The organism is Kaistia hirudinis (assembly GCF_014196455.1).
In the GTDB taxonomy this organism is placed as follows: Bacteria; Pseudomonadota; Alphaproteobacteria; order Rhizobiales; family Kaistiaceae; genus Kaistia; species Kaistia hirudinis.
The window spans coordinates 966,722-1,022,734 of sequence record NZ_JACIDS010000001.1; the positions used below are offsets into that span (position 1 = coordinate 966,722).

Here is a 56,013-nt window from a genome sequence, read left to right on the forward strand (position 1 = left end):
TGAGCGCTATCTGGCGATGGTGGCCCGCGCGAAGGAATACATCGCGGCCGGCGACATCTTCCAGGTCGTGCTGTCGCAGCGCTTCGAGGCGCGGTTCGAACTGCCGCCCTTCTCGCTCTATCGCGCGCTCCGCCGCACCAATCCCTCGCCGTTCCTCTATTATCTCGACTTCGGCTCCTTCTCCGTCGCCGGCTCGAGCCCGGAGATCCTGGTGCGCGTGCGCGACGGCGAGGTCACCATCCGTCCGATCGCCGGGACGCGCCGCCGCGGCGAAACGCCGGAACGCGACGCGGAACTGGCGGCGGAACTCCTCGCCGATCCGAAGGAACTCGCCGAGCATCTGATGCTGCTGGATCTCGGCCGCAACGATGTCGGCCGCGTCGCCGAGATCGGCTCGGTGAAGGTCACCGACAAGTTCTTCCTCGAATATTACAGCCAGGTCATGCACATCGTGTCGAACGTGATCGGCCGCCTCTCGGCCGAGTATGACATGCTCGACGCGCTGGCCGCCGGCTTCCCGGCCGGTACGGTCTCCGGGGCGCCCAAGGTGCGCGCCATGGAGATCATCGACGAGCTCGAGGTGGAGAAGCGCGGCATCTATGCCGGCTGCGTCGGCTATTTCTCGGCCGACGGCGCCATGGACACCTGCATCGTTCTGCGCACCTCGATCGTCAAGGACGGCAAGATGTATGCGCAGGCTGGCGCCGGCATCGTCGCCGACTCGGTGCCCGAGAGCGAGCACCAGGAATGCGTCGCCAAGGCGCGGGCACTCTTCCGTGCGGCCGAGGAAGCGGTAAAGTTCGCTTCTCAGGCCGGACGTGGGCAGTGATCGGGGCAGGAAGAGGGTAGGATCATGGCCTTCATCGTCATCGATAACTACGACAGCTTCACCTACAACCTCGTCCATTATCTGGGCGAACTGGGTGCCGAGCTGATCATCCGCCGCAACGACAAGATCACCGTCGACGAGGTGATCGCGCTCGATCCAGAGGGGATCGTGCTGTCGCCTGGCCCCTGCACGCCGAACGAGGCGGGGATCTGCCTTGACCTGATAGACCGTGCCGGCGCGACGATCCCGATCTTCGGCGTCTGCCTCGGCCATCAGGCGATCGGCCAGGCGATGGGCGGCGACGTCGTGCGCGCGCCGAGCCAGATGCACGGCAAGATCTCCACGATCTCGCATCGCGGTCGCAGCGTCTTCCGCGGCATCAACGGTCCCTTCCAGGCGACGCGCTATCATTCGCTGCAGGTGCGCCGCGAAACCATGCCGGACGTGCTGGAGATCACGGCCGAGGCCGAGGACGGCGTCGTCATGGGCGCCATGCACAAAAGCCTGCCGATGCACGGCGTGCAGTTCCATCCCGAGAGCATCGCCTCGGAACACGGGCACCGCATGCTGAAGAACTTCCTCGACATCGCCGCCGACTGGAATGCACGCCATCGCGCAGCCCAGTCCGTCGCGTGAGAGGACGAGCATGTCGGACCTGAAGACACTCATCGCCAAGGTCGCCGCCGGCAAACCGCTCGCACGCAGCGAGTCGGAGGCCGCCTTCAACATCATCATGTCCGGCGAGGCGACGCCCGCGCAGATCGGCGGCTTCCTGATGGCGCTGCGCGTGCGCGGCGAGACGATCGACGAGATCACCGGCGCGGTTGCGACCATGCGCGCCAAGATGCTGCCCGTCTCCGCGCCGGAAGGCGCGATCGACATCGTCGGGACGGGCGGCGACGGCTCGCACACCTTCAACATCTCGACCGCCTCGGCCTTCGTCGTGGCGGGCGCAGGCGTGCCGGTCGCCAAGCATGGCAACCGTGCGCTCTCGTCCAGATCGGGTGCCGCCGACGTGCTGGCCGCACTCGGCGTCAATGTCGACGTGACGCCGGAGACGATCGGGCGGGCGATTCGCGAGGCCGGGATCGGCTTCATGTTCGCGCCGGCGCATCACTCCGCGATGAAGCATGTTGGTCCGGCGCGCGTCGAGCTCGGCACGCGCACGATCTTCAACCTGCTCGGGCCCCTCTCCAATCCGGCCGGCGTGAAGCGCCAGGTCGTCGGCGTCTACGCGCCGGAATGGCTGGAACCCCTCGCCTATGTGCTCGCGGCGCTCGGCACCGAGAGCGCCTGGATCGTGCATGGTGCCGGCGGCGTCGACGAGATCTCGACCGCCGGCCCGACGCAGGTCGCCGAGCTCAAGGACGGCACGGTGGCGAGCTTCACGATCGAACCCGACGCGCTCGGCCTGCCCATCTCGCCGCTCGAAGCCATCAAGGGCGGCGATGCGGTGCATAACGCGGCGGCGCTCCGTGCCCTTCTCAATGGCGCCCGCAGCGCCTATCGCGACACCGTGCTGATGAATGCCGCCGCCGCGCTGGTCGTCGCCGGGCGAGCCGCCTCGCTGGTCGAAGGCGTCGCGCTCGCAGCCGCCTCGATCGACGAAGGCCGCGCGCATGACCGGCTCGACCGACTCATCGCGATCACCAACGGATAGGACGATGAGCGACATCCTCGCCAAGATCGAGATCACCAAGCGCGCCGAGATCGAGGCCGCCAAGGCGCGCATTCGTCCGAGCGAAATCAAGGCGCGCGCGCTCGACACCGCCCCGACGCGTGGCTTCCACGCCGCGCTCCGGCGCCGGATCGATGCCGGCGAGCCGGCGCTGATCGCCGAGATCAAGAAGGCGAGCCCGTCCAAGGGCCTGATCCGGCCGGATTTCGATCCGCCGAGCCTCGCCGCCGCCTATGAAGCCGGCGGCGCGGCCTGTCTTTCGGTGCTCACCGACGGCCCCTATTTCCAGGGCGCCGCCGAGTTCCTCGCGCAGGCCCGCGAGGCGGCGGCGCTCCCGGCGCTGCGCAAGGATTTCATCTACGAGCCCTATCAGGTCTATGAGTCGCGCGTGCTCGGCGCCGATTGCATCCTGATCATCATGGCTGCGGTCGAGGATAGCGTCGCCGCAGAGATCGAGGGCACCGCGCTCGAACTCGGCATGGACGTGCTCATCGAGGTGCATGACGATGCAGAACTCGACCGCGCGCTCGCCCTCGCCTCGCCGCTGATCGGCATCAACAACCGCAACCTCCGCACCTTCGACGTTACGCTGGAAACCTCCGAGCGCCTGGCGCCGCGCGTTCCGGCGGATCGCACGCTCGTCGGCGAGAGCGGCATCTTCACCAAGGCCGATGTCGACCGGCTCACCAAGGTGGGCATCCGCACCTATCTCGTCGGCGAGAGCCTGATGCGCCAGGCCGACGTGACGCGCGCGACCGAAGAACTGCTCGGCCGCCGCGCCGCCTGAGGAACCTTCATCACGATGTCCGTCACCATCCGCCCCGCGCGGGCGAGCGAGATTGGCCGCCTGCAGGATATCGAGCGCGCCGCCGCGATACGCTTTCGCGACGTCGGCCTCGACGCGCTGGCGGAGGGTGAACCGAACGACGCGGCGTTCATCCACTCTCTCATGCAGCACGGCGAAGTGCTTGGCGCGGAATCGGAAGGCGCCCTCGTCGGCTTCGTTCTCGCGGGGCGTCTCGACGACGCGCTGCACATCTATGAGATCTCCGTCGCGCCGACGCATGGCGGACGCGGCATCGGCGGAGCGCTCCTCGACGCCATCGCCGATCGGGCGCATGATCGCGGCATGGGGGCACTGACGCTTTCGACCTTCGCCGACGTGCCCTGGAACGCGCCGTTCTATGCGCGGCGCCGCTTCGCCCTCGTCGAGGAGAGCGCTTGGACGCCCGCCTTCTTCGTGCTCCGCTCGCTGGAGCGCGCGGCGGGATTGCCGCTCGAACGGCGCATCTTCATGCGCAAGGAGCTTTCGTGATGGCCCCTCGTCTCACGCATCTCGACGCGACCGGTGCCGCCCATATGGTCGACGTGTCGGACAAGGCCGTCACCAGCCGCATGGCGATCGCCGAGGGTGCCGTCCATATGGCGCCGCAGACGCTGGCGCTGATCCGCTCCGGCGCCGCGGCCAAGGGCGACGTGATCGCGACGGCACGTATCGCCGGGATCATGGCCGCGAAAAAGACGCATGAGCTGATCCCGCTCTGCCACCCGATCATGCTCTCCAAAGTCACCGTCGATATCGAGCCGGACGAATCGCTTCCCGGCCTCCGTGTGCGCGCCCTGACACGCGTTGCCGATCGCACGGGCGTGGAGATGGAGGCGTTGACGGCCGTCTCGGTCGCATGCCTGACGCTCTACGACATGGCGAAGGCCGTGGATCGCGGCATGACGATCGGCCCGATCCGCCTTCTGGAGAAGAGCGGCGGCCGCTCGGGCGACTGGAAGGCCGAGCCGTGAGCAGTGGACTTCTGCCGGTCGAGGCAGCGCTCGCCCGCGTGCTCGACGGCGTCGCGCCGATGCCGGCCGAGGATGTGCCGCTCGCCGAGGCGCGTGGCCGCATCCTCGCCGCGCCCCTTGCGGCGCTGCGCACCCAGCCGCCGGCGGATGTCTCCGCCATGGACGGCTATGCCGTGCGCGCTGCCGATGTCGCAGCTTCAGCATCCGAGCTGACCGTGATCGGGACGGCGCCGGCCGGGACGCCCTTCGACGGCACCGTCGGCGTGGGCCAGGCGGTGCGCATCTTCACCGGCGCGCATCTGCCGGCAGGCGCCGATTCGGTCCTGCTGCAGGAGGATGCAGAGACGCTGGAGGGCGGACGCATTCGCGCCCGCGAGGCCGTGCGCCCCGGCCAGCATGTAAGAAGGCGCGGGCTCGATTTTGCCGCTGGCGACATCATGCTCCCGGCCGGGCTCAAGCTCGGCATGCGGCAATTGTCGCTCGCCGCGGCGATGAACCATGCGCATGTTCCGGTCCGGAGGCGGCCGCGCGTCGCCCTGCTCGCCACGGGCGACGAACTGGTGCCGCCCGGCGGCGACATTCCGCCGGATCGCATCGTCGCCTCGAACAGCTTCGGCCTCGCGGCTTTGATTGCGGAGGCCGGCGGCGTGCCGATCGATCTCGGCATCGTGCCGGACGACCGCGCCCGCTTCGCCGCGGCGGTCGATGACGGCCTCGCGGATGGCGCGGACATCCTTGTCACGCTCGGCGGCGCGTCCGTCGGCGAGCATGACCTTTCCCGCGAGGTGCTCGCAGGTCGCGGCATGGAGCTCGGCTTCTGGAAGATCGCGATGCGGCCCGGCAAGCCGCTGATCTTCGGGCGGATCGGCGCAACGCGGATCCTCGGCTTGCCGGGAAACCCCGTTTCCAGCTTCGTCTGCGCGCTGCTCTTCCTGCGTCCGCTGATCGCCGCCAAGCTCGGGCTGCCGCCCGGCGATCCGACCGTGCCCGCCCGGCTCGGCGCGGCGATGCGGGCGAATGATCAGCGCCAGGACTACGTCCGGGCGACGCTCACCGAGGACGGAAACGGGCTTCCTGTCGCAACGCCCCTGCCACGACAGGACAGCTCGATGCTCTCGACCTTCGCATCGGCCGGCTGCCTGATCGTGCGCCCGCCACACGCGCCGGAGGCCAAGGCGGGCGATCCTTGCCGCATCGTCATTTTGCCTTGACGAGCGGCATGCCTATTTGAGCGCCCAATTTTCCACAACGATGATTCACGCTTTGTGAACGAATGCGTTATATTGCCCGCGTCTGCCGAGAAATTGCGCATGGGAACCCGACGCTTGTTCGGGCGTTTTTGTACGGATCGGCGGGCGGCGAGAGGTTCAGAACCATGACGACGTCGGATCAGAAGCCTTCGATCAGCAGCCGGACCCTCAGGATCGGCTCCTGCCTCGCAGCCGGCGCGATGATGCTTTCGCATCTCAATCGGTCGGCACTGACGCGCTATGACGATCTGCTTCACGATTTGGCGCGCTTCCATCCGCATCAGAATGCGCCCGCGCGGCGCGCCGACCGCCCGCTGCGCAAGCGGCCGGTCGCGGATTCGCGCACGTATCGCTGAGCGCGGCGCGACCTAATCCGTCACCGCTGGCCTGCCGTGCAGGAAACGCGCGGTGGGACGGATATCGAGATCGACGACCAGCGGCAGATGATCCGAAGCGACGCGCGACAGCGGCGTGCGCACCACTTCGACATTCTTGATCTCCGCCCTGCCCCGCAGCCAGACATGGTCGAGTCGGAGCGTCGGCATCCGCCCGGGATAGGTCGGCCGCGCCTTGCGCGCGCCCCACTCCTTCTGGACATCCGTGAAGCGCGAGGCGAGGTGGCGATAGGGCGCGAGGCCCGGCGGCGCGTTAAAATCGCCGACAAAGACGACGGGGTCGCGACAATCCGGATGGCCGAGCCATTCGGGGCCGAGCAGCGTCGAGAGTTGCAGCATCTGCTCGTGCGGCCAGACGCCGAGATGGGTGTTGACCACCTGCACGGCATGTCCGCCGACATCGATCGACGCCCAGAGCGCGCCGCGCGGCTCGACCTTGATGCGGTCATAGAAGCCCGGAAGCTGGCCGAGGCGGCGCATCTCGATCGGCAGTGCCGTGAGGATCGCATCGCCATAACGCTCCGGACCGACGCGCGTCGAGCCGTTGAAGAACGCCTTCATGCCCAGCATCGAAGCCAGCACATGCGCCTGATCGATGCCGCCGGTCCGCGCCCGGCCGACATCGATCTCCTGCAGCGCGACGATATCGGGCTTGCAGCTGGCAATGACGCTCGCCACGCGCTCCGGCGCGTGGTGCTTGTCGGTGCCGATGCAGGCGTGGACGTTATAGGAGAGAATGCGGAATTGACCCATGACGGCTCGTTATCTAGGGCGCCTGCGTGCCGAAACCATGGCAGCGCGCGCGCCGGGCAGCGGCAGATTCACGCGGAGGCGCGCGGCGCATAGTCGGCGGCGTCGACACGCGCGGGCCTGCCCTCGAGCGCGAGCGTCGCAATGCGGGCCGGCGCTTCCGCGATGACCTTGCCGCGGCGCACGACGGCGAGACGCTGGGCGCGCAGCCGCACCGCCTCGATCGGATCCGCCGCCTGCAGCAGCACGAAATCGGCGTTGCAGCCGACATCGAGCCCATAGCCCTCGAGACCGAGAATGGAAGCCGGCACGGTCGTGACGGCCTCGAACGACCAGCGGATCGCCTCGCGGCTCGTCATCGGCACGGCATGCACCGCCATATTGGCGACATCGAGCATGTCGGCATCGCCGAGCCCGTACCAGGGATCCATGCAGCAATCCTGGCCGAGCGCGACGGGAATGCCGAGCGCCCGCATCTCCGGAATGCGCGTCAGGCCGCGGCGGCGCGGATAGGTGTCGTGGCGGCCCTGCAGCGTAATGTTGATCAGCGGATTGGCGATGGCGGCGACGCCGGCTTCCTTCATCAGCGGAAGCAACTTCGAGACATAGTAATTGTCCATGGAATGCATGGAGGTCAGGTGCGAGCCGGCCACCCGCCCCTGGAGGCCGAGCCGGACCGTCTCGGCGGCCAGCGTCTCGATGTGGCGCGACAGCGGATCGTCGCTCTCGTCGCAATGGAGGTCGACAAGCAGCCCGCGCGCAGCGGCGATCTCGCACAGCGCCCGCACCGAGGCGGCGCCATCCGCCATGGTGCGCTCGAAATGGGGGATACCGCCGACGACGTCGACGCCGAGATCGAGCGCCCGCTCGAGGTTCCGCACGGCCGTCGGGGAGCGGTAATAGCCATCCTGCGGGAAGGCGACGAGCTGCAGGTCGAGATAGGGCTTCACCCGCTCGCGCACCTCGATCAGCGCCTCGACGGCGAGGAGGCGATCGTCGCAGACGTCGACATGGCTGCGCACGGCGAGCAGGCCCTGCGAAACGGCGAGGTCGCAATAGCGCAGCGCCCGCTCGATCACGGCATCATGGGTCAGGAGCGGCTTCAGTTCGCCCCAGAGCGCGATGCCTTCGAGCAGCGTGCCGGACTGGTTCATCCGCGGCAGGCCGAGCGAGAGCGTCGCATCCATATGGAAATGGCAGTCGACAAAGGGCGGCGCCACGAGGCGGCCGGCGGCGTCGATCACGCGGCGCGCCTCGGCGCCGATGCCCGGCTCCACGGCCGCGATCCGTCCGTCGGCGACGGCGATGTCCTGGCCGGCCCGCCCGTCGGGAAGCGACGCGTTCTTGACGATCAGTTCAAATGCCATGGAAACCCCTGCAGAAAATACAGGGGTATCCGATCAGCAGCCGCGCGCCGATGCAAGCGGCACGAGGCCGGTCGCGCCGCTATTTCGGGGCGTAAGGCGCGGTCGTGCTGGAATAGGAGCCCTGATAGGCGGTCGCCGCGTCCGCGCCGAGATCGGCTGCAACGGCGGCGGCGACCTGATCCGCCTCGGCCTTCGGCAAGGTCGCGGCAGCGCTGCCGATGGCGGCGGCGAGCTGCGTGATGTCGGTGGCGCCCAGCGCGCCGTTGCCGCCGAAATTGGCGCCGGTCTTGTACTTCTTCAGCATGCTGTCGATCAGCGGCTTGCAGCCCGTCTGGCACTGCTCGATCTTGGCGAGATCGTCCTGAAAGCCGAGCGCACCGAGATCCGGCGTCGCGTTCATGTCGAGCTGCTTCTCCATCTGCTGGATCTGCTGCTGCGTCGACTGGGCGAACGCCTGGCCGGCGGGCGCGGCGCCGAGAACAGCCAGCGCCGCCAGGATCGCGAGACCGCGTTTCGAAACGCTCGTTGCACGCATATGCCGCATCATCATGCTCTCCCCGTTCGTCCCGTCAGCCGACGACGGGCGCGCCGCCATTCGGCTCGGCCTTGTCCGTCCCCGACGAGCCCTTCTTGTGCTTCTTCTTGCCGCCGCGTTCCTCGAACTGCTGCAGCACCGTGAAAAAGGACGGCACGAACAGGACCGCCAGGCAGGTGGACGCGAGCATGCCGCTGACCACCGCGATGCCGATCGAGGCACGCGAGGCAGCGCCGGCGCCGGTCGCGAACACCAGCGGCAGCACGCCGAGGATGAAGGCGAACGACGTCATCAGGATCGGGCGGAAGCGGAGCCGCGCCGCCTCGACCGCCGCATCCAGGATCTCCATGCCTTCGTGCCGCTTGTCGCGTGCATATTCGACGATCAGGATCGCGTTCTTCGCCGCGAGCGCCACCAGCAGGATGATGCCGATCTGGGTGTAGAGGTTGTTCGCGAGGCCGAGGCTCGTCAGCGCGATGACCGTGCCGAGCAGCGCGAGCGGCACGGCGAGCAGGACCGAGAGCGGCTGGATCCAGCTTTCATACTGTCCGGCCAGCACGAAGTAGACGAGCACCAGCGCCAGCGCGAAGATGAAGTAGATCTGGTTGCCGACGATCTGCTCCTGATACGACATCGCCGTCCACGACGTGCCATAGCCCGGCGGAAGGGTCGATTTCGCGATCTGATCCATCAGCTCCATCGCCTGGCCCGAGCTGAAGCCCGCGGCCGGACCGCCGGCCATCGTCGCGGCCGGATAGAGGTTGTAGAGCGTGATCAGCGGCGGGCCTTCGACCGTCTTGAACGAGACGAGCGAGCCGACCGGAATCATGTCGCCGGTCTTGGACTTCACCTTGAGATCGGTCACGTCCTGCGGCCGAACGCGCTTGGCCGCCTCGGCCTGAACATAGACCTGGAAGACGTTGTTGAACTTGGTGAACTGGTTGACGTAGGTCGAGCCCATATAGGCCTCGACCGTCGAGAACACGTCGCCGACCGAGACGCCGAGCGTCTCCGCCATGACGCGATCAACGGTGAGCTGGAACTGCGGCGTGGTGGCCGAGAACGTCGTGTTCACCCGCTGCAGCGAGGACTGCGAATCCGCATTGGCGATCACCTGCTCGGCGACGGCCTGCAACTGCTTGAAATCGGAGGTGCCGTTCTTGACCTGCAGCATCATGGTGAAGCCGCCGGTGCTGCCGATGCCCTGGATCGGCGGCGGTATGAGCGCGAAGCCGACGGCATCCTGCATCTGGTTCAGCGACTTGGTAATGTTCTCGTAGATCGCCTTGAGACCCTCGGCCTTGCCGCGAACCGACCAGTCCTTGAAGATCACATAGACCATGCCGGCATTGAACAGCGTCGCGTTGTTGTCGAGCACCGATGCGCCGGAAATGCCGACCGCGCTATCGACGCCGGGCGTATCCAGCGCGGCCTTGGTCGCCTGAGCGACGACGCGGTTCGTGCGCTGCAGCGAGGAGCCCTCGGGCAGCTGGACGCTGATGACGAGATAGCCCTGGTCCTCGTTCGGCAGGAAGGCGGTCGGAATCCGAGACATGCCCCAGAAGGCGACGCCGATCAGGACCAGAGCGGCGAGGACCATCACATGGCTATGATGGACCATGCGGCTGATCAGCCCGGCATACCAATGCTCGGCCTTGTCATAGACCTTGTTGAAGCCGCGGAAGAAGATGTTGCGCTTCTCGGGCGGCGTCGGCGCGCGCAGCCACAGCGCGCACTGCGTCGGCTTCAGCGTCATCGCGTTGATGGCGGAGATGAACGCCGTCGCCGCGATGACGAGCGCGAACTGCTTGTACATCTGGCCCGTGAGGCCTGGCAGCGCCGCGGCCGGCAGGAACACGGCCATCAGGACGAGCGTGATGCCGAGGATGGGGCCGGTCAGCTCCTGCATCGCCTTCACCGCAGCGTCGTGCCCATTCATCCCCTCTTCCATGTGCCGCGCGACGCCTTCGACGATGACGATGGCGTCGTCGACGACGATGCCGATGGCGAGGACGATGGCGAACAGGGTTGCCGTGTTGACGGTGAAGCCGAGTGCGGCCATGGCCGCGAAGGCGCCGATGATCGTCACAGGAACCGTCGTCGCCGGCACGAGCATGGCGCGCCAGTCCTGCAGGAAGGCGAGGATGACGATGAGCACCAGGATCGCCGCTTCGAACAGCGTCTTGTAGACTTCGTCGATCGAGGCGACGACGAACTTGGTCGTGTCGAACGGGATCGCGTATTGGAGGCCCGGCGGGAACGACTTGGCGAGTTCCGCCATCTTGGCCGAGACGCTCTCGGCCACGTCCAGCGCATTGGCGTCCGGCAGCAGGAAGATGCCGATGGCGGCCGTCGGCGCGTTGTTGAACGTCGCGACCTGGCTGTAGCTCTGCGAGCCGAGCTCGACACGGCCGATATCGCGCACGCGCACGATCTGGCCGCCATTCGCCCCGTCCGACTTGACGATGATGTTCTCGAACTGGGCCGGGTCGGAGAAGCGGCCATTGACGTTGATCGTGTACTGGAAGTTCAGCCCGTCGGGCGCCGGCGGCATGCCGGTCATGCCGGCCGTGACTTCCTGGCTCTGCTGCTGGATGGCGGACACGACATCGTTCGGCACGAGGCCGAAGGTCTGGAGCTTGTCCGGGTCCATCCAGATGCGCATCGCATACGGACCGGCGCCGAACACGTTGACATTGCCGATGCCGGGCAGGCGCGCGAGTTCGTTCTGCAGGTTGATGACGGCGTAGTTCGACAGGAACAGCCCGTCATAGCGGTTGTCGGGCGAATACAGCGTGACGAACTGCAGGATCGACGTCGTCTTCTTCTGGACGTTGACGCCCTGGACCTGGACGGATTGCGGCAGCGACGCCATGGCGATGGCGACGCGGTTCTGCACCAGAACCTGCGCATAGTTCGGGTCCGTGCCGATATTGAACGTCACGGTCAGGCTGTAGGTGCCGTCCGCGGCGCTGGTCGACTGCATGTAGATCATGCCTTCGACGCCGTTGACCTGCTGCTCGATCGGCAGGGCCACGGTATCCATCACCGTGCGCGCCGAAGCGCCGGGGAAGGACGTGGTGACCGCCACCGTCGGCGGGACGACATTGGGATATTGCGCGATCGGCAGGTTGAACACCGACACGGCGCCGAGGAGCACGATCACCAGCGCCAGGACGTTCGAGAGCACCGGCCTCTCGATGAAGAAACGTGAAATCATGAAACCCGCCTGCGCTTGATGTCGTCGACCGGATGGATGGGACCGCCGCCTCAGGTCTTGGGCGGCGGCGCGACGGTTTCCGTTTCGGTATTCGTGCTCATCTGGCCCTGCTCGGGCTCGACCTTGTTGCCGGGCACGGCGCGCTGATTGCCGCCGATGATCACCTGATCGTCAGCCGTCAGGCCGGATTCGATCACGCGGAGCTGCCCTTCCAGTTGGCCGGGCTCGACGGTCTTCTGCTCGACGACATTGTCCTTGCCCAAGACCAGGACATAGGAGCCGGCCTGGCTCGTCGCGATCGCCGTATCGTCGACCATGATCGCGTCGGACTTGGTCTGGAGCGGAATGCGGACCCGGGCGAACAGGCCGGCCAGGATCGCATAGTCCTTGTTGTCGAAGATGCCGCGGACGGTCAGCGTGCCGGTGTTCTGGTCCAGCGTCGGGGCGATGTAGTCGAGCGTGCCCTTGTGCGGATAGCCGTCCTCGCTGGCGAGGCCGATCTCGACGGGAACGTCGCGCACATCGCGTAGCGTGCGGCCGCGCTTGGCGAGTTCGTCCTTGATGCGCAGGACCTGGCGCTCATTGACGCTGAAATAGGCGTAGATCGGATTGATCTGGACGATCTGCGCGAGCTTGGTCGGGCCGCTATAGCCGACGAGAGCGCCGACATCCTGCAGATGGTTCGACACGACGCCATCGAACGGCGCCTTGATGTCGGTGTAGCCGAGGTTGATCTGCGCCACCTCGACATTGGCCTGCGCCTGCGCGGTGTCGGCGATCGCCATATCGAGCTGCGCCTTGGCGTCGTCGGCCTTCGCGACCGAAGCGACCTGCTGCTGAACCAGCGTCGCCTGGCGGTTATATTCGAGCTGCTTGTTCTCTTGCGCAGCCTGCGCCGATTGCAGCGCCGCCTGGGCCTGGTCGAGCTGCGCCTGATAGGTGTTGGTCTGGATCGTGAAGAGCGTATCGCCGGCCTTCACCGACTGACCGTCCTTATAATTGATCGCCGTCAGGAAGCCCTGCACGCGGGCCTCGAGATCGACCTGATTATAGGCCTGCGTATTGCCGGTCAGCTCAAGATAGAGCGTGGCATTGCCCGTTATAGGCTTCGACACCGTCACCTTGGGCGGCGGCGGCGGGACATATTCGTTCTTCTCGTTGCAGGCCGAAAGCGACAGCGCCGCAAGCCCCGCGATCGCAAGCGTCCAACCACCGGCCGGCCTGCCCCAATGCCCCGCTTTGACCATCTGCTCTCCCGCCACTTTCGCCAACCAGTCCATGGGCGCGGCGCCCAATCATGCCCCGAAAGATTCCGCCGCTCGCAACAGAACCCGATTCTGACGCGGCGCACCACATCATGCCAGAGCAACTTCGTATAGTCCGGTGAATATTAAGGACATGTGGCAGCTTCGATATTCGGCGCGGCGCATCGGCATCCGTTTTCTTGCCGCCTTGCGGAACACATACAGAACATGTAGCCTGTTCGTGCTTTGTACCTGCCGATTCGACGATCGAGTCGGCGATCGTCCCGGCCCTCCGGCGGGGATGTCTCTCGTGCCGTGGACCGAACAATGCTGACGCGCAAGCAGTACGAACTCCTCATGTTCATCCACGAGCGGCTGAAGGAGACGGGCGTGCCGCCTTCCTTCGACGAAATGAAGGATGCGCTGGACCTGCGCTCCAAATCGGGCATTCACCGGCTGATCAAGGCCCTTGAGGAACGCGGCTTCATCCGCCGGCTTCCCAACCGGGCGCGCGCGCTCGACGTCGTGCGGCTGCCGGAATCGGTCACGCCGAGCCTGCAGCAGCGCCCGCGACGCCCTGGCTTCTCGCCGAGCGTCATCGAAGGCAGCCTCGGCAAGGTTCGTCCTGTCGAGAGCGCCGAGACGCTGCCCGAGCCCGTGATCGTGCCCGTGATGGGCCGGATCGCGGCGGGCGTGCCGATCTCCGCGATCCAGACGCAGAGCCATTCCATCACCGTGCCGCCGGAAATGCTGGGCGGCGGCGAACATTTCGCGCTCGAAGTGCGCGGCGATTCGATGATCGAGGCCGGCATTCTCGATGGCGACACGGTGCTGATCCGCAAGACGGACGCGGCCGATTCAGGCGACATCGTCGTGGCGCTGGTCGACGAGGAAGAGGCGACGCTGAAGCGGCTGCGGCGGCGTGGTGCCTCGATCGCGCTGGAGGCCGCGAACCCGGCCTATGAGACGCGGATCTTCGGACCGGATCGCGTGCGCATCCAGGGGCGCCTGATCGGCCTGATGCGCCGCTATTGATCGGCCGGCCCGGTGGAGTCCGGCTCGTCCGGAACCTGCCGCGGCGGCATGAAGGGACGGCGCACGGACGGAAAGGTTCGCGTCACGACGAAGTCCGCGTCGAGCGCGGCCTCGCGGACGCTTCTCGTGTCTTTCCGCTCCATGTCCGGCGGCCTGTCTTCGTCTTCAGCGGTCTGGATGGGTTCATCCGTTGGCGCGGCGTTGGAGATCGTCTGATCCTCCAACGCGCTGCTTCCTGCCATTTCCGTCAGCGGCCCTTGAGGCGCCGTGGCGAGCGCCAGGGCGCCGGTGGCGTCGAGCATCTTTCGGTCGATGGTCGCCACATAGGCGGTGCAGGCGATCTCTGTCAGCGGCGTCACGATCAGTACGGCCGCACGGCAATCGTCGGCCAGCGCGTCGCGGCTGAGCGCCAGCGCGACGAGCCGCCCGTCCGGAAGCGGCGCAACGCAGCCGCTCGGATCGCAGCGCACCCCTTCCCTGAGCCCCGGATCCTTCGGATCGCGCCGGTCGCCGTCTGCGCGGAGCCAGATTCCTGTCGTGAAGGCGTCCGGCTTCTCCGCGAGGATGTGATAGGCGCCGGAGGCATCGCGGATCGCGACCTGCCTTCCGTCCGGCGCGACGATTAGGGCGGGCCGATCGGGGAACAGCGCCATCGCGCCGCCGACGATCATCGGGACGATGCCGGCGAGGCGCCAGCGCTCGCGCATCAGCGCCAGCCAGATGAAGCCGGCGACGAAGACGAGAAGCGCGGCAGCGGAGGGCATCGCGGCTGCGCCGGATCCTTCGGACCAGGCGCTGACCGTGCGCGCGACATCCATCATCCCGTCAATGCCGAACCCCATCAGGGCGAGAACCGGCGCCTCGAGCCCGAAGGGCATGACGAGCACGGCGAGGAGCGCCATCGGCATGACGAGAAAGTCGACGAGCGGCATGGCCGCGACATTGGCGAGGATCGAAAGCGGCGCCATGCGCTGGAAATGGTAGAGCGCGAACGGCGTCGTGCCGAGGCCGCCGAGCAATGCGGTGAGCGACATGCCGCCGACCAGCACCAGGACCCAGCCGAAGACCGCGCCGAGGCGGGAGCGCTGCGTCGGGACGAGGCCCCGCCGGCGGCGTGCGAGCACCTCGAAGCCGGCGACGAGCGCGAGCGTCGCCGCAAAGGACATCTGGAACCCGGCCGAGAGGAGACTTTCCGGCGCCAGAAGCAGGACGATCAGCGTGGCGATCGCGACATTGCGCAGCGAAACGGCGCGCCGGTCGAGGAGGATGGCGGCAAAGACAACCGCCGTCATGATGAAGGAACGCTGCGCCGCGACATCGAGGCCGGAGATGAGCAGATAGAACGCCGTCACGCCAAGGGCGGCGAGCGCGGCCCATTTCTTGATCGGCCGGCGGAGCGCGAGGCGCGGCGACAGCGCCAGCAGGGCGCGCACGCTCCAGAACACGACGCCGGCAACGAGGACCATGTGCAGCCCGGAAACCGAGAGGACATGGGCGAGACCGGAGCTGCGCAGCGCGTCCTCCCCCTCCTCGCTGATGCCGCCGGCATCGCCGATCGTCAGCGCCGTGGCGATCCGGCCGGTATCGCCGGAGAGCGAGGCGGCGATGCGGACGCGAATGGCCTCGCGCACCGCCTCGATCGGCATGACGAGGCGGATGCCGAGCGGCGGCGCGCCAAGGTCGGCCGGAGACACACGGCCATAGGCGAAGCCGGTTCCGCCGATCCCCGCATAATAGGCCGGCAGGCCGAAATCATAGCCGCCGGGCATGACCGGGCCGGAGGGCGGCCGCAGCCGCGCAAGCATGGAGACGCCGGCGCCGACGGGCGGCGCCTGGCCACGCACCGTCACGGTGACGCGCCGCGGCACATCCTTGAGGCCGCGCGCATCGAAGGACACGACGCGGATCGTCAGGCGGAAGCCGCCACGCCGCGCCTCGCGCGACTCGACGAAGCCGGCGAGCGTACCGGTCGCTTGCCGGTCGAGCCGGGGGGCGGCGGCCGCGTCGGTGCGCAATTTGATCGTCGCGGCCCCGGTTGCGAGAAAGGCGGCGACCAGCAGGACGCGGAAGAGGCCGACGCGGCGATGCCGCAACTGCCAGGCTCCGAGCGCGAGCCCGACCGCCAGCGCGCAGAGCGCGAGCGCCATCGGCTCGGCGGGCAAGGCGAAATAAATGAGAATGCCGAGCGCGAAGGCGATGGCGAGCCAGGGGAAGCCCCGCCCGTTCTCGATCTCGCGCTCCAGATTGGCCGAAAGCGAGAGGCGGAGCCGCGTGACGGGGCCGGGGCGCCCGGCATCGAAAGGCGACGCGCCGCCGCCGCCCGCCTCGTCGTCAGGCGGCGGGAGCAGCAGATCGTCAAGCCCAGCCGGGCCCTGCGCACGTCCAGCCATCACCCAGTCTTTCGCGCGAACGCCGCTCCATGCTACATGAGCCGCCGCGTTCGGCGCCATGCCACATGCTCGCCATGTCCGCCGGTTAGCTCGCGCCGACCTCGCCCTTTTTCCCGTCCCGTTCGGAAGGCTTCATGTCCAGACCGGTCGTCACCCGCTTCGCCCCTTCGCCCACCGGCTTCCTGCATATAGGCGGCGGTCGCACCGCGCTGTTCAACTGGCTTTATGCCAAGCACACCGGCGGCAAGATGCTGCTGCGCATCGAGGATACCGATCGCGAGCGCTCGACGGAGGCGGCGATCGCCGCGATCCTCGACGGGCTCCAATGGCTCGGCCTCGACTGGGAGGGCGAAACGGTCTTCCAGTTCGCCCGCGCCCCGCGCCATCGCGAGGTGGTCGAGGAGCTCCTCGCGGCTGGCAAGGCCTATCGCTGCTATTGCACGCCGGCCGAGCTGGAGGCGATGCGCGAGAAGGCGCGCGCCGAGGGCCGCGCCCCGCGCTATGACGGCACCTGGCGCGACCGCGATCCGTCCGAGGCGCCGGCCGGCGTCGCGCCCGCGATCCGCATCAAGGCTCCGCTCGAGGGCGAGACGGCGATCGAGGATCGTGTGCAGGGCCGCGTGGTGATCCCGAACAAGGATCTCGACGATCTCGTCCTGCTGCGCTCCGACGGCAACCCGACCTACATGCTCTCGGTGGTCGTGGACGACCACGACATGGGCGTCACGCATATCATCCGCGGCGACGATCACCTGACCAATGCCGCGCGCCAGATGATCATCTACCAGGCGATGGGCTGGGAGGTGCCGGTGATGGCGCATATTCCGCTGATCCACGGGCCGGACGGCGCCAAGCTCTCGAAGCGTCACGGCGCGCTCGGCGTCGATGCCTATCGCGCCATGGGCTTCCTGCCGGAGGCGATGCGCAACTATCTCGTCCGCCTCGGCTGGGCGCATGGCGACGACGAGATCATGTCGATGGAGCAGATGATCGAGTGGTTCGACATCGACGATGTCGGCCGCTCCGCCTCGCGCTTCGACTTCGCCAAGCTGGAGAATCTGAACGGGCACTATATGCGCGCGGCGACCGACGACGCGCTCTATGAGAGCTTCGTCGCGACGCTGCCCTATCTTGCCGGTGGTCAGGCCATGCTCGGCAAGCTGACGCCCGCGCGGGCGGCGCAGCTTCGCGAGGCCCTGCCCGGCCTCAAGGAGCGCGCCAAGACGCTGATCGAGCTGAAAGACGGCGCCGGATTCCTGTTCGCCGAACGTCCGCTCGCGCTGGACGAGAAGGCGTCCACGATCCTCGATGCCGATGCGCGGGCGATGCTCCGCGATCTCCAGGCGGTCCTTTCGGGCGTCGAGTGGACCGTCGAGGCGACCGAGGCGGCCGTGAAGGCCTTTGCCGAGTCGCGCGGCCTCAAGCTCGGCAAGGTCGCCCAGCCGCTCCGCGCTGCGCTCACCGGCCGTTCGACCTCGCCGGGCATCTTCGACGTCCTGATCGTACTCGGACGCGAGGAGAGCCTCGGCCGCATCGCGGACCAGGCGGCTTAGGCCGTCGCCGAACTGTCACTGCGGTGACATCCGTTTCGTCTTGTCTGCATCCGGCCGGCCTCGCAGCCGGCCGGACTCATTCAGAACGGACGAAACACCATGCTGCGGACCAGCGCTCCCGCTGCCCTTCTCCTCGCACTGCTCGTCGGCGGCCCGGCCCATGCCGACCCCACGACGCTCACCGTGATGTCGTTCAACATTCGCGGCGGCGGCGCCAATGACGGCAAGGACGTCTCCGAGACGGTCGCGGCGATCAAGGCCGCCGGCGCCGACATCATCGGCATCCAGGAGACGCGGCTCGAGGGCGAACCCTGCACCGCCGAGAGCTGCCATCCGCGCGGCGACAGCGCCGCGAGCAAGATCGCGCAAGCGCTCGGCTATCACTATGTCGACCAGGGCGAGGAAAGCCCGGTGCTCTGGGCCAACGCGATCGTGAGCCGCTATCCGCTCGGGCCGCTGACGCCGAACCGCACCGGCGCGCGCATCAATGTCGACGGACGCACGGTCGACATCTTCAACGTCCACTTCCCCGATGCGCCCTATCAGCCCTATCAGGCGGTCGGCATCGAATACGGCCCCTACCCCTTCCTGCACACGGAGGACGCGCTGGTCGCGGCAGCCGATGGCGCGCGCGGTCCGGGTCTCAAGCTGCTGTTCGCGGATATGGATACGGCCGGTCCCGCCGACGCGGCGTTCGTCTTCGGCGATTTCAACGAGCCGTCGCATCACGACTGGACCGCCGCGACGGTCGCGGCCGGCCTGCAGCCGCTCGCCGTCGCCTATCCGACGGAGAAGGCGATCGAGGCGCGCGGCTTCGTCGATACGTTCCGCGCCGTCTATCCCGATCCGGTGGCGAAGCCCGGCCTGACCTGGACGCCGACGACGGAGCCGACCGACAAGACCGACCACCACGACCGCATCGATTTCGCGCTGGTTCGCGCCGCGAACGCGGAAGTCGTCGCGGCCGGCATCGTCGGCGAGAAGGCGCCGGAAGCCGACATCGTCGTGACGCCATGGCCGTCCGACCACCGCGCGACCTATGCGAAGGTCCGCTTCTGACGGCGTCTCAGTGCGTGGCGAGGAAGTCTCGCGCCGCGCGCTGGGCCTCGGCGATCGCCTGCCGGCTCATTTCGCGGGCGATCTCCTGGCGCAGCGCCGCCGCCTCGTCATAGCCGCGCATGGCGGCGAGATTGAACCATTTGTGGGCTTCCACGAGGTTCACCTCGCCCGCCTCGCCGCCGACGCAGTTGAGGCCGAGCTGGAAGAACTGCTCGCCGCTCGACCGCCCATCTGCTCCCGTCTTATCGATCCGTGCCATCGAATTCGCCCCTCGACTGGCGGCGCCCGCCCCTTCCCATGGGCGCCTGCTTCGATGATTCGAGCTTGGCGGAGCGAAGCTGAACCGATCGTTAAGATTCGAATCGAATGAAAACGAACGGCGCCTTCGCGCTGCTTCGGACAAAAGAAAACGCCCGGGCGTGGCCCGGGCGCTGCAGTCTTGTCGATCGGCGGGATCGGTTCAGCGCGCGCGCTGGCCGAACAGGATCTTCTGCGCGTCCTTGTCCTCAGCGAGGCTAACCGGCGCGACCGGTGCCTTGATCGCCATGCCGCGCTGCACGGCCGGACGCGCATTCAGCGCATCGATCCAGCGCTTGACGTTCGGGAACTCGCTCGTGTCGAACTGCTGGCTCTCCCAGCCGGCGGCCCAGCCGAAGATCGCCATGTCGGCGATCGAATAGTCGCCCGCGACATACTCATGGTCCGCGAGGCGCTTGTTGAGCACGCCATAAAGCCGGTGCGTCTCGTCCTGGTAGCGCTTCGTCGCGTAGGGAATGCGCTCCGGCGCATAGACGGAGAAATGGTTGCGCTGGCCCAGCATCGGGCCGAAGCCGCCCATCTGCCACATCAGCCATTCCTCGACGGCGACGCGGGCGCGTTCATCGGACGGGTAGAAGCGGGCGAACTTGCGGCCGAGATACATCAGGATCGCGCCGGACTCGAACACTGAGATCGGCTTGCCGTCCGGACCCTCGGGGTCGATGATCGCCGGCATCCTGTTGTTCGGCGAGATCGCGAGGAACTCGGGCTTGAACTGGTCGCCCTTGCCGATATTCACGAATTCGAGCGTGTAGGGAACGCCGAGTTCCTCGAGCATGATCGAGATCTTCTTGCCGTTCGGCGTCGGCCAGAAATAGAGCGCGATCGGCTGGGTCTGCGTCACCGACATGAATGCACCTCTGGGACATGGGACGGCCGGCGCGGGGGCGCCGGCCGGGAATGGAGAGTAACCTTAGAATGTGTCGGCCGGCGCCGGTGCGCAAGGGCATCCCCTGCCCCGGTGCGTCCCGGCCGTTCGGCTCATTCGAGGCCGAGCTTCTTCTTCAGGATGTCGTTGACGGTCTGCGGATTGGCCTTGCCGCCCGACGCCTTCATGATCTGGCCGACGAACCAGCCGGCGAGCGTCGGCTTCACCTTGACCTGCTCGACCTTGTCCGGATTGGCGGCGATGATGTCGTCGACCACCTTCTCGATCGCGCCGGTATCGGTGACCTGCTTCATGCCGCGCGCCTCGACGAGCGCATGCGGATCGCCGCCCTCCGTCCAGACAATCTCGAACAGGTCCTTGGCGATCTTGCCGGAAATCGTCCCGGCGGCGATCAGGTCGATGATGGCGCCGAGCTGGTCCGGCGAGACCGGGCTCTCCGTGATGGCCTTGCCGTCGCGGTTCAGCCGCGCGGCGAGTTCCTGCGTGACCCAGTTGGCGGCTGCCTTGGCGTCGCGGCCCTTGGCGACGGACTCGAAATACTCCGCCGTCTCCTTCTCCAGCACCAGGACATGAGCGTCATAGGGCGACAGGCCGAGTTCGCCGATGAAGCGCGCCTTCTTGGCGTCGGGCAGTTCCGGCAGCGCGGCGGCGAGCGAAGCGATCCAGGCCTCGTCGAGCACCAACGGCAGCAGGTCGGGATCGGGGAAATAGCGGTAGTCGTGCGCTTCTTCCTTGGAGCGCATCGACCGCGTCTCGCCCTTGTTGGCGTCGAACAGGCGCGTCTCTTGGTCGATCTTGCCGCCATCCTCGATGATCGCGATCTGGCGCCGCGCCTCATAATCGACGGCCTGGCCGACGAAGCGGATCGAGTTCACGTTCTTGATCTCGCAGCGCGTGCCGAGCGGCTCGCCGGGGCGCCGCACCGACACGTTGACGTCGGCGCGCATCGAGCCTTCGTCCATGTTGCCGTCGCAAGTGCCGAGATAGCGCACGATCGTGCGCAGCTTGGTCAGATAGGCCTTGGCCTCGTCGGCCGAGCGCAGGTCCGGCTTCGAGACGATCTCCATCAGCGCGACGCCGGACCGGTTCAGGTCGACATAGCTCTGCGTCGGATGCTGGTCGTGCAGCGACTTGCCGGCGTCCTGCTCCAGATGCAGCCGCTCGATGCCGACGGTGATGCTCTCACCGCCGTCGAGATCGATGACGATCTCGCCCTCGCCGACGATCGGCTGCTTGTACTGCGAGATCTGATAGCCCTGCGGCAGGTCGGGATAGAAATAGTTCTTCCGGTCGAACACCGAGCGCGGATTGATCTGCGCCTTGAGGCCGAGGCCGGTGCGCACCGCCTGCGCCACGCATTCGGCATTGATGACCGGCAGCATGCCGGGCATCGCCGCATCGACGAGGCTGACATGGGAATTGGGGGCGCCGCCGAACTCGGTCGAGGCGCCGGAGAAGAGCTTCGACTTGGAAAGGACCTGCGCATGAACCTCCATGCCGATCACGACCTCCCATTCCCCGCTCGCGCCCTTGATGAGCTTCTTCGGGTCGGCGGTGCGGGCAACAGCGTTCATGGGCTCACTCCGATTGGCGGCAACGCCAAGGGGTTAGTGCGTGACGGCCGGCTCTGCAAGCCGCTCGCCACGCCTCAGTCGACGAAATCCTTGCACTGGGGCACGTCGCCGCTCGCGCCCCAGGGCATGATCGGCACGGTCGAGATGGAGTTCTTCGGGCTGCCGTCGACCAGCTTGTCGGAATAGACGAGATAGACGAGCACATTGCGCTTGGGATCGCAGCCGCGGACGATCTGCATCTTCTTGAACCAGAAGGAGCGGCGCTGGCGGAACATCTCGTCGCCCTGGCCGAGCTTCTCCTTGAAGTGGATCGGGCCGATCTGACGGCAGGCGAGCGAGATGTCGGAGGTCTCCTCCGCCAGCCCGAACATGCCGGAGACGCCGCCGCGCTCCGGCGCCGCGAAATGGCAGGCGACGCCGTCGATCTCGGGATCGTCGATGCCGTAGACCGCGATCTTGTCGTTCGGGGTCACCCACTTGAACGTTGTCGACTCCTTGAAGATGAGATCCGGACCATCGGCCAATGCCGGCGCGGTGGCGCCGGCGAGCAGGAAGGCCGAGACGAGGAAGGCGAGGCCGCGACGCATGGTTCTCTCCGCGATCAGTCGAGGCCTCAATATAGGAAGCCGCGCGACCGGCGGGAGAGCATTTGCGTTCTCTGGTCAGACAGCCGCACCCTCGAGGCCCAGCGTCCCGCGGCGGAGCCAGCGCTGCAGCAGCAGGATGGACACCGATGCGAGGCCGCAGGCCAGGCCGATCCAGATGCCGAGCCCGCCCAAGCCAAGGCCGAAGCCGAGCGCGATCGAGGTCACGAGGCCGATGCCCCAGAAGCCGAGCGCGGCATAGAGCATCGGCACGCGCGTATCGTGCAGGCCGCGCAGCATGCCGGCGCCGATGACCTGCGCTCCGTCGAAGACCTGAAACAGCGCGGCGATGCCGAGGAAGCTGACCGCAAGAGCGATCATCTCCGCATTCTGCGCATCCCGCGCATCGACGAAGATGCCGATCAACTGGTCGGGAATGAGGAAGATCGTCAGCGCCGTGCAGCTCATGAAGGCGATGCCGACGATATAAGGCACCCATCCGGCCAGGCGGATGCCCTCGCGATCGCGCGCGCCATAGGCCCGGCCGACGCGGATCGTCGCGGCCTGCGACAGGCCGAGCGGCACCATGAAGCAGAGCGCGGCGATCTGGATGGCGATGGCATGCGCGGCGACGGCGGCGGCGCTGATGAGGCCCATCAGGAATACGGCGAGATTGAAGACGGTGACCTCGAAGGCCACGGCAATGCCGATCGGCAGGCCGAGCCGAAACAGGGCGATGAAGCGAGGCCAGTCCGCCCGCCAGAAGCGGCCGAACACGTGGTAGCGGCGAAAGCGCCGATGAAGCAGGCAGACCGCCGCCATCCCGGCGAACATGAACACCGCCGAGATCGTGCTGCCGATGCCGGCGCCAAAGATCCCGAGCGCGGGAAAGCCGAACTTTCCGAACACCAGCACCCACACCGCGAGGGCATTGATGAGAACCCCGGCCACGCCGACGACCAGCGACCAGAAGGGTTGCTCGAGCGCGGCCACGAAGGCGCGCAGGACCAGATACCAGAGGAAGGGCAGCATCGCCCATTGCAGGCCGCGCATATATTCGCCGGCAAGACGGGAGAGGTCCGCCTCCTGGCCGATCGCGAGCAGGATTGCTTCCGTGTTCCAAAGCAGAATCCAGAACGGGATCGTGATCGCCAGCGCGGCCCAGAGCCCCTGCCGCACGGTGCGGCGGACGTCGCGGACGGAATGGCGCCGCTCGCCGATTTCCCGCGCGACCATCGGCGAGACCGCCGATACGAAGCCGATACCGAAGATCAGCAGTGCGAAATAGAGATTGGTGCCGAGCGCGCCGGCGGCCAGCATATGCGAGCCGAGCCAGCCGATGAACACCACGTCCGTCGCGTTGATCAGGGTCTGCGCGAGGTTGGTGAGGATCAGCGGTAGCGAAAGATTGATCGTGGCGCGGACTTCGGTGACCCACGAATGGAATCGGGGCACGTCTCGGGCAAAGGTCGTTTCGAGGCTCATGGCAACATTCATTCCGCGCGCAAGGCTTCGGAATCGGCATGGCCCTGCGCGCCTAATAGGCATGGTGCGTGGCAAATAGCCATTCAAACCTTACGATGGCTGCCATCACGAAATCGGATGAAAGACGGGAATCAACCGTCAAGGTTGGTTAAGGCGTGGTGACCGGATGCGATGTCCGTGCTATGGCGTCCCCGGGGCAAAAGGGTCAACGGACGGCAGAGGCCCAGAAGCTGTCAGAGACCGGACGAATGCGCGTATCGAGAGTTTGGAGGCGACTGGCGGTCGCCGTTGTGATGCTGGCCGGCGGCGCCGAACTGGCCGAGGCAGCATCCGTCTGCTCGCAGCTGGAGGCTCAGCTCTCCTCGCTGCAAAAGGGCACCGGGGCCAGGCAGGCCGCGGCCTTTGCGGGCGCCGCCAACCAACAGCGCGCCGAGATTTCGGCCGCGCAGCAGCGCGCGCGCCAGGCCGGCTGCGGCGGAGGCTTCCTGTTCTTCCAGTCCAAACAGTCGCCCCAATGCGCGGGGATGCTTCAGGGCATCCAGCGCATGAAGAACAATCTCGCCAAGCTCGAGAGCAACCAGCAGAACGCGGCGGCGGCGTCGGCCAATGCCGGCGGGCAGCGCTCCGGGCTGCTGCGCCAGCTCGGCGACAACAATTGCGGGCCGCAATACGCGGCCTATTCCAGCCAGAACCGGCCCAAGAACTTCCTGGAGCGACTGTTCACGCCGCAGACCCCCCAGATCGCCATGGCCCCGGCGGAACAGGGCGTGGTGCTGCAGCGCGACGACAGCCAGGACAGTGGCGGCTATGACACCGGCTTCGGTCGCGGCCGCTACCGGACGCTGTGCGTGCGGACCTGCGACGGGTATTATTTCCCGATCTCCTATTCGACGACGCGCGACGGCTTCACGCGCGATGAGCAGATCTGCAAGCAGACCTGCCCGGGCACCGAAGTGGTGCTCTACGCCCATCGCAATCCCGGCCAGGACAGCTCCAAGGCGCTCTCGACGATCGACGAGAGCCGCTATTCCGACCTGCCGACCGCCTTCGCCTATCGCACGAACCTGACGCAGGGCTGCGGCTGCGGGAAGCCGGGGGATCTCGACATCGTCGCGGGCGGCTATTCCCCGGCGCTGATGGATCTCAGCGCTGCCGGTGGGCTGGCGCCGATCCCGGATGTGCGCCCCTCACGCGGCGAAGATCCGGAGACGATCGCCAACCGCGTCGGTCAACTCGATCCGGGTGCGGTCGGCAAGCCGAATGCGACGACGCCGGTTGCCTCGCTCAACCTGCCGACGAATGGAGTCGTGCGGCGAGTCGGTCCATCGTATTTCTACGCCCAATGAGCGGCAGCAGGCCGGCGAGCTCCGGCCCGTGGTCGAGGCCGGTCAGCGCCTGACGGAGCGGCATGAACAGCGCGCGCCCCTTAGCGCCCGTCGCAGCCTTGACCGCATCGGTCCACTGCTTCCAGGTGTCCGCGCCGAAAGGCTCGCCGGGCAGCAGCGCGAGCGCGCTCTCGACGACGGGACGCGCCGCATCGTCGAGCGGCGGCATATCATCAAGCGGTCCGACGACCACGCGCCACCAGAGCGCCGCGTCGGAGAGGCGGACGAGATTGCCGCGCACCGCATTCCAGAACGCCTCGCCGCCGCCGACGCCCAGCGCCGCCAGCCGCGCCTCGACGTCCGCATAGGACGCCGCATGCAGCAGCTTCGCATTCAGTCCGTCGAGATCGGCGGGATCGAACCGCGCCGGCGCCTTCGACACCATTGAGAGGTCGAACTTCGCCGCCAGTTCGGCGAGGTCGCGCGCCGGCTCCACGGGCAGCGAGGTTCCGATGAGCACGGCGAGCGACGCGACGGCCATCGGCTCGTAGCCGGCCTCGGCGAGCGAGGCGAGCGAGAGCGCGCCCGTGCGCTTCGACAGCCCCTCCCCGCTCGCGGTCGTGAGCGTGTTGTGATGCGCGAAGGTCGGGACGGCGCCGCCGAGCGCCTCGAAGAGCTGGATCTGCACACCCGTATTCGTGACATGGTCGTCGCCGCGGATGATGTGCGTCACGCCCATCTCGATGTCGTCGACCACGGAAGGCAGCGTGTAGAGGAACGTGCCGTCCTCCCGGATCAGCACGGGATCGGAGAGCGAGGCGACCGTCACATGCTGCGGTCCGCGCACCAGATCATCCCAGCGCACCTCGCCCACGGTCTCGTCGAGGCGGAAGCGCCAGTGCGGCCGGCGGCCTTCGGCCTCCAGCGCGGCGCGCTCGGCATCGGAAAGACGGAGCGCCGCGCGGTCGTAGACGGGCGGCAATCCGCGCGCCATCTGGCGCTTGCGCCGCCGCTCCAGCTCCTCGCCCGTCTCATAGGCCGGATAGAGCCGCCCAGAGGCCTTCAGCCGCTCGGCGGCCTCGGCATAGCGATCCGCGCGCAGCGACTGCCGCTCGAAGCGGTGCGGCGCGATGCCGAGCCAGGCGATGTCGCGCCGGATCGCATCGGCATATTCCTCGCGCGAGCGGCCCTGGTCGGTATCGTCGAGCCGCAGGATGAAGCTGCCGCCATGGCGCAGCGCGAACAGCCAGTTGAACAGCGCCGGGCGCGCATTGCCGATGTGCAGATAGCCGGTCGGCGACGGCGCGAAGCGAACGATGGGACGGGTGTTGGACATGGCGAGGCTTTAGCGCTCCTCCGACGCCCCCGCAATCGCCCTCGCTCGATCCGCCGCACTTGCTCGACTTGCGCGGGCAATTCGGCGATGCTACGCGCCAGCACCGCCCGATCAATGAAGGACGGCACGCCCGGCGGGATCGCGTGCCGGAGGGCCCGGTGAGCGGGATGCTCGCCGTGAGGGCGGCTGATCGGACAGGGCCGAGGTCGATCCCGCTCGATGGGGAGGGATGCCATGACGCTTTCGGAAGAACAGGCTGCCCGGCTCGCGATCCGCGAGCTCGTCGAGAACTGGGCCGTTTGGCGAGACGCCGGCGACTGGGACCGCTTCGCGACGCTCTGGCACGATGACGGGCGCATGATGGCGACGTGGTTCCAGGGGCCAGCCGCCGACTTCATCGCGGTGAGCCGGCTCGGCTTCGAACGCGGCGTGCGCATTCTCCACTTCCTCGGCGGCAGCTCGATCGATGTTGCGGTTACGCGGGCGATCGCGCAGACCAAGATGACGATCAGCCAACGCGCCGCCGTCGAGGGCACGGAATGCGACGTCGTCTGCACCGGCCGCTTCTACGACTTTCTCGAGCAACGCGACGGCCGCTGGGGGCTCGTGCTGCGCCAGCCGATCTACGAGAAGGACCGGATCGACCCGGTCGATCCGTCGGTGGCCGTGCAGCTCGATCGCCAGTTGCTGCACGCCTTTCCGGCGGGCTACCGGCATCTAGCCTATCTGCAGACGGCGATCGGATATGAGGTGAAGCGCGACATGCCAGGGCTCGTCGGCCCCGAGGTCGAGGCGCTCTACGCGCGTGGCGCCGCCTGGCTCGCAGGCGGACCGGCGGACTGAAGGAGCGAGCCTACCGCACGATCGTGATGCGCTTCGCGGCGCGCGTGATGCCGGTGTAGAGCCAGCGGTCGCGGTGCTCGCGGAAGGCGTAGCTTTCGTCGAAGAGCACGACGTCGTCCCATTGCGAGCCCTGCGACTTGTGCACGGTCAGGGCGTAGCCATAGTCGAACTCGTCGGAATTGCGCCGCTGCGGATAGGAGAGGCTCTCGCCGCCATCCTCGAAGAAGGCCGGGTGAATGCCCGCCTTCACGGTTTTCGCGCCGGGCTCGTCCTCCGGCACGATGTCCATGCGAAGCAGGCTGCGCTTCGGCGAGGTCAGACGCTTGACCGTCCAGGTGCCGCCATTCAGCAGCCCTTTCTGCTTGTCGTTGCGCAGGCACACGAGCTTGTCGCCGACGGCGGGCATCGGCGAGAGCAGGCCTTTCAGCTCGCGGATGCGCTGGTTATAGGCGCGGCGCGTCTTGTTGGTGCCGACAAGGACCTGGTCCGTCGCCAGGATCTGCTCCGCATCGATCTCGCGGCGCTGGATGACGCGGCTCTCGCCATATTCGCCATAGTCGACCGGCTCGCCGGCGCGCACGGCCATGGAGAGGCGGATGATCGGGTTGTCCTGCGCCTGCCGATGGACCTCCGTCAGCATGTGATCGGGCTCGGTCTCCGTGAAGAAGCCGCCGCCCTTGACGGGGGGAAGCTGCGCCGGATCGCCGAGAACCAGCACGGGCGTGCCGAAGGACAGGAGATCGCGGCCGAGCTCCTCGTCGACCATCGAACACTCGTCGATGATGATGAGATCCGCCTTGGAGGCCGCGCTTTCGTGATTGATGGCGAAGACCGGCTGCTCCTCATCCTCGCCGGCGCGCGGACGATAGATCAGGCTGTGGATCGTGCCGGCGCCCTCGCAGCCCTTGGTGCGCAGGACATGCGCCGCCTTGCCGGTATAGGCCGCGAAGGCGACCGTGCCGTCTATGCCTTCGGCGAGGTGGCGGGCGAGCGTCGTCTTGCCCGTTCCGGCATAGCCGAACAGGCGAAAGACGGGCCTGTCGCCCCGGCGCAACCAGTCGGCGACGGCCGTGAGAGCGTCTTCCTGTTGCGGCGACCAGTGCATGCAATCTCCCGTACGCGCTTGCGCGATTCGCTCGTGTGGTCCGGTCACGGTTTCATAGCGAACTCGCCGCGTCGGTAACATGCGAAGCGCGAGAATGTGATATTTCGATCACATTTCTCCGGATCAAACGCCGCTCGCCGCAATTTTCCTTGGTCTGCCTTGGTTTGGGCCCTTCCGCCCCGCACAGAGGCCGTGACGCAAGTGTCGCATGACTGCGAACCGGCAGCGTTTCGATGACGCTGTGGCGGTTTTGTCATTGCGGCATAAGGAGAAAGAAACGACTAAGAGCGCAATATTTCATTGACCGTGTATCGACGCCGGGACCGACCAGTCCAGGGCAAGGATAACGCGGTCGTCGGGCTCCGGCGGCTCTTCCGGAGCGTTCCCGCAGGATGTTGAAAGGGTAAGGCTTTGACCGAGACGAAGCCTCAGGCAGCGACGGGAAGGCTCAGCCGTCGTGCATTCATGATCGGAATGCCGGTCGTTCTGGCGGGTTGCCAGACGGCTGGTCAATCGTCGATGTCGGCACAGCCGGTCGGCGCGCCGATCATCGATCAGAGCTATCGGCAGATGTATGCCGCGATCGACACGGAGCCGTTCCCGGTTCCGGCCGTGGACCTGAGCAAGATTGATCCGCAGTTCTTCCGCCAGGTGGTGCAGCTGCCGCCGGGGTTGGTTGCGGAGCCGGGAACGCTCGTCATCGATCCCCCGAACCATTTCCTGTACCTCGTGTTCGAGAACGGCACGGCGATCCGCTACGGCGTCGGCGTCGGCCGCCAGGGTTTTGCGTGGTCGGGCGACGCGACCATTCAGGCCAAGCGCGAATGGCCGAAGTGGCATCCGCCGAAGGAGATGATGGCCCGCGATCCCGAAGCGGCCAAGTGGCCCGACGGCATGCCCGGCGGCCCCGGCAACCCGCTCGGCGCCCGCGCCATGTACCTCTACCAGGGCAAGGTCGACACGCTCTATCGCATCCACGGCACGACGCAGCCCTGGTCGATCGGCAAGTCGCTCTCCTCGGGCTGCATCCGCCTGATCAATCAGGACATCATCGATCTCTACAGCCGCGTCCCGATCGGCACGCGCGTCACCGTCCTCGGCGACGCGCAGCCCGATCCGAATGCGGTGTTCAATTCGCATGGCGGCGCCGTTCCCGATCCGCAGCCGCCGGCGCGCACCTCGAGCTACAACAATGGCGGCGGCGCGTATGCGCCGATGCCGCCGTCCGGCGTGCCGGGCTGAACCGGACCTTCTGGTCTTCGACGAAAGGGCTCCCTCGCGGGGGCCCTTTTTGTTTGTCCAGAGCGCCAATGAAATGCGAAGAATGAGCGGCAAGGACTTGTTTGGCCATATTTTTCCGCCAAATTAGACGGGTCGCTCCTCCCAGCCGGATTGAAATGTGCCGCATTACACGCCACTGATCGCAACCATCGTCGTCGGATTGGTCCTCGCCTTCATTTTTGGCGTCATAGCGCAGCGGCTGCGCATTTCTCCCCTGGTCGGATATCTCCTCGCCGGCGTCGCCGCCGGCCCCTTCACGCCAGGCTTCGTCGCAGACCAGAATCTCGCCAATGAACTGGCCGAGATCGGCGTGATCCTGCTGATGTTCGGCGTCGGCCTGCACTTCTCGCTCAAGGACCTCATGTCCGTGAAGGCGATCGCGGTGCCCGGCGCGATCGTGCAGATCTCCGTCGCGACCGTGCTGGGCATGGGGCTCGGCTGGGTGGTCGGCTGGCCGCTTGCCGGCGGCTTCGTGTTCGGCCTCGCCCTCTCCGTGGCCTCGACGGTGGTTCTGCTGCGCGCGCTGCAGGAGCGGCGGCTGGTCGAGACGGATCGCGGCCGCATCGCCGTCGGCTGGCTGATCGTCGAAGACCTCGCCATGGTCCTGGCCCTGGTGCTGCTGCCGGCGCTGGCCGAGATCCTGACGGGCGGTGCCGCCACGGGATCGGGCCTCGCGGCGCAGAGCGGATATGGCCTGCTCGGGATCCTGGCGATCACGATCGGCAAGGTGGCCGCCTTCGTCGCGCTGATGCTGATCGTCGGCCGCCGCGTCATCCCCTGGGCGCTGCACTACATCGCCCACACCGGCTCGCGCGAATTGTTCCGCCTCGCCGTTCTCGCCATCGCGCTCGGTGTCGCCTTCGGCGCTGCCACGTTGTTCGGCGTCTCCTTCGCGCTCGGCGCCTTCTTCGCGGGCATGATCCTCTCGGAATCGCCGCTGTCGCAGCGCGCTGCCGAAGAAACGCTGCCGCTGCGCGATGCGTTCGCGGTGCTGTTCTTCGTCTCGGTCGGCATGCTGTTCAACCCGTCGATCGTGCTGCGCGAGCCGCTGCTGCTCATCGCCACGCTCGGCATCATCCTGATCGGCAAGTCGATCGCCGCCTATCTCATTGTCCGCGCCTTCGGCCACCCGAAGTCCACCGCGCTGACGATCTCGGCCAGCCTTGCGCAGATCGGCGAATTCTCGTTCATCCTCGCCGCGCTCGGCGCCGATCTCGGGCTGATCAACGAGACGGCCCGCGACCTGATCCTCGCCGGCGCGATCCTCTCGATCCTCTTGAACCCGCTGATGTTCGCCGCGGCGAAACGCCTGTTCCAGCGCACGGACGAGGCGAAGAAGGTGACGCCCACGGTCGCCCCCTCCTCGCCGGAGCAGCCGGCGATCATTGCGGATGACGAGAGCGGGTTGAAGCCGACCAGCCAGACCGGACACAGCATCGTCGTCGGCTACGGCCGGGTCGGGCGGATCGTCACGGAGGGGCTGCGCGACAAGGGCCTGCCCTATCTCGTCATGGAGAACGGCACCCAGCGCGCGAAGGAACTTCGAGAAGCCGGCATCGAGGTGATCGTCGGCAATGCCGTCGAGGACGATGTGCTCGCCGCGGCCAATCCCGTCGGCGCCCGGCATCTCCTCGTCGCCATTCCCGAGGCGTTCGAGGCTGGTCAGATCGTCGAGAAAGCCCGCGCGCTCAATCCCGACATCGAGATCATCGCGCGTGGCCGCACCGATGCGGAGGTCGAGCACCTCATCGGCCACGGCGCCAATCTGGCGATCATGGGTGAGCGGGAGATCGCGCTCGGCATGCTGGCGAGCGTCAACGCGATCGAGGCGCATCATGCGGACGAGACGGCTTCATCGAAGCCGCCCGAGACGCCCGCCGCGAGCGCCCCGTCCGAGGGCGCATCGGAAGCCGCTTTGCCGACTGCGGACCCGGCATCGGAGTCGACCGATCAGCCGCCAGCCGAACGGCACGACGGCGCGACCGCGGCGTAGAACGTTCGCACGTTCGTGAGGATCACGAGCCGGCCCTTCCGGCTCGCGATCGACCTTATCCGAACCGGTACATGTCCATCGAGAGCGTTCCATATTCGTAGGAATTATGGATGCGCTCTCCCTTCACGCCCTGCCCGGCCGCGCCGAGCGCGACGAAGAACGGCATGAAATGGTCGTCCTCCGGATGCGCCATCACGGCATGGGGCGCATGCTCGCGATAATGGACCAAGCCGTCCGTGTCGCCCTCGGCGGCGTGCGCGGCGATCCAGTCGGAGAACTCGCGCGCCCAGCCTTCCGTCGGCGCATCGACCGGCGCCATACCGCCGGCGCGAAAGACCGAGCGGAGATTATGGGTCGCGGCACCGGTCCCGATCACGAGAATGTCCTGTTCGCGCAGCGCCGCGAGGGCCTGCCCGAGCGCGAAGTGCCAGGCGGCGTCGCGGTGCGGCTGGACCGAGAGCTGGACCAGCGGGACATCGGCATGCGGCCAGATCAGCGAGAGCGGGACCCAGGTGCCGTGATCGAAGCCGCGATGCGCCGCGATCGTCACCGGCAGGCCCGCCTTCCGCAGCGCGTCCGCGACCTCGTCTGCGACAGCGGCATCGCCCGGCGCAGGATAGACGATCTCATAGAGCGGCCGCGGAAAACCGCGGAAATCATAGATCATCTCGGGGTGTGCGTCGGAGACGACAACCGGCGCGTCGGTCTCGAAATGCGCCGACACGACCACGACGGCCCGCGGCTTTGCGATGGAAGCGCCGAGATCGACCAGGAAACGATGGGCCGGCGTATCCATCAGCGCCAGCATCGGCGAACCGTGCGACAGGAAATAGGTGGGAAGGGACATGGAAGCCTCCTTGGCTCGCCTCCAAGATAGGCTTGCAGATCATGCACGATAAGTTGATCGATTCAGCACGCAGCGTTCAACCAGCTTGATCAATCGCGGCGAAGACTGGCCTTGATCAGCCGATCCGCGACCGCCGCCAGCGAGCGGGACGGTCCGCCCTCGCCGAAGAGCTGGCCCGAAACATAGGCGCCTTCGACGAGCAGCAGCAGGCCATCGCCGAGCTCTTCGGGATCGACGGCTCCCATGGCGGCGGCGAATTCGGTCAGCCGCTGGCGCAGCGCGCGCTTGTTGGCCTCGGCGACCTGGCGCGCCGGATTGGCGGGGTCGGGATATTCGACGGCCGCATTGGTCATGCCGCAGCCGCGATAGCCGGCGCGCTGAGCCCGCTCGCCGGTGCGCCGCAGGAAGGCGAGCAGCCGCTCGCGCGGATTATCCGAGCCCGACCCGTCCAGCGCCGCCTCGAAGCGGTGCCAGAAATCGGCATCGTATTCGCGCATATAGGCAGCGGCGAGCTCATCCTTGGATGCGAAGGCGCGATAAAGGCTCGGCTTGGTGACGCCGGCGCGCGCTACGATCTCGTCGACGCCGACAGCCCGGATACCTTCGCGATAGAACAGATCGCTCGCCGTCCCGAGAATGCGCTCGGCCGCGCGCGGCTTCGCGGCTTCGGCAGGCTTCGCCTCGGGCTGCACCGGCATGCTCGGACTCGCTCTATCGGTCATGTCGCCAACCGGAATGAATGAGGATCGGGATGCTACGGAACGGTCAGTAACATCAATATAGTCGATCGCGGTCCCTTCGACCAGAGCGCCGCCGGCAGCGCGCGACGATCATGCGCGCCCGCCCACGACCGGCGAGGCCTGGCAGCGCATCAATGACATAGCGACACCCTTTAAGATTGCATGAACTCATCAGTGCAATTGCCTTCAGTTTTTCCTTCGACCAAAGCATAGACAGTTCACGGTTGCGAGCATTCGGCGCCATTGCCAGTGATTGAGGAAGGTACTAGGGTGACGAAGATTAGAACTGCGTGCGTCCAGGGGGAGGATTGTCGTGGGTCTATTAGGAAGAGTTCGCAATAGAGCCAATATTGCGTTCGAAGGCGCGACAAATGCGGCGCAGGCTGGCCCGCATGTTGATCTTGACCGCAAGCTTCAGATTTTGCTGATGCAGCAATATCGGCTGATGGCGGCGCCAATTCCCTTCACGGACGTCGAATTCAGCTCCTATTCGCAGAACGGCGAGGACGGGATTCTTCTCTACCTTTTCTCGGTCATCGGCTCGGGCGGCAAGCGCGCCGTCGAGATCGGCGCCGGCGACGGCGTCGAATGCAACAGTGCCAACCTCGTGATCAACCATGGCTGGAATGCGCTGCTGATCGACGGAGACCCCACCAATATCGCCAAGGGCCGCGCGCATTATGCGCGGCGCACCGGGGCGTGGCGGCTTCGCCGCCTGCCTCCGACGCTCGTGCAGGCCTGGATTTCGGCCGAGAACATCAACCAACTGATCGAGGATCACGGGTTCAGCGGGGAGGTCGACCTGCTGTCGATCGATATCGACGGGATGGATTACTGGATCCTCCAGGCCCTGACCTGCGTGTCCGCGCGCGTTCTCGTCGTCGAATTCAACAATCGTTGGTCCGCCGACCAGACCGTCACCGTGCCCTATTCCAAGACCTTCGTCGGCGACGGTGTCCTCGGCGAGGATGCCGGCTATTTCGGCGCCAGCCTCTCCGCCTTCGCGAAACTTGGCCGCGATCGCGGCTACCGACTGATCGGCGTCAACGGGCCTGCCACCAACGCATTCTTTCTGCGCGAGGGTGTCGGCGAGGACCGGTTTCCGGCCGTGACGGTCGAATCCTGCCTCGCCACCGACTATGCCCGCCATCAGGTCAGGACGAAGGGCGCAGCCCTCGCCGGCCGCGAGGTCGTGCTGGTCTAGTCGAGGCCGCATCCCCCGTCTGACCGCGATCGCCTCGTTGGCCGAGATTGCGGCCCGAGTGTCGCGGGCCCTGCGGACGGCAGCTAGCCTGCCCCGATGCCGCCCAGCAACACGGCGTGGTATCCCCTTGCCGGGCCTCTCGGATTCGCGCTGTATTCCGAGCCATCGCCTCGGCCAGCGTCAGCCCAATCGACCATCGACTAAGACGAACAGCCGCCTTGATCAGGTCGGCGAAGCCACCTCTGGCTGGCCTCAAACCGACCCGCCCGACAATTTCAGCGGCGCCATCTTGACGATGTAACAGACCGGTACGTATCATCTCAACAGATGCAACGGAACGGTCAGTAACATGAGCCTAGCAGGTCGGCTGTCCCTCGGCCAGAAATACGCCTTTGTCGTCACGGGGGTGATCTTCCTGGCGCTTCTCGCCTCCGCCGGTCTGCGCGCGTCGCCCGGCGTGATGATGCTGCCGCTCGGCGACGCCTTTGGCTGGGACCGCGGCACGATCTCGTTCGCCGCTGCGGTCGGCATCTTCCTCTATGGCCTGACGGGACCGTTCGCGGCGGCGCTGATGCAGACGGTCGGGGTGCGGCGCACCCTGCTCGGGGCGCTGGTGCTCATGGCGCTTTCGACCGGGCTCTCCGCCTTCATGACGGCGCCCTGGCAGTTCGTGGCGACCTGGGGCGTGCTTTCTGGGCTCGGATCGGGTGCGGTCGCGCTCGTGCTCGGCGCCACCATCGTCAATCGCTGGTTCGTCACCAATCGCGGCTTGGTCATGGGCCTGCTGACCGCTAGCACGGCGACCGGCACGCTGATCTTCCTGCCCGGGCTGGCGGCGCTGGCGGAATGGGGCGGCTGGCGGGCGATCGTGATTGCGATGGCGGTCCTGATCACGGCCTTGATTCCGCTGGCTTATTTCCTCGTGCCGGAGCGTCCCGCCGACATCGGCACCGAGCCCTATGGCGCCAAGGCGGGCGATCCCCTGCCCGCGGCGACCACCGGCAATGCGCTGGCCAATGCACTTCGCACGCTCGCGGAGGCCGCACGGACGCGCACCTTCTGGTATCTCTTCGCCACCTTCTTCATCTGCGGCTTCACGACCAACGGCCTCGTCGGCACGCATATGATCGCGTTCTGCGCCGATATGGGCATTCCCGAGGTGCAGGCGGCCAGTATGCTGGCGATGATGGGACTGTTCGATCTGTTCGGAACGACAGCTTCCGGCTGGCTGACCGACCGTTTCGACCCGCGCAAGCTTCTCTTCGTCTATTATCTGCTGCGTGGCCTCTCGTTGATGTACCTGCCCTTCAGCGATTTTTCCTTCTATTCGCTGTCGTTCTTCGTCGTCTTCTATGGGCTCGACTGGATCGCGACGGTGCCGCCCACCGTCCGGCTCGCCACCGAGGCCTTCGGCGAGCGGCGCGGGCCGATCGTGTTCGGCTGGGTGGTGGCGGGGCATCAGGTCGGCGCCGCGGCGGCGGCGTTCTTCGGCGGCTATATGCGCACCGTGCAGGGCAACTATTTCGACGCCTTCTTCATCGCCGGCACGACCGGTATCGTCGCGGCGGGAATCGCCCTGCTGATCGCACGGCCGAAACGGCAGGATCCCGCCCTTTCGGCGGCCTGATCAGTCGTCGCCGGCATAGAGTTCGGCGCCATCCTCGATGGCGTAATAGTCGCCCTTTTCGGCGATGAAGATGTGCCGGCCGATCGTGAGACCGGTCGGCGTTTCGAGCGAGCCCATCGCCACCGCGACGCGGCCGGAGCCGGGACGGCGCCAGAACAGGGCCGAGCCACAGGTGCCGCAGAAGCCGCGCTCGGCGATATCGGACGAGCGATACCAGACGAGGCGATCCGAGCCCTCGATCGAGAGGTCGGCCTCGGCGACATTGGTCGAGACCCAGTAGTGGCCCGACTGGCGCCGGCACATCGTGCAATGGCACGCGACCGGCGTCGCCCGCGGGCCGCCAATGGCGAAAGCGACGGCGCCGCAGAGGCACCGCCCCTTCAGACGCGACGAGTCCCCCTCGCCCATCGGCTCAGATGCCCGATGCGGCGGCCGCCTGGAGGGCCTGTCCCTGCCGGCTGTGCTTGAGCAGTTCGGCGACAAGGAAGGCGAGTTCCAGCGACTGGTCGGCATTGAGGCGCGGGTCGCAATGGGTGTGGTAGCGATCCGACAGATCCTCGTCGGTGATCGCGCGGGCACCGCCGGTGCATTCGGTGACGTTCTTGCCGGTCATCTCGATATGGATGCCGCCGGGGAAGGTGCCCTCGCCGGCATGGACCTCGAAGAAGGTCTTCACCTCCTTGAGCACCAGATCGAACGGACGCGTCTTGTAGCCGGTGACCGCCTTGATCGTGTTGCCATGCATGGGATCGCACGACCAGACGACCGAGCGCCCTTCCCGCTCCACCGCGCGGATGAGGCCGGGCAGGTGGTCATAGACCTTGCCGGCGCCGAAGCGGCAGATCAGCGTGAGGCGGCCGGGCTCGTTGTCGGGGTTCAGCACGTCGATCAGCTGGATGAGACCATCCGGCGTCAGCGAGGGGCCGCATTTCAAACCGATCGGATTGCGGATGCCGCGCATATAGTCGACATGGGCGTTCTCGACCTGGCGCGTGCGGTCGCCGATCCACAGCATGTGGCCGGAGGTCGCGTACCAGTCGCCGCTGGTCGAATCGACGCGCGTCATCGCCTGCTCGTAACCGAGCAGCAGCGCCTCGTGCGAGGTGAAGAAATCCGTCGAGCGCAGCGACGGCGCGGTATCCGGATCGATGCCGCAGGCGCGCATGAAGGCCATGGCCTCGGAAATGCGGTCGGCGATCTCCTGGTAGTGATGGCCCTGCGGCGAATCCTTGACGAAGCCGAGCATCCATTGATGCACATGCTCGAGATTGGCATAGCCGCCCTGCGCGAAGGCGCGCAGCAGGTTCAGCGTCGCCGCGGATTGGCGGTAGGAATCCTCGATCCGGCGCGGATCGGGAATGCGCGACTCCGGCGTGAAGTCGATGCCGTTGATGTTGTCGCCGCGATAGCTCGGCAGCTCGACATCGCCGATCTTCTCCATCGGCGCGGAGCGCGGCTTGGCGAACTGGCCGGCGATGCGGCCGACCTTCACCACCGGCATCGAGCCGGCGAAGGTCAGCACCACGGCCATCTGCAGGAAGACGCGGAAGAAATCGCGGATATTGTCCGGATGGTGCTCGGCGAAGCTCTCGGCGCAGTCCCCGCCCTGCAGCAGGAACGCCTCGCCGCGCGAGACCTGCGCGAGCGCCTTCTTGAGCTTGCGTGCCTCGCCGGCGAAGACCAGCGGCGGATAGGTCGAGAGCCGCGCCTCGACGGCGGCGAGCGCCTCCGGATCGGGATAGACCGGCACCTGTTCGATCGGCTTGCCGCGCCAGCTGTCCGGCTTCCAGTTCGTCTTCATGATCTGTCGCTCCACCGCTCCGCCGGTGCTCCCCAACACCGCGGAAAGGCGAGCCTTATACACGCGCGCGGGCTCAGCGGCCAGCATCGCCCGCAAGGGGCGGCGCAAGGCTCGCCCACAGATGCGCGGTCGCCAGCGAGCGGAACGGCGCGAAGGGCCGCATCAGCGCCTCCTGCGCCGCCATGTCGGGCCGCACCTCGAGGCCGTGGAGGCGCTGGAGGGCCGTTGCGAGGCCGGAATCCCCAACCGGGGCGACATCGCCATGGCCGAGCCCGCGCAGCATGACATAGCGCGCCGTCCAGCGGCCGATGCCGCGGAGCGCGACGAGCCTTTCCTCGGCCTCGTCGGCCGGCAAGAGGGCCAGCGCGTCGAGGTCGAGCGTCCCTTCGGTGACGGCGCGGGCGACGCCGATGAGATAGGCGGCCTTGGCGCGCGAGAAGCGGCGGGCGGTCAGGGCCTCGGGCGCGAGCGCGGCGATGTCGGCGGGCGTCGGATGCAGCCGCCATCCGCTCTCGCCATGGGGCGCGCCCGCAAGGTCCACCATCTCCCGCCGCAGCGCCGCCGCGAAGGTCAGGTTGATCTGCTGCCCGATCACGGCCCAGCACATCGCTTCCCAGGCATGGGCGGTCAGCGGCAGGCGCAGGCCGGGCCGTCCCGCCACCAGCCGCGCCACGATCGGGTCGCGCTCCGCGATCCGATCGAGCCCGGCGGCATCGGCGTTGAGGCCGAGCATGCGCCGCGCGATGGCGAGCACGGCTTCGGCCTCCGCCGGAACGAGCGGACGATCGGCGGCAAGCGTCGCAGCCGTGCCGGAGCCGAGATCGATCGCGACCAGCGTCGGCCCGCCGGCTAGGCGTAGCGGCTTCAGGATGCGAGCCCCTTCGACCCGCTCCGTCAGGCTCGCCCCGTCGCGGCCGTGATAGGCCAGCACCTCTGCCGCCCGATAGAAGGCGGGCAGTGGCAGCTCGGCGAAGAGGCGCATCAGGCGTCGCGATCCGGCCGGCAGCGCCGGCAGGCGCGCAGCCCCGCCGCCTCCGCCTCGCCCCGGTCGGCGAAGAAGCGCACATTCTCCGGCTTCGGCGGCCGCGACGGACAGGCGGGCAAGCAATAGATGCCGGTGGTGACGACGCCATAGAGGCGGGCGGTCTCAGGGAAGGGCATGGCAAGGCTCATGCAGCCAGCATCGCCCCTCCCCGCGCCTGCCGCCACCCGTTTGTTGCTGGCGGTGCGGAAGGGGCGGAGGCGGTGGCCGTAGGGAGCTTTCAGAGGGAGGCATGCCGTGCCGTCGGGAATGGTCGCCCGATCCCAATCCCATTCGCCGTCATCCCGGCGAACGCCGGGATCCATGCAGCCTGTGTCGTATCAGCGTCCAGCGCTTCGGCTGGATGGATCCCGGGTCAAGCCCGGGATGACGCCGGAGTGTGGGGCGCTGCCGGCAAAGCGACTTTGCGCGGTGGCTCCCCCCCTCCCCGACCCTCCCCCGCAAGCGGGAGAGGGGGAAGAGGGGAGCGCGCAGGACCGCCCTGCGCGTGGGCCTCTTTCTTTCACCTCTCCCAGAGGGAGAGGTCGACGCACGCAGTGCGGCGGGTGAGGGGTTAGGGAAGGCGCAGAATAAGGCGCTGATCCGCCTTTCGTAAAACCTGATGGACCGTAACCCCTCACCCGGCCCTGTGGGCCGACCTCTCCCTCTGGGAGAGGTGAAGGAAGAGCCTCATCCCCACCGCCCCCGCCCTCACCCCGCGTCGGGGTCGAAGCCTTCGAAGGTGATCTGGTCGGCGCAGCGCTTCGCTTTCTCGCGCTGTTCGGGGGTGCGGATCGTCCAGGTGATCAGCGGGCCGCGAAAGGCGCGGAAGAGCGAGGTGGCGAAGCTCGGCAGGCCGCCGATGTCGAACGAGACGAAGGACGCGCCGACCCAGGGCGCATCGATGAGGTGGCGGAGGCGGAAACGCCGCTCGGCCTCGAGGAAGCCCCAGTCGTTCAGGTCGGTATAGCGATCCGCCACGATCCCGCGCGGGATTGCCGGCGCGAGACGGCGCATGGCGGCCATCGAGTCCGGATCGAAGGACATCACGACGAAGGGACCGGAATAGGCCGCGAGGATCGGCGCCGCGGCGCGCTCCAGCGCCCGGTTGCCGGAAAAATCGCTCTTGAGTTCGATCACCAGCGGCGCGGCGCCGGCCACCGTCTCCAGCAGCTCGGCGAGCGTCGGAACGCGGTCGCTGCCCGACTTGAAGGCGAGCGCCTTCAGTTCGGCGAGGTCATGCGCGTCGACGCGGCCCGTGCCTTCGAGCAGGCGGTCGACGGTGTCGTCGTGAAACACCACCACCGCGCCGTCACGGGTGAGCTGGAGATCGACCTCGATCGCGAAACGCTTGTCGATCGCGGCGCGGACGGCCGAGAGCGTGTTCTCGATGCGGCCGACGGACGCATCGTGATAGCCGCGATGCGCGATCGGTCGGGCCGTGAGCCAGGCGGGTGCGGGCATGAGCGTCAGTCGATCTCGAAGATCGCCTCCACCTCGACCGCCACGCCGAAGGGAAGGCCGGACACGCCGACGGCCGAGCGGGCGTGACGACCCTTGTCGCCGAAGACCTCGACGAAGAAATCGGACGCGCCGTTCACCACCTTGGGCTGGTCAGTGAAGCCCGGCGCGGACTGGACGAAGCCGACGAGCTTCACGACGCGCGCGACACGATCGAGATCGCCGAGCGCGGCCCGCGCCTGCGCGAGGATGTTGATGGCGCAGAGCTTCGCGGCGGCGCGGCCGTCGTCGATGCCGAAGGCATCGCCCACCGCGCCGACGAATTCGAGGCCCTGCTGGCCGACCGGAATCTGGCCGGAGATGTAGAGCATGCCGCGACTCACCACATAGGGCACATAGTTCGCGGCCGGCGCGGCCGGCGTCGGCAGGTTGATGCCGATGGCGGCAAGGCGGCTTTCGATGAGGCCGGTCATGGCGTAACTCCCGCTTTATGGACCGCTCGGGTTTCGCGCGAATCCACAAGGCCCGCAAGAACCCCTGCCGCGCGAGCTGGCCAAGGGCATCAGAAAGCAAATGGAACTTGCCGCAATTTGCCGTTTCGTTGCACCATTGTCTGGACCGCGTCCGTGACGTCCGGACGACAATGGAGTTTTGCGTGAACCAGAGCGTTGTCACCGTTGCTCGCCGCCTGGCAGGGCCTGCCCTGCTGACGCTGGCGCTCGCTCTGCCGCTGCCGGCCTTCGCCGGCGTGCCGATGATCGCCCATCGCGCGGTCTATGACCTGACGCTCGACATGGACAATTCGTCCGACAAGGTCAGCGATGCCGAAGGGCGCATGGTCTATGATTTCGCCGGTTCGGCCTGCGAGGGGTTCACGACGCGCCTGCGCTTCGTGACGCGAGTTTCCGACGAGGACGGCAATGCCCGCCTGACCGACGTCGCGACGACGACCTTCGAGGATACGGACGGCAAGACGTTCGACTTTTCGACCAAGAGCTTCGTCGACGGCACGCTGTCGGAAGACACCAGCGGCACGGCGAAACGGGTCAACGATAAGGTCGAGGTCAAGGTCGCCAAGCCCTCGACGCGGCGCTTCGAGATCGCGCGCTCGTTCCAGTTCCCGAACCAGCATCTGCAGACGATCATCGAGGCGGCGCTGCGCGGCGACCATTTCATGCAGATCGACCTGTTCGACGGATCGGACAAGGGCGAGAAGGCCTATGAGACGTCCGTCGTCATCGGCAAGCTCGATTCCGGCGACGACGAGTTCGGCGACGCGGTCGTGGCGAAGAGCGCCGGCATCGACACCGTGCGCCACTGGCCGGTGACGATCAGCTATTTCGACGGCCCGGCCAATGGCGAGCAGTCGCCGACCTATGAGCTGTCGTTCATCCTCTACGAGAACGGCATCACGCGCCGCCTGCGGCTCGACTATGGCGATTTCGCGCTGACCGGGAAGATGGTCAAGCTCGACATCACCCCGGTCAAGGTCGGCGGCAAGCACTGCCGCTGACGGATCTCAGCGGTCGCGGCGGACCTTCTCCACCGCGCCGGCCAGCTCGCCAAAATGGCTGATGACGATATCCGGACCGAGCTCGGTGACGGGGATGGTCGTATAGCCGAAATCCACGGCGACGACCGGCACCGCTGCGGCGAGCGCCGTATCGATATCCGTCTTCGAATCGCCGACCATCACGGCGCGTTCCGGCCGCCCGCCGGTGCGGCGGATCGTCTCGATCAGCGCCAGCGGATCGGGCTTGCGCGCCGCGAAGGTGTCGGAGCCGCAGATCGCGTCGAAGCGGGCGGCAAGACCGAGCGTCTCCAGAAGCTGCACCGAGAGCGCTTCCGTCTTGTTGGTGCAGACCGCGAGGCTCCAGCCTGCGGCGGCGAAATGATCCAGCGCCTCGCTCACGCCCGGGAAGGGACGGCTCGCATCGGCGATGTGCGACGAATAATGCGCGATATAGTCCGCGAACAGGCGATCCACTTCCGCGGCGCTGCGCGCGGCGGCATTTGCAGCGAGCCCGCGTTCGATCAGAGCGCGGGCGCCGTGGCCGACCATCGCGCGGGCATCGTTGAAGGGAACCGCCGCGAGGCCCTCGCGCTCCAGCACGACATTGAGCGTCGCAACGAGATCGGCGGCGGTGTCGACGAGCGTGCCGTCGAGGTCGAAAACGAGGGTCGGTCGCATGGAGTGTCCGGACTGGCGGGAGGGGTCGCCCTTCCTATAGGCGAGGCCGGTGCACCGGGCCAGTGGCAGGCGTTGGCGCGCCAACGGCTGCGTGCTAACACACGGCCTCACCTGTGCACCGCGATCTTCGCCAAAGCGGAAGAGACACCCATGCCGACGGCCGATGAACTGAAGCAGATGGCGGCGCTCGCCGCTCTCGAGAAGATCGAGGGCGGCATGAAGCTCGGCCTCGGCTCCGGTTCGACCGCCAACCATTTCGTCAAGTCGCTCGGCGCGCGCGTGCGGGACGGGCTCGACATCATCGGCGTGCCGACCTCGGAGCGCACCGCCCAGCTGGCGAAGGCCGAGGGCATCCGCCTGACGACGCTCGACGAGGTGCCGGCGCTCGACCTGACCGTCGATGGCGCCGACGAGCTCGACGAGAAGCTCCGCCTGATCAAGGGCGGCGGCGGCGCGCTGCTGCGCGAGAAGATCGTCGCGGCCGCCTCGCGCCGCATGATCGTCATCGCCGACGACAGCAAGCTGGTGCCGCATCTCGGCGCCTTCCCGCTGCCGATCGAGGTCAATCTTTTCGGCCTCGGCGCGACGCGCGCGGCGATCGAGGCGGCTGCCTATCGCTTCGGCCAGCCGGCGACGCTGACCCGCCGCCTCGCGGCCGATGGTTCGCCCTTCGTCACCGACGGCGGACATGCCATCATCGATGCATCTTTTGGCCTTATTCGCGATCCAGAAGGCTTGAGTCTCGCTCTTTCCGCGATTCCGGGGGTCGTGGAGCACGGTCTGTTCATTGGTCTCGCGACGTCTGCCGCGATCGCCACCCCTGATGGCGTCCGCTGGCTGCACGCTTAAGTCACTCAGAAGCTCATCGGGAGCCCGTTCAATGAAGCTTAACCGCACCGCCTTTCGCGCCGCCGCGCTCGCGATGGGCATCGTCGTCGGCCTTGCCGGCGCCGCCCGCGCCGACGAGGTCACGCCGGAGCACCTCGCCGCCGCGAAGTCCGCCATCGATGCGGCGAAGAACTTCAAGGGCTTCGACAATCTGCTGCCGCTGCTCGCGCAGCAGACGCAGAACCGCCTGATCCGCCTGCGCCCCGACCAGCACCAGCTGATCTCGCAGGTCGTCGACCAGGAATCGCTCGACCTCGCCTCGCGCCGCGTCGATCTCGACAATGATGTCGCGCGCATCATGGCGAAGTACTTCACGCAGGAAGAGCTCGTTCAGATCGCGGCGTTCTACAACACCACCGCCGGCAAGAAGTTCGCCGACCTGCTGCCGAAGGTTTCGACCGAGGCGCTGCAGGCCGTGAAGGGCTGGTCGGATCGCGTCGGCGAAGAGCTCTACGAGAAGTCGGTCGCCGATCTGAAGAAGAAAGGCGTCGAATTCTAATCGACGCAGCCGGGGCTGAGCGCATGTCGACCTACGACGTCGATCTCTTCGTCATCGGCGCGGGTTCGGGCGGCGTGCGCGCCGGTCGGATTGCCGCGTCGCATGGCGCCCGCGTCATGGTCGCCGAGGAGTTCCGCGTCGGCGGCACCTGCGTGATCCGCGGCTGCGTGCCGAAGAAGCTCCTCGTCTACGCCTCGCATTTCTCGGACACCTTCGAGGACGCCGCCGGCTTCGGCTGGAGCGTCGGCGAGACCCGCTTCGACTGGCCGCGCCTGATCGCGGCCAAGGATCGCGAGATCGACCGGCTCAACGCCGCCTATATCCGCAATCTCGAGCGCTCCGGCGCGACGATCGAGCCGATGCGGGCGATCATCGAGGATCCGCATTCGGTCCGCCTCGCGGATGGCCGCCTCGTCACCGCCGGCACGATCCTGATCGCGACCGGCGGCCAGCCCTATATCGACGCGACGCTACCGGGGCGCGAGCTCGCCATCACCTCGAACGAGGCGTTTCATCTCCCGCGCCTGCCCGAGCGCATCGTCGTCGTGGGCGGCGGCTTCATCGCGGTCGAGTTCGCCGGCATCTTCAACGGCCTCGGCGTAGAGACGACGCTGCTCCATCGAGGCGACGCGCTGCTGCGCGGCTTCGACGAGGATCTGCGCCACAAGCTGCGCGAGGAGATCGAAAAGCACGGCATCCGCCTGGTGCTCGCCGACAGCCCCGCCGAGATCCTGAAGGCGGATGAGGAGCTCGTCCTGCGCACAAGGGGCGGGCTCGACATCCGCGCCGGCGAGGTGATGATCGCCACGGGCCGCCGGCCGAACACGGCCGGCCTCGGCCTCGAGGCGGCCGGCGTCGCGGTGGATGCGGCCGGGGCCGTCATCGTCGACGACTATTCGCAGACCAATGTCCCCTCGATCTATGCCGTGGGCGACGTGACCAACCGCGTGAACCTGACGCCCGTGGCGATCCGCGAGGGCCATGCCTTCGCCGATACGGTCTTCGGCGGCAAGAAGGTCGCGGTCGACCATTTCTGCATCCCGAAGGCCGTATTCTCGCAGCCCGAGATCGGCACGGTCGGCCTGACCGAGGCCGAGGCGCTCGCCCAGTTCCCGGCGGTCGACATCTACAAGGCCGATTTCCGCCCGATGAAGCACACGCTCTCGGGCCGAGACGAGCGCATGCTGATGAAGCTGGTCGTCGATGGTGAGAGCCAGCGCGTGCTCGGCTGCCATATCCTTGGCGAGGGCGGCGCGGAAATGGCGCAGCTCGTCGCGATCGCAATCAAGATGCGCGCGACCAAGGCCGATTTCGACGCCACCATGGCGCTGCATCCGACCGCCGCCGAGGAACTCGTCACCATGCGCGAGCCCTCCGTCCGCCACCGGCGGTAGGAGGCGCGGGCGCCCTGCTCCTTCACCTCTCCCCGAGGGAGAGGTGAAGAAGGCGCCCTTTGGCTGCGGCCGTGCCCCGTCCGCCTCTGGCGCCTTGCGGCGGCGCGCCCTAGATGGTGGGATGGCTTCCCCCACTTCTCGAAAGAGCCGCCTTCCATGACAGCCTCCCGCGATGCGCGGCTGACCGTCCTGCCCTCGCTGCGTGAAATCCCGCGCGCGGCCTGGGATGCCTGTGCCAATCCGGGCTGGGACAGCGCGCGGCCCTTCGGCGGCGATCCGGACGCCTTCCTGCGCACGGCCGGCGGCTCGCAAAGTGAATCAAGGGCGCCTTACAACCCGTTCGTTTCATATGATTTTCTTGTCTCGCTCGAAGAAGCGCGCTGCGCCGTCGGGCGGACCGGCTGGCAGGGGCGCCATCTCGTGCTCGGCGAGGTCGATGCGCTGACGGCCGTGGCGCCGTGCTACGAGAAGACCCACTCCATGGGCGAATATGTCTTCGACCATGGCTGGGCCGATGCTTATGAGCGCGCCGGCGGCCGCTATTATCCGAAGCTGCAGGTCTCCGTCCCCTTCACGCCTGCCACAGGCCCGCGCCTCCTCGTGCGCGACGCGGCCGACGATACGGCCCGCGCCATTCTCGCCGCCGGGCTGATCGAGCTTGCGCGCCAGACCGGCTCCTCCTCCGTCCACGCGACCTTCCTCGAAGAGACCGACGCGACGACGCTGGAGGCTGCCGGCTTCCTGCCCCGGACCGACCAGCAGTTCCAGTTCGACAATCCCGGCTATCGCGACTTCGACGATTTTCTGGACGCGCTCGCTTCGCGCAAGCGCAAGACGATCCGCCGCGAACGGCGCGACGCACTCATCGGCGGTCTCGAGGTCGAGGTCCTGACGGGTCCGGCGATCGACGAGGCGGCCTGGGACGCCTTCTTCGAGTTCTATCAGGACACCGGTGCGCGAAAATGGGGCAGGCCGTACCTGAACCGGCGCTTCTTCTCGATCGTAGGAGAGCGCATGAACGACCGCATTCTCCTCCTCTTCGCCCGGCGCGGCAGCCAGCGCATCGCCGGCGCGCTGAATTTCATCGGATCGGACGCGCTTTACGGGCGTTATTGGGGCGCCGTCGAGGAGGTTCCGTTCCTGCATTTCGAGCTCTGCTACCACCAGGCGGTGGAATGGGCGATCGACCATCGCCTGCCGCGCGTCGAGGCCGGCGCCCAAGGCGAGCACAAGCTGGCACGCGGCTACCGGCCCGTGATCACGCGCTCGGCGCATTACATCGCCGACCCGAACCTTCGCCGCGCGATCGCCGATTATCTGGCCCGCGAGCGTGCCGCCGTCGCGGCCGAACATGAATTGCTGGAGGAGCACGTGCCGTTCCGCTCCGGCGAGGGCCCGGCATGACGGCACTCATCGTCTGGATCGCCGCCGCGGCGGTCGTGCTGCTCGCAGAGCGGCGGCCCCGCGCCGTCCTGTTCACGCTCGCCGCCTTCACCTTCCTGATGGCGCTGTTCCTGCTGCCCTTCGGCGATGTGAACCGGGCGGCGCTGTTCGCTCTGGTGCTGGCGCTCGCCATCGGCGGCGCCTCGGCGGTCAAGCATCATCACAGCGGCATGAAGCTCGCCTTCGCCGATATCGCGCTCGCCACGGCCGGCACGATCCCCTTCATGATCCGCCAATATCGCCGCACCGCGGTGATGACCTTCGCCGGCGCGGCGCTGCTCATCCTCGCCGCCCTCTTCGGCGCCATCTTCCTGGCCGGGGAACGGATCGACTGGACGCGGCGGGCGCTGGTGCTCGCCACCGCCTTCGGCGCGATGCTTGCGACCTACTATGCGGCCGGCGGCGCGCGGCGCTTCCGTGCCGATCTGCACGCCGGTGCGCGCTTCTTCTCCTTCTTCATCGCCTCCATCATCGACGTGCCGAGCTGGTGGCCGACCACGGGGCTGCGCATGCTCGATGTCGGCGCGGCGCCGCTGCCGCTCGCCGCGCCACGGCCGGCGCGCGGCGACATCCGCCCCGACATCATCGTCGTGCAGCACGAATCCGTCTTCGATCCGCGCCTGTTCGGCCTGCCGGTCGACGAGAAGATCGCCGCGTTCCTCGAGCCCGAGGGCGGCCGCTCGGGGCGCCTCCATGTCGATATCTATGGCGGCGGCTCCTGGCAGACGGAGTTCAGCCTGCTGACGGGCCTTTCCTCCGCGAGCTTCGGGCCGGATTCCTATTTCCTGTTCAAGAAGGGCGTCGGCCGCTTCCGCCACGCGCTGCCGATCGAGCTGGCCCAGCTCGGCTATCGCACCATGCTGGCGACCAGCTGCCGGCGCGACTTCCTCAATTACGACGCGTTCTATGCCGGCATCGGTGTCGAGGAGCGGCATTTCTCCGACACCTACCCCCCGCCCTTCGATCTCGTCGGCTTCGAGGCGACGAACTCCGACACGGATTTCTTCGCCGCGACGCGCGAGGCGCTGTTTCGCGCGCTGGACGATGATCCGGCGCCGCGGTTCCTGATGGCGCTCACCAATTTCAACCACGGTCCGCACGAGACGGAGATCATCCCGCCCCATCTGCGCAAGGACGCCCGCGATTTCGCCCTCGCCGCCCTGCCCGACCGGACCTATGCCGAATATTACGCCCGCCTCGACGAGACGGCGGAGAGCTGGGCGGCGTTCAAGGCGGCGCTCGCGGAGCGCCATCCCGGCCGGCCGATGCTGTTCGTGCGCTATGGCGACCACCAGCCGACCATGACGCGCGCCATCGAGAAGGCGCTTTCGATCGCCTCCGACGATCCGCGCCAGTTCGAGACCTTCTTCGCGCTCGAAGCGGTCGGCTTCACGCCGGATTTTGCGCATGTGCCGGACCGGCTCGACATCGCGCAGCTCGGGACAGCCGCGCTCGCTGCCACGCCGCTGCCGCTGGATGCCGTGAGCGCGACGCGTCTTGCGCTGCTGCCGCGGATCGGCCCCGCCTATCTCGCCTCGACGCTGCCGGAGAAGCGCGCCTTCCACCGCACTCTGGTGGATCGGCGCGCCATCCTGCTCGAACGCGAGGCGCCCGCCTTGCACGGCGCCCCCGAACGGGCATAACTCGGCGCGCTTCCGACGGACGAGAGGATGGACCAGCCGATGGCCGCTTACGACGACAGCAACATCTTCGCGAAGATCCTTCGCGGCGAGATCCCCTCGCATCGCGTCTATGAGGATGACGATACGATCGCTTTCATGGATGTGATGCCGCAGGGCCCCGGCCATCTGCTCGTCGTGCCGAAAGCGCCCTCGCGCAACCTGCTCGACGCCGATCCGCTCGTGCTCGGCAAGACCATCGCGATCGTCCAGCGCCTCGCCGTGGCCGCCAAGGCGGCCTTCGCGGCCGATGGCGTCTCGATCTTCCAGTTCAACGAGCCGGCCGGCGGACAGACGGTTTTCCACCTGCATTTCCACGTCGTGCCGCGCTTCGACGGCGTGCCGCTGCAGCCGCATTCGGGCAAGATGGAAGACAGCGCCGTCCTCGCCGAAGGCGCGGCGAAGGTGAAGGCCGCGCTGGCGGCTTGATGCTGTGGCTCGGCTTCGGCCTCGATGACAGGCCATGAAACGCGGAGATGGCGGCGCCTTCGCGGCCTAAGCTCGATCAGCCGCCAGCCGCCTCGGACACCGCAAACTGCCGGAACGAAACCAGCTTCTGCTGGCGCTCGTCCCAGAGCGCCAGATGGGCGCAGCGGAAGCTTTCGAAGAAGGTCAGGCGGCCGACGCCCGCCAGTTGCGGATGGTCCGCGAGGACTTCGCTGAGCCGATAGAACGGGATGCGGCTGGCGAGGTGATGCACATGGTGCACGCCGATATTGCCGGTGAACCAGGCGAGCGCCGACGGCAGTTCGTAGTGCGAGCTGCCATGCAGCGCGGCGTCCTGGAAGCTCCAGTCCGCCGCATGCACCCAGCGCGTGTCTTCGAACTGGTGCTGGACATAGAAGAACCACATCGCCAGCGAGGCGGCGATGAGGATGACCGGGCCCTGGATCAGGACGAAGGGCCCGAGGCCGACCAGCCAGATCAGGCCGAGCACCACCGCCGCAATCGCCGCATTGGTGCCCATGGTGCTGATCCACGGCGCCCTGCCCGCCCGCATCAGCCCCACCGGCAGGCGGTAATGCAGCAGGAAAAGATAGGCCGGCACCAGGCCGAACATGACGAGCGGATGCCGATAGATCCGGTAGCGCCGCCGCGCGGCGGGATCGAGCGCGGCATATTCCGCGACCGTCAGCGTCTCGATATCGCCGATGCCGCGCTTGTCGAGATTGCCGACCGCGGCGTGATGGATCGCGTGCGTCCGGCGCCAGAAGCCATAGGGCGTGAGCGTCACCACGCCGATGATCCGGCCGACCCAGTCATTCGCCGCGCGATGGGCGAAGAGCGCGCCATGGCCGCAATCATGCTGGAGCATGAAGAGGCGCATCAGGAAGGCCGCGGCGGGCACCGCCAGCAGCAGGCTGAGCCAATAGCCGACGGACAGCGACGCCCACATCAGCGCCCAGAGCAGCACCAGCGGTACGGCCGTGATCGACAGCTCGAACAGGCTGCGCCGGAGCGCGGGCTCGCGATAGCGGGCGAGTTCGCCCGCCGTGATCGCCGCATGGGGCGCGTTGGATGACATGATGTCCGCTCGCTCTGGCGCCCGCTCAGAGGCGCACGCCGCCGAACAGCCAGACCAGCACGAGGATGATCAGGATGATGCCGAGCACGCCGCCGAGGCCGCGCCCGCCATAGCGGCTATAGCCATAATATCCACCACCGCCGCCGAAGATGAGGATCAATATGATGACGATCAGGATCATGGACATGATAGGCCCTCCTTGGGCGCGAGGTCGCGCGGGCGTTCCCGCGCAACGGCAGAAGCGGCGCATGTGAAGGCCAAGACCGCTCTGGCAAGTCCACACCGCTTCGGCGCTGGAGACGCCGAACCGCGATGGAGACACGGGTTCTAGGGGAAGCGGGATGTGGCGCTCATCGGGCGCACCAATGTGTCGGCGCGTTCGAACGCCGCGCCTATAGTCTCAAGACATAGAGACGCTGTTGGTTGCCTCGGCCGGCAAATATAGGTGGTCCGGCCGCCGGCTTGTCGGCGGCGCGACCTCAGCTCGCCTGCGGCGCGGCGGCGGCGCTCCAGCGGCGCCAGCCCTTGAACGGCACCATCTGGCGGCGGCGCTCGTCCCAGAGGACGAGGCGGACCGTGCGCAGGCTGTCGCTAAGCGTGACGCGGCCGATGGAGCCGAGCTCGGGATGCGTCCGCAGGACCTTGGGGAGGTTGTAATAGGGAATCCGGCTGGCGAGATGATGGATGTGATGCAGGCCGATATTGGCCGTCATCCAGCGCAGGAAGCCCGGCAGCACATAATAGGAGCTGCCATGCAGCGCCGCCTCCTGATGCGTCCATTCCGGCGGGCGGGCCCAGAACGTGCCCTCGAACTGGTGCTGGACATAGAAGAGCCAGACGCCGATCGAGCCGGCCACCGCGACGATCGGAAGCTGGATCATCAGGAACGGCCCGAGGCCGACCAGCCAGATCAGAAAAACGGCCACGGCGATGATCGCGAGATTGGTGCCCATCGCGCTCGCCCAGGGCCGCCAGCCTTCGCGCATCAGCCCGATCGGCAGGCGATATTGCAGCAGGAAGAGATAGGCCGGCCCGATGCCGAACATGACCAGCGGATGGCGATAGGCACGATAGCCGATCCGCCCCCAGAAGCCGCTGGCACGATATTCCTCGACGGTCAGCGTCGTGACGTCGCCCATGCCGCGCTGGTCGAGATTGCCGGAGCCGGCATGATGCACCGCGTGGGTGCGGCGCCAGTAATCATAGGGCGTGAAAGTCGCGACGCCGATGATGCGCCCGACCCAGTCGTTGACGGCGCGACGCCGGAAGAAGGCGTCGTGGCCGCAATCGTGCTGGATCATGAAAAGGCGGACGAGGAAGGCCGCCGCCGGCACGGTGAAGAACAGCGCCAGCCACCAATGGCCGGTCGAAACCAGCCACCACATCACCACCCAGAAACCGGCAAAAGGCAGCGCGGTGACGAGGATTTCGAACACGCTGCGAACTTCATCAGGCTCGCGAAAGGCAGCAAGCAGCTTCGGCCAACGGCGCGTCCCGGCCGCGCCGGTCTCATGCGGAGCATCGATCATGTCGGACATGGTCGAGCTATACAGGAGAAAGGCGCGGAAAGGGTGGAATTATCGGGGGTGGGCGGGGGGATTTGCGTGGGGGGCGGAGGCAGGCAGCGAGGGCCGTGGCGAATGAACCGTCATCCTGTCGAGCCACGATTCCAGAAACTCCAGCCGTTTGCCCTGCTGTCGGATCGGCCGGATCGAGAGAAAGCCAGTCATACGGCCCGGTCGAAAAGACGGTGACACCCACGGAGGCTCACGGAGGCGATCGAGGGAGCGTGCGCGTGGATTGGAGGCGAGTCAATGTTGGGGTGATGACTATTTGGGAAGGGCCTGACTTAGAGATGATTGAGGCTGAGGCGGATTGGTCTGCTTGGCGCCGCAATCGAAAGGTCGCCGCGGCTCTCACCAATGACGGGTTTGGGGCCAGAAGTGGACTGGCCGGTCTTGGCTGCCGCTATGCAGATAGCGGCCGTGCGGCAGCCGACCCCACTGTGGTCGTAGCCGCTCGGCTCACTTGACGACGCTTATAGCCCAAATGGGGCGGTCTTTGAAGGCGCACGATGTTGCGCTCGAGCCCCGCAACGGACTCCATCCGGCTGGAAGTTATGCGAACTCGATGTAGTGGCGCGGGCGTTCGAGAGGACAATTGCACCGCACTGCGTTGGAGGCAGTCAATGCGCGGCGAGCGTACTAGTCAAACGGCTGCACAAAAGCTCTACTCCTCGGATTGATTGCGAGGGACTCCGCCGTGCGTCTGCTTAATGCCCATATCACCAGGTTCCGTCGTTTCGCCGAACTGACCGTCCAGGATATCCCAGCGAGCGCCAAGCTTGTGGTGCTTGCTGGACCGAACGGATCCGGCAAGTCTTCGCTCTTTGATGCTCTGCTTCTACGTTACCGCATAGATACGGGATACGGCTGGAACGGCGATACTAAGTACTACGATCGGCCGCAGGATCCGGTCGTCGACCTCGGCGCTAGGATCTCCGTCACCACCGACACTAGCAACAGCTTCGCCCGAGGCAACCTATACGTGCGGACCGCGTACAGGAACGACCATGAATTCACCAGCGATACCCTCCGCCGGCAGGGACCCATCTTTGATAACCTCCGCTTGAATCGGCTGATCGAGCCCGACGCGACGGTCAGCGTCAACTACCAGCGCCTTGCCTCCCAAGCGATGGAGGACGTATTCGTCAACGAGGCGGCCGGGACGACCATGGGCGACTACCGCGAGAAGCTGATTGGCGAGGTCCGGTCGCCCTTGAAGCGGTTGTTCCCCGATCTGACGTTCGTCGGTGTAGGCAATCCTCTCGACCAGGGTACCTTCCAGTTCGATAAGGGTACCTCGAGAGGATTCGACTACAAAAACCTCTCCGGAGGTGAGAAGGCTTCCTTCGACCTGATCCTCGATTTCGTGGTCAAGCGGCGCAGTTATGCGGATGCGATCTACTGCATCGACGAGCCGGAAACCCACATGAACACGCGGCTACAGGCGGCGCTCCTCGGCGAACTGGTAGGTCTACTTCCTGGCAACTCTCAACTCTGGATCGCGTCGCACTCGATAGGGATGATGCGGAAGGCACGCGAGATGTACGATGCGGACCCGACGTCGGTGGCCTTCATAGATTTCAGCGGTCACGACTTCGATCAAGTAGCTATTCTCTCCCCGAGCAGGCCCACCCGCGCCTTCTGGGAGGGGGTGATGCACGTCGCCCTCGACGATCTCGCTGCGCTGGTAGCACCCAAGCAAGTGGTCATCTGCGAAGGCAACCCTATGGGTTCGGTGCCGGGGAAGAATACCGAGCACGACGCTCGGGTCTACGAAGCGATCTTCGCTGACGAGATGCCCGAGACCGCCTTCATTTCCGCCGGCAACTCGAAGGAAGTACAGAATGATTTCATCGGATTGGCAACCGTGCTGCCGAAGCTTACCTCCGGCATCAAAATCATCCGCCTCATCGATCTTGACGATCACACCCCGGCAGACGTCGCAGCCTTCAAGAGCAAAGGCGTAAACGTTCTGAGCCTTCGACATCTCGAATCCTACCTCTACGATGACGAAGTGTTAATTGCCCTCTGCGACTCGGTCGGGAAACCAGGGAAGGCGGCGGACCTAATCGCCGCCAAGGCTGCTGCAATCGCCAGCGTGGTGAGCCAGGGCCACCCGGCGGACGACATTAAGAAGGCCGCGGGTACCATCTATGTCGCGGCCAAGCAAATTCTGTCGCTCACTCAGATGGGCAATGATGCTCCTGCGTTCGCACGTAATACGCTATCGAAGCTGATCAGGCCCGGTATGGCCATCCATGACAAACTGCGCATAGACGTGTTTGGAGTCTGACCAGACCCGAATCCCTCTTACTACCCGCCTCGACAGTCACGTCTTTCGGAACCGAAGCAGCCAGGGGAACTCGGGGGCGGGCTACGTGGCGCATACATCCCGTCATTTCTGGCGATGAGGCAGCGGTTGACTGCGGTGTAGCAGGGCTAGGTGAGCGTATCCGGTGGGATCGCCTCCAAGCCCGGAAGTTCTACCCTAGAGTCGGATCTGCCCATAATCGACCGCGCCTCCGACGTTTCCCCACGTCGGCGAACGCTTTTTTTCGCATGACGGGATGACCACGTCGCTGGCAGTATCTGCAAGAAAGGGGGCCGCGATGCCAAGACTGAATCCGGCTAGAACGGGCCAGCGAGTCCAAGTGAAGGCTAGACAGATCGAGTTCTCCTTTTGGCCGTCACGGCCGGGGCGGCTGCATAGGGGGCTTCAAAGTCGCCTCTTCGCACTCGATCCGTGGGCGATCATGCGCCAGACCGTGGAAAAAGAATGTCCGCGCTTGCGGCGTGACGAGGCCTTGGCGACGCTGGAGCAGGCTGAGGACTTCTATGTGATGGGAACAGAGCGTGGGACCGAGGCCGCGCAGCCGCTCGCACTATACTACAGCTACATGAACCTGTTGAAGACGTTCTGCCTTACACGTGGCGCGCGCTCAACGTTCGATCAGGCGCAGCACGGACTTAAGGAACGCCTTCGGGCAGGCCGCCGCGAACTCGTGGACGCCTATCTCGTGGCCGACCAGACCACCGCCGCCCGCGCTCAGAACTTCGATGAACTATATGGCTTGCTCACCGGCACGCACTTGGCGGGGCAAGCCAATTACGACCTGCCCGCCCTGCTTCCACAAATCCTGCCGGGGCACCGTTTGTGGGCGCAGGCGTCCGGCAAGGTCGAGCGGTTCATTGCCATCCACGACCTGCAATTCTGGCACGATGCGACGGCACATACGCTCTGGCTGCGCATCTATCTCCAAGCAGACGACCTATCGCGACTCAACGTTAGCCACACTCGCCTGCTCGCGGAATCAGGCCTCGGAGCCACCTTCCGCGAGGTGCAGTCGGATGTGCCAAGGCAGATTTGCCTTGAGCAGACCGCGACCCAACCCTGTCCCAACAACTACCCGGCGGACCATATTCACCATGTTGTGGAGACAGTGCGGCCCAGCCTCTGGACTACCGTGTCATCGATCCCGCCTTATCGGCGATACTACCTTTATCTGTGTCCGCCCGCCGAATTGCCGCACCGTCTCCCACAACTTCTCTCGATGTACGCCGTCACGTTCTACCTAGGCTCGATCACAAGGTATCGCCCGCACCATTTCGACGCCCTGCTGCAGGGCGCCTTCGGACCTCGCGTGCGAGACTTCGTGACCGGCCAACCGCTTCAATTTCTTTATCTGATGGCATCGGAGATGGCGCGACGTGACGTCGCCAAGCCGAGCATCCTCTGACGGTTCGGGACTACACCGAGGGTGTTTCATTGGGCGCGCCCATGGCGTCCGGCAGGTTCGTGACAAGACATATCCGCCATACTCATTGAACGCAGATTCTTGACCGAGTGGCGGCTCCCAGAATTAGCTTTCGACCGGCGGGATGACCGAAATTGGGGCGCAAAGTCGACATCGCAGCAAGGGCCGTCGAGGGCTCTATGATGGGTCGTCAGCAGACGCTCATGTGTCCCCAGAATGAATCACATGTGTCCCCAGAATGAATCAATTGAGCAAAACTACCGTCCGTCTTCTTGCAGTACGGGAAGCTGGTAGCGTTGCTTCCAAAGACGGCGTCGGCGATCCAATATCACGACAACGGCTCCTTCCCAATCTGGACAACGAGCCGCGCTGATGGCTGGGCGGCATGCTCCCGATGCCCCCCTCACTCCTCCTCCGCAAAGCTCCCCACCAGCTTCAGCCCCTCGATCCAGGTCGCGCCGTCCTGTTTGATGACGGTGCGCGGGGTGATGCCCGCTTCTTCGGCGAGGGCGGCGGCGAGGGGTTCGGAGTGGGTGAC

The 56,013-nt window shown here is 66.6% G+C and carries 52 protein-coding genes (2 of these 52 only partly in view); 26 read left to right on the plus strand and 26 right to left on the minus strand.

The genetic code is table 11. The annotated features are described in order from the left end of the window. The 8 genes from trpE to GGR25_RS04480 form a co-directional block, all read left to right on the plus strand. On the plus strand, positions 1 to 829 hold the 3' portion of the coding sequence (trpE, locus tag GGR25_RS04445; RefSeq protein WP_183397480.1) for an anthranilate synthase component I. Its footprint begins 683 nt before the window's first position; the window shows 829 of its 1,512 coding nt (coding positions 684-1,512); the start codon falls outside the window, past its left edge; its stop codon occupies positions 827 to 829. 24 nt (positions 830 to 853) lie between these two features. Next, positions 854 to 1,465 (plus strand): anthranilate synthase component II, encoded by a 612-nt coding sequence (locus GGR25_RS04450; RefSeq protein WP_183397481.1) that lies wholly within the window; start codon positions 854 to 856, stop codon positions 1,463 to 1,465. A gap of 10 nt (positions 1,466 to 1,475) precedes the next feature. Then, positions 1,476 to 2,489 (plus strand): anthranilate phosphoribosyltransferase, encoded by a 1,014-nt coding sequence (gene trpD, locus GGR25_RS04455; RefSeq protein ID WP_183397482.1) that lies wholly within the window; start codon positions 1,476 to 1,478, stop codon positions 2,487 to 2,489. 4 nt (positions 2,490 to 2,493) lie between these two features. Further along, positions 2,494 to 3,294: an indole-3-glycerol phosphate synthase TrpC gene (gene trpC / locus GGR25_RS04460; protein WP_183397483.1), complete on the plus strand. Its 801-nt coding sequence runs from the start codon at positions 2,494 to 2,496 to the stop codon at positions 3,292 to 3,294. 15 nt (positions 3,295 to 3,309) lie between these two features. Further along, positions 3,310 to 3,822, plus strand: coding sequence for a GNAT family N-acetyltransferase (locus GGR25_RS04465; RefSeq protein ID WP_183397484.1), 513 nt, complete (start codon positions 3,310 to 3,312; stop codon positions 3,820 to 3,822). Beyond that, complete coding sequence (gene moaC / locus GGR25_RS04470; protein WP_183397485.1) at positions 3,822 to 4,304, plus strand: cyclic pyranopterin monophosphate synthase MoaC; 483 nt, start codon at positions 3,822 to 3,824, stop codon at positions 4,302 to 4,304. The genes GGR25_RS04465 and moaC overlap by 1 nt, the downstream gene beginning before the upstream one ends. Next, positions 4,301 to 5,515, plus strand: coding sequence for a molybdopterin molybdotransferase MoeA (locus GGR25_RS04475; protein WP_343067965.1), 1,215 nt, complete (start codon positions 4,301 to 4,303; stop codon positions 5,513 to 5,515). The genes moaC and GGR25_RS04475 overlap by 4 nt, the downstream gene beginning before the upstream one ends. Positions 5,516 to 5,577: 62 nt before the next feature. Continuing rightward, positions 5,578 to 5,910, plus strand: coding sequence for a hypothetical protein (locus GGR25_RS04480; RefSeq protein ID WP_183397487.1), 333 nt, complete (start codon positions 5,578 to 5,580; stop codon positions 5,908 to 5,910). Positions 5,911 to 5,922: 12 nt separating this feature from the next. Here the strand turns inward: GGR25_RS04480 and GGR25_RS04485 are convergent, their stop codons facing one another. The 5 genes from GGR25_RS04485 to GGR25_RS04505 all read right to left on the minus strand — a co-directional run bounded on the left by GGR25_RS04485 (position 5,923) and on the right by GGR25_RS04505 (position 13,068). Continuing rightward, positions 5,923 to 6,702: an endonuclease/exonuclease/phosphatase family protein gene (locus tag GGR25_RS04485; RefSeq protein WP_183397488.1), complete on the minus strand. Its 780-nt coding sequence runs from the start codon at positions 6,700 to 6,702 to the stop codon at positions 5,923 to 5,925. Positions 6,703 to 6,770: 68 nt separating this feature from the next. After that, positions 6,771 to 8,066 (minus strand): amidohydrolase family protein, encoded by a 1,296-nt coding sequence (locus GGR25_RS04490; protein WP_183397489.1) that lies wholly within the window; start codon positions 8,064 to 8,066, stop codon positions 6,771 to 6,773. A gap of 79 nt (positions 8,067 to 8,145) precedes the next feature. Next, entirely contained in the window at positions 8,146 to 8,601 is a 456-nt protein-coding gene (locus GGR25_RS04495) for a hypothetical protein (RefSeq protein ID WP_183397490.1), read from the minus strand. Positions 8,602 to 8,635: 34 nt separating this feature from the next. Then, on the minus strand, positions 8,636 to 11,821 hold the full coding sequence (locus GGR25_RS04500) for an efflux RND transporter permease subunit (RefSeq protein WP_183397491.1): 3,186 nt from the start codon (positions 11,819 to 11,821) through the stop codon (positions 8,636 to 8,638). A gap of 50 nt (positions 11,822 to 11,871) precedes the next feature. Further along, complete coding sequence (locus GGR25_RS04505) at positions 11,872 to 13,068, minus strand: efflux RND transporter periplasmic adaptor subunit (protein ID WP_183397492.1); 1,197 nt, start codon at positions 13,066 to 13,068, stop codon at positions 11,872 to 11,874. A gap of 324 nt (positions 13,069 to 13,392) precedes the next feature. Between GGR25_RS04505 and lexA the strand changes: the two genes are divergently transcribed. Beyond that, positions 13,393 to 14,100 (plus strand): transcriptional repressor LexA, encoded by a 708-nt coding sequence (lexA, locus tag GGR25_RS04510; protein ID WP_183397493.1) that lies wholly within the window; start codon positions 13,393 to 13,395, stop codon positions 14,098 to 14,100. Here the strand turns inward: lexA and GGR25_RS04515 are convergent. After that, entirely contained in the window at positions 14,094 to 16,490 is a 2,397-nt protein-coding gene (locus GGR25_RS04515; RefSeq protein ID WP_183397494.1) for a ComEC/Rec2 family competence protein, read from the minus strand. The genes lexA and GGR25_RS04515 overlap by 7 nt on opposite strands. A gap of 134 nt (positions 16,491 to 16,624) precedes the next feature. Here GGR25_RS04515 and gltX (GGR25_RS04520) point away from each other — a divergent pair, with 134 nt between their 5' ends. After that, the gene (gltX, locus tag GGR25_RS04520) at positions 16,625 to 18,043 is read left to right on the plus strand and encodes a glutamate--tRNA ligase (protein ID WP_183397495.1); all 1,419 of its coding nucleotides are present in this window, start codon (positions 16,625 to 16,627) and stop codon (positions 18,041 to 18,043) included. 99 nt (positions 18,044 to 18,142) lie between these two features. Next, positions 18,143 to 19,102 (plus strand): endonuclease/exonuclease/phosphatase family protein, encoded by a 960-nt coding sequence (locus GGR25_RS04525; RefSeq protein WP_183397496.1) that lies wholly within the window; start codon positions 18,143 to 18,145, stop codon positions 19,100 to 19,102. Positions 19,103 to 19,109: 7 nt separating this feature from the next. On the opposite strand, the gene GGR25_RS04530 is transcribed toward GGR25_RS04525, so the two are convergent. From GGR25_RS04530 to GGR25_RS04550, 5 genes are all read right to left on the minus strand, one after another. After that, positions 19,110 to 19,361, minus strand: a complete 252-nt coding sequence (locus GGR25_RS04530) for a hypothetical protein (RefSeq protein WP_183397497.1) — start codon at positions 19,359 to 19,361, stop codon at positions 19,110 to 19,112. Positions 19,362 to 19,562: 201 nt separating this feature from the next. Beyond that, entirely contained in the window at positions 19,563 to 20,270 is a 708-nt protein-coding gene (locus GGR25_RS04535; RefSeq protein WP_183397498.1) for a glutathione S-transferase N-terminal domain-containing protein, read from the minus strand. Between the two features lie 131 nt (positions 20,271 to 20,401). Beyond that, entirely contained in the window at positions 20,402 to 21,883 is a 1,482-nt protein-coding gene (gatB, locus tag GGR25_RS04540; protein ID WP_183397499.1) for an Asp-tRNA(Asn)/Glu-tRNA(Gln) amidotransferase subunit GatB, read from the minus strand. A gap of 74 nt (positions 21,884 to 21,957) precedes the next feature. After that, a complete protein-coding gene (locus GGR25_RS04545; protein ID WP_183397500.1) occupies positions 21,958 to 22,470 on the minus strand; it encodes a CreA family protein in 513 nt (170 codons plus the stop codon). A gap of 75 nt (positions 22,471 to 22,545) precedes the next feature. Then, entirely contained in the window at positions 22,546 to 23,952 is a 1,407-nt protein-coding gene (locus GGR25_RS04550) for an MATE family efflux transporter (RefSeq protein ID WP_183397501.1), read from the minus strand. Between the two features lie 293 nt (positions 23,953 to 24,245). On the opposite strand from GGR25_RS04550, the gene GGR25_RS04555 reads away from it, so the two are divergent. Beyond that, a complete protein-coding gene (locus tag GGR25_RS04555) occupies positions 24,246 to 25,298 on the plus strand; it encodes a DUF2865 domain-containing protein (protein WP_246409284.1) in 1,053 nt (350 codons plus the stop codon). Here the strand turns inward: GGR25_RS04555 and gltX (GGR25_RS04560) are convergent. Further along, positions 25,237 to 26,613: a glutamate--tRNA ligase gene (gltX, locus tag GGR25_RS04560; RefSeq protein WP_183397503.1), complete on the minus strand. Its 1,377-nt coding sequence runs from the start codon at positions 26,611 to 26,613 to the stop codon at positions 25,237 to 25,239. The two genes, GGR25_RS04555 and gltX (GGR25_RS04560), sit on opposite strands and share 62 nt — an antisense overlap. Positions 26,614 to 26,847: 234 nt before the next feature. Between gltX (GGR25_RS04560) and GGR25_RS04565 the strand changes: the two genes are divergently transcribed. Further along, positions 26,848 to 27,456 (plus strand): nuclear transport factor 2 family protein, encoded by a 609-nt coding sequence (locus GGR25_RS04565; protein WP_183397504.1) that lies wholly within the window; start codon positions 26,848 to 26,850, stop codon positions 27,454 to 27,456. Positions 27,457 to 27,466: 10 nt separating this feature from the next. On the opposite strand, the gene GGR25_RS04570 is transcribed toward GGR25_RS04565, so the two are convergent. Beyond that, positions 27,467 to 28,561: an ATP-dependent DNA helicase gene (locus GGR25_RS04570; protein WP_183397505.1), complete on the minus strand. Its 1,095-nt coding sequence runs from the start codon at positions 28,559 to 28,561 to the stop codon at positions 27,467 to 27,469. A gap of 519 nt (positions 28,562 to 29,080) precedes the next feature. Here GGR25_RS04570 and GGR25_RS04575 point away from each other — a divergent pair. Then, positions 29,081 to 29,803 carry a L,D-transpeptidase gene (locus GGR25_RS04575; protein ID WP_343067966.1) on the plus strand — a complete coding sequence of 241 codons (723 nt, stop codon included), beginning with the start codon at positions 29,081 to 29,083 and terminating at the stop codon, positions 29,801 to 29,803. Positions 29,804 to 29,960: 157 nt separating this feature from the next. Further along, the gene (gene ybaL, locus GGR25_RS04580) at positions 29,961 to 31,835 is read left to right on the plus strand and encodes a YbaL family putative K(+) efflux transporter (RefSeq protein ID WP_183397507.1); all 1,875 of its coding nucleotides are present in this window, start codon (positions 29,961 to 29,963) and stop codon (positions 31,833 to 31,835) included. Positions 31,836 to 31,890: 55 nt separating this feature from the next. Here the strand turns inward: ybaL and GGR25_RS04585 are convergent, their stop codons facing one another. Next, positions 31,891 to 32,682: a DODA-type extradiol aromatic ring-opening family dioxygenase gene (locus tag GGR25_RS04585; RefSeq protein WP_183397508.1), complete on the minus strand. Its 792-nt coding sequence runs from the start codon at positions 32,680 to 32,682 to the stop codon at positions 31,891 to 31,893. A gap of 89 nt (positions 32,683 to 32,771) precedes the next feature. Continuing rightward, a complete protein-coding gene (locus GGR25_RS04590) occupies positions 32,772 to 33,380 on the minus strand; it encodes a TetR/AcrR family transcriptional regulator (RefSeq protein WP_183397509.1) in 609 nt (202 codons plus the stop codon). Between the two features lie 469 nt (positions 33,381 to 33,849). Here GGR25_RS04590 and GGR25_RS04595 point away from each other — a divergent pair, with 469 nt between their 5' ends. After that, positions 33,850 to 34,626 carry a hypothetical protein gene (locus GGR25_RS04595; RefSeq protein ID WP_183397510.1) on the plus strand — a complete coding sequence of 259 codons (777 nt, stop codon included), beginning with the start codon at positions 33,850 to 33,852 and terminating at the stop codon, positions 34,624 to 34,626. Positions 34,627 to 34,975: 349 nt separating this feature from the next. Beyond that, positions 34,976 to 36,253, plus strand: a complete 1,278-nt coding sequence (locus GGR25_RS04600; RefSeq protein ID WP_183397511.1) for an MFS transporter — start codon at positions 34,976 to 34,978, stop codon at positions 36,251 to 36,253. Here GGR25_RS04600 and GGR25_RS04605 read toward each other — a convergent pair whose 3' ends face one another. From GGR25_RS04605 to GGR25_RS04630, 6 genes are all read right to left on the minus strand, one after another. Then, a complete protein-coding gene (locus GGR25_RS04605; protein WP_183397512.1) occupies positions 36,254 to 36,661 on the minus strand; it encodes a GFA family protein in 408 nt (135 codons plus the stop codon). Between the two features lie 4 nt (positions 36,662 to 36,665). Further along, positions 36,666 to 38,054 carry a class II 3-deoxy-7-phosphoheptulonate synthase gene (locus GGR25_RS04610; protein WP_183397513.1) on the minus strand — a complete coding sequence of 463 codons (1,389 nt, stop codon included), beginning with the start codon at positions 38,052 to 38,054 and terminating at the stop codon, positions 36,666 to 36,668. Between the two features lie 73 nt (positions 38,055 to 38,127). Continuing rightward, entirely contained in the window at positions 38,128 to 39,036 is a 909-nt protein-coding gene (locus GGR25_RS04615; protein ID WP_183397514.1) for a DNA-3-methyladenine glycosylase family protein, read from the minus strand. Further along, entirely contained in the window at positions 39,036 to 39,215 is a 180-nt protein-coding gene (locus GGR25_RS04620; protein ID WP_380147044.1) for an Ada metal-binding domain-containing protein, read from the minus strand. The genes GGR25_RS04615 and GGR25_RS04620 overlap by 1 nt, the downstream gene beginning before the upstream one ends. 571 nt (positions 39,216 to 39,786) lie before the next feature. Then, positions 39,787 to 40,539: a glycerophosphodiester phosphodiesterase family protein gene (locus GGR25_RS04625; protein ID WP_183397516.1), complete on the minus strand. Its 753-nt coding sequence runs from the start codon at positions 40,537 to 40,539 to the stop codon at positions 39,787 to 39,789. 5 nt (positions 40,540 to 40,544) lie between these two features. Then, the gene (locus GGR25_RS04630) at positions 40,545 to 41,009 is read right to left on the minus strand and encodes a RidA family protein (protein ID WP_183397517.1); all 465 of its coding nucleotides are present in this window, start codon (positions 41,007 to 41,009) and stop codon (positions 40,545 to 40,547) included. A 182-nt stretch (positions 41,010 to 41,191) separates the two neighbouring features. On the opposite strand from GGR25_RS04630, the gene GGR25_RS04635 reads away from it, so the two are divergent. Then, positions 41,192 to 42,049 carry an EipB family protein gene (locus GGR25_RS04635; protein WP_183397518.1) on the plus strand — a complete coding sequence of 286 codons (858 nt, stop codon included), beginning with the start codon at positions 41,192 to 41,194 and terminating at the stop codon, positions 42,047 to 42,049. 6 nt (positions 42,050 to 42,055) lie between these two features. Here GGR25_RS04635 and gph read toward each other — a convergent pair whose 3' ends face one another. Then, positions 42,056 to 42,727: a phosphoglycolate phosphatase gene (gph, locus tag GGR25_RS04640; RefSeq protein ID WP_183397519.1), complete on the minus strand. Its 672-nt coding sequence runs from the start codon at positions 42,725 to 42,727 to the stop codon at positions 42,056 to 42,058. A 150-nt stretch (positions 42,728 to 42,877) separates the two neighbouring features. On the opposite strand from gph, the gene rpiA reads away from it, so the two are divergent. From rpiA to GGR25_RS04670, 6 genes are all read left to right on the plus strand, one after another. After that, positions 42,878 to 43,576: a ribose-5-phosphate isomerase RpiA gene (gene rpiA, locus GGR25_RS04645; RefSeq protein WP_183397520.1), complete on the plus strand. Its 699-nt coding sequence runs from the start codon at positions 42,878 to 42,880 to the stop codon at positions 43,574 to 43,576. 31 nt (positions 43,577 to 43,607) lie between these two features. Next, positions 43,608 to 44,114: a DUF2059 domain-containing protein gene (locus GGR25_RS04650; protein WP_183397521.1), complete on the plus strand. Its 507-nt coding sequence runs from the start codon at positions 43,608 to 43,610 to the stop codon at positions 44,112 to 44,114. Positions 44,115 to 44,137: 23 nt separating this feature from the next. Further along, complete coding sequence (gene gor / locus GGR25_RS04655) at positions 44,138 to 45,508, plus strand: glutathione-disulfide reductase (RefSeq protein ID WP_183397522.1); 1,371 nt, start codon at positions 44,138 to 44,140, stop codon at positions 45,506 to 45,508. A gap of 156 nt (positions 45,509 to 45,664) precedes the next feature. After that, positions 45,665 to 46,912, plus strand: coding sequence for a GNAT family N-acetyltransferase (locus tag GGR25_RS04660; RefSeq protein WP_183397523.1), 1,248 nt, complete (start codon positions 45,665 to 45,667; stop codon positions 46,910 to 46,912). Next, the gene (locus tag GGR25_RS04665; RefSeq protein ID WP_183397524.1) at positions 46,909 to 48,594 is read left to right on the plus strand and encodes a sulfatase-like hydrolase/transferase; all 1,686 of its coding nucleotides are present in this window, start codon (positions 46,909 to 46,911) and stop codon (positions 48,592 to 48,594) included. The genes GGR25_RS04660 and GGR25_RS04665 overlap by 4 nt, the downstream gene beginning before the upstream one ends. Positions 48,595 to 48,633: 39 nt before the next feature. Then, a complete protein-coding gene (locus GGR25_RS04670; RefSeq protein WP_183397675.1) occupies positions 48,634 to 49,059 on the plus strand; it encodes an HIT family protein in 426 nt (141 codons plus the stop codon). A 76-nt stretch (positions 49,060 to 49,135) separates the two neighbouring features. Here GGR25_RS04670 and GGR25_RS04675 read toward each other — a convergent pair whose 3' ends face one another. The 3 genes from GGR25_RS04675 to GGR25_RS04685 all read right to left on the minus strand — a co-directional run bounded on the left by GGR25_RS04675 (position 49,136) and on the right by GGR25_RS04685 (position 51,693). Next, positions 49,136 to 50,155 (minus strand): fatty acid desaturase, encoded by a 1,020-nt coding sequence (locus GGR25_RS04675; RefSeq protein WP_183397525.1) that lies wholly within the window; start codon positions 50,153 to 50,155, stop codon positions 49,136 to 49,138. Between the two features lie 25 nt (positions 50,156 to 50,180). Next, positions 50,181 to 50,342, minus strand: a complete 162-nt coding sequence (locus tag GGR25_RS04680; protein ID WP_183397526.1) for a DUF3309 family protein — start codon at positions 50,340 to 50,342, stop codon at positions 50,181 to 50,183. A 292-nt stretch (positions 50,343 to 50,634) separates the two neighbouring features. Then, positions 50,635 to 51,693 carry a fatty acid desaturase gene (locus tag GGR25_RS04685; protein ID WP_246409193.1) on the minus strand — a complete coding sequence of 353 codons (1,059 nt, stop codon included), beginning with the start codon at positions 51,691 to 51,693 and terminating at the stop codon, positions 50,635 to 50,637. A gap of 724 nt (positions 51,694 to 52,417) precedes the next feature. On the opposite strand from GGR25_RS04685, the gene GGR25_RS04690 reads away from it, so the two are divergent. Then, positions 52,418 to 54,013, plus strand: coding sequence for an AAA family ATPase (locus GGR25_RS04690; RefSeq protein ID WP_183397527.1), 1,596 nt, complete (start codon positions 52,418 to 52,420; stop codon positions 54,011 to 54,013). A 460-nt stretch (positions 54,014 to 54,473) separates the two neighbouring features. Further along, a complete protein-coding gene (locus GGR25_RS04695) occupies positions 54,474 to 55,457 on the plus strand; it encodes a YaaC family protein (RefSeq protein WP_183397528.1) in 984 nt (327 codons plus the stop codon). Between the two features lie 421 nt (positions 55,458 to 55,878). Here GGR25_RS04695 and GGR25_RS04700 read toward each other — a convergent pair whose 3' ends face one another. After that, positions 55,879 to 56,013, minus strand: the final stretch of a protein-coding gene (locus GGR25_RS04700; protein WP_183397529.1) for an AAA family ATPase. The gene runs 984 nt beyond the window's last position; 135 of the gene's 1,119 nt are visible here — the last part of the coding sequence; its start codon lies off the right edge, out of view — the gene reads right to left on this strand; it ends in the stop codon at positions 55,879 to 55,881.

Excerpts from the sequence above, each read along its gene's own strand:
- GGR25_RS04600 (WP_183397511.1), top strand. The coding sequence starts at position 34,976 with ATGAGCCTAGCAGGTCGGCTGTCCCTCGGCCAGAAATACGCCTTTGTC.
- GGR25_RS04565 (WP_183397504.1), top strand. The coding sequence starts at position 26,848 with ATGACGCTTTCGGAAGAACAGGCTGCCCGGCTCGCGATCCGCGAGCTC.
- GGR25_RS04585 (WP_183397508.1), bottom strand. The coding sequence starts at position 32,682 with ATGTCCCTTCCCACCTATTTCCTGTCGCACGGTTCGCCGATGCTGGCG.
- GGR25_RS04670 (WP_183397675.1), top strand. The coding sequence starts at position 48,634 with ATGGCCGCTTACGACGACAGCAACATCTTCGCGAAGATCCTTCGCGGC.
- GGR25_RS04595 (WP_183397510.1), top strand. The coding sequence starts at position 33,850 with ATGCAGCAATATCGGCTGATGGCGGCGCCAATTCCCTTCACGGACGTC.
- GGR25_RS04610 (WP_183397513.1), bottom strand. The coding sequence starts at position 38,054 with ATGAAGACGAACTGGAAGCCGGACAGCTGGCGCGGCAAGCCGATCGAA.
- GGR25_RS04680 (WP_183397526.1), bottom strand. The coding sequence starts at position 50,342 with ATGTCCATGATCCTGATCGTCATCATATTGATCCTCATCTTCGGCGGC.
- GGR25_RS04505 (WP_183397492.1), bottom strand. The coding sequence starts at position 13,068 with ATGGTCAAAGCGGGGCATTGGGGCAGGCCGGCCGGTGGTTGGACGCTT.
- GGR25_RS04550 (WP_183397501.1), bottom strand. The coding sequence starts at position 23,952 with ATGAGCCTCGAAACGACCTTTGCCCGAGACGTGCCCCGATTCCATTCG.
- GGR25_RS04480 (WP_183397487.1), top strand. The coding sequence starts at position 5,578 with ATGCGTTATATTGCCCGCGTCTGCCGAGAAATTGCGCATGGGAACCCG.
- GGR25_RS04650 (WP_183397521.1), top strand. The coding sequence starts at position 43,608 with ATGAAGCTTAACCGCACCGCCTTTCGCGCCGCCGCGCTCGCGATGGGC.
- trpD (WP_183397482.1), top strand. The coding sequence starts at position 1,476 with ATGTCGGACCTGAAGACACTCATCGCCAAGGTCGCCGCCGGCAAACCG.
- GGR25_RS04620 (WP_380147044.1), bottom strand. The coding sequence starts at position 39,215 with ATGCCCTTCCCTGAGACCGCCCGCCTCTATGGCGTCGTCACCACCGGC.
- GGR25_RS04545 (WP_183397500.1), bottom strand. The coding sequence starts at position 22,470 with ATGCGTCGCGGCCTCGCCTTCCTCGTCTCGGCCTTCCTGCTCGCCGGC.
- gltX (WP_183397495.1), top strand. The coding sequence starts at position 16,625 with ATGTCCAGACCGGTCGTCACCCGCTTCGCCCCTTCGCCCACCGGCTTC.
- GGR25_RS04535 (WP_183397498.1), bottom strand. The coding sequence starts at position 20,270 with ATGTCGGTGACGCAGACCCAGCCGATCGCGCTCTATTTCTGGCCGACG.
- rpiA (WP_183397520.1), top strand. The coding sequence starts at position 42,878 with ATGCCGACGGCCGATGAACTGAAGCAGATGGCGGCGCTCGCCGCTCTC.
- gltX (WP_183397503.1), bottom strand. The coding sequence starts at position 26,613 with ATGTCCAACACCCGTCCCATCGTTCGCTTCGCGCCGTCGCCGACCGGC.
- GGR25_RS04660 (WP_183397523.1), top strand. The coding sequence starts at position 45,665 with ATGACAGCCTCCCGCGATGCGCGGCTGACCGTCCTGCCCTCGCTGCGT.
- GGR25_RS04630 (WP_183397517.1), bottom strand. The coding sequence starts at position 41,009 with ATGACCGGCCTCATCGAAAGCCGCCTTGCCGCCATCGGCATCAACCTG.
- GGR25_RS04675 (WP_183397525.1), bottom strand. The coding sequence starts at position 50,155 with ATGTCATCCAACGCGCCCCATGCGGCGATCACGGCGGGCGAACTCGCC.
- GGR25_RS04665 (WP_183397524.1), top strand. The coding sequence starts at position 46,909 with ATGACGGCACTCATCGTCTGGATCGCCGCCGCGGCGGTCGTGCTGCTC.
- GGR25_RS04590 (WP_183397509.1), bottom strand. The coding sequence starts at position 33,380 with ATGCCGGTGCAGCCCGAGGCGAAGCCTGCCGAAGCCGCGAAGCCGCGC.
- GGR25_RS04555 (WP_246409284.1), top strand. The coding sequence starts at position 24,246 with ATGCTGGCCGGCGGCGCCGAACTGGCCGAGGCAGCATCCGTCTGCTCG.
- trpC (WP_183397483.1), top strand. The coding sequence starts at position 2,494 with ATGAGCGACATCCTCGCCAAGATCGAGATCACCAAGCGCGCCGAGATC.
- GGR25_RS04515 (WP_183397494.1), bottom strand. The coding sequence starts at position 16,490 with ATGGCTGGACGTGCGCAGGGCCCGGCTGGGCTTGACGATCTGCTGCTC.
- lexA (WP_183397493.1), top strand. The coding sequence starts at position 13,393 with ATGCTGACGCGCAAGCAGTACGAACTCCTCATGTTCATCCACGAGCGG.
- GGR25_RS04465 (WP_183397484.1), top strand. The coding sequence starts at position 3,310 with ATGTCCGTCACCATCCGCCCCGCGCGGGCGAGCGAGATTGGCCGCCTG.
- GGR25_RS04525 (WP_183397496.1), top strand. The coding sequence starts at position 18,143 with ATGCTGCGGACCAGCGCTCCCGCTGCCCTTCTCCTCGCACTGCTCGTC.
- gor (WP_183397522.1), top strand. The coding sequence starts at position 44,138 with ATGTCGACCTACGACGTCGATCTCTTCGTCATCGGCGCGGGTTCGGGC.
- GGR25_RS04575 (WP_343067966.1), top strand. The coding sequence starts at position 29,081 with ATGTCGGCACAGCCGGTCGGCGCGCCGATCATCGATCAGAGCTATCGG.
- GGR25_RS04685 (WP_246409193.1), bottom strand. The coding sequence starts at position 51,693 with ATGTCCGACATGATCGATGCTCCGCATGAGACCGGCGCGGCCGGGACG.
- GGR25_RS04615 (WP_183397514.1), bottom strand. The coding sequence starts at position 39,036 with ATGCGCCTCTTCGCCGAGCTGCCACTGCCCGCCTTCTATCGGGCGGCA.
- gatB (WP_183397499.1), bottom strand. The coding sequence starts at position 21,883 with ATGAACGCTGTTGCCCGCACCGCCGACCCGAAGAAGCTCATCAAGGGC.
- GGR25_RS04695 (WP_183397528.1), top strand. The coding sequence starts at position 54,474 with ATGCGCCAGACCGTGGAAAAAGAATGTCCGCGCTTGCGGCGTGACGAG.
- GGR25_RS04495 (WP_183397490.1), bottom strand. The coding sequence starts at position 8,601 with ATGCGTGCAACGAGCGTTTCGAAACGCGGTCTCGCGATCCTGGCGGCG.
- GGR25_RS04490 (WP_183397489.1), bottom strand. The coding sequence starts at position 8,066 with ATGGCATTTGAACTGATCGTCAAGAACGCGTCGCTTCCCGACGGGCGG.
- gph (WP_183397519.1), bottom strand. The coding sequence starts at position 42,727 with ATGCGACCGACCCTCGTTTTCGACCTCGACGGCACGCTCGTCGACACC.
- GGR25_RS04500 (WP_183397491.1), bottom strand. The coding sequence starts at position 11,821 with ATGATTTCACGTTTCTTCATCGAGAGGCCGGTGCTCTCGAACGTCCTG.
- GGR25_RS04605 (WP_183397512.1), bottom strand. The coding sequence starts at position 36,661 with ATGGGCGAGGGGGACTCGTCGCGTCTGAAGGGGCGGTGCCTCTGCGGC.
- GGR25_RS04450 (WP_183397481.1), top strand. The coding sequence starts at position 854 with ATGGCCTTCATCGTCATCGATAACTACGACAGCTTCACCTACAACCTC.
- moaC (WP_183397485.1), top strand. The coding sequence starts at position 3,822 with ATGGCCCCTCGTCTCACGCATCTCGACGCGACCGGTGCCGCCCATATG.
- GGR25_RS04625 (WP_183397516.1), bottom strand. The coding sequence starts at position 40,539 with ATGCCCGCACCCGCCTGGCTCACGGCCCGACCGATCGCGCATCGCGGC.
- GGR25_RS04485 (WP_183397488.1), bottom strand. The coding sequence starts at position 6,702 with ATGGGTCAATTCCGCATTCTCTCCTATAACGTCCACGCCTGCATCGGC.
- GGR25_RS04530 (WP_183397497.1), bottom strand. The coding sequence starts at position 19,361 with ATGGCACGGATCGATAAGACGGGAGCAGATGGGCGGTCGAGCGGCGAG.
- GGR25_RS04570 (WP_183397505.1), bottom strand. The coding sequence starts at position 28,561 with ATGCACTGGTCGCCGCAACAGGAAGACGCTCTCACGGCCGTCGCCGAC.